The 55041-nt window shown below is 68.4% G+C and carries 55 protein-coding genes and 6 tRNA genes (1 of these 61 only partly in view); 36 read left to right on the plus strand and 25 right to left on the minus strand.

Going from position 1 to position 55041, the window contains the following annotated elements:
* Together ACTOQ1_RS33575 and ACTOQ1_RS33580 are read left to right on the plus strand one after the other, a co-directional pair.
* Nucleotides 1–738, plus strand: a 738-nt coding sequence (locus ACTOQ1_RS33575; protein WP_440071996.1) for a biotin/lipoyl-containing protein, incomplete at its 5' end; no start/stop codon positions are given.
* An 82-nt stretch (nucleotides 739–820) separates the two neighbouring features.
* On the plus strand, nucleotides 821–1282 hold the full coding sequence (locus tag ACTOQ1_RS33580; protein ID WP_440071997.1) for an N-acetyltransferase family protein: 462 nt from the start codon (nucleotides 821–823) through the stop codon (nucleotides 1280–1282).
* A gap of 285 nt (nucleotides 1283–1567) precedes the next feature.
* On the opposite strand, the gene ACTOQ1_RS33585 is transcribed toward ACTOQ1_RS33580, so the two are convergent.
* Nucleotides 1568–1643: transfer RNA gene (locus ACTOQ1_RS33585), tRNA-Lys, on the minus strand.
* Between the two features lie 116 nt (nucleotides 1644–1759).
* Here ACTOQ1_RS33585 and ACTOQ1_RS33590 point away from each other — a divergent pair.
* Nucleotides 1760–2383, plus strand: a complete 624-nt coding sequence (locus ACTOQ1_RS33590) for a 3'-5' exonuclease (protein ID WP_440071998.1) — start codon at nucleotides 1760–1762, stop codon at nucleotides 2381–2383.
* 8 nt (nucleotides 2384–2391) lie between these two features.
* On the opposite strand, the gene ACTOQ1_RS33595 is transcribed toward ACTOQ1_RS33590, so the two are convergent.
* Nucleotides 2392–3549 (minus strand): acyl-CoA dehydrogenase family protein, encoded by a 1158-nt coding sequence (locus ACTOQ1_RS33595; protein ID WP_440071999.1) that lies wholly within the window; start codon nucleotides 3547–3549, stop codon nucleotides 2392–2394.
* Between the two features lie 153 nt (nucleotides 3550–3702).
* Between ACTOQ1_RS33595 and ACTOQ1_RS33600 the strand changes: the two genes are divergently transcribed.
* Nucleotides 3703–4161, plus strand: coding sequence for a PspC domain-containing protein (locus tag ACTOQ1_RS33600; RefSeq protein WP_440072000.1), 459 nt, complete (start codon nucleotides 3703–3705; stop codon nucleotides 4159–4161).
* 1 nt (nucleotide 4162) lies between these two features.
* Here the strand turns inward: ACTOQ1_RS33600 and ACTOQ1_RS33605 are convergent, their stop codons facing one another.
* Together ACTOQ1_RS33605 and ACTOQ1_RS33610 are read right to left on the minus strand one after the other, a co-directional pair.
* Entirely contained in the window at nucleotides 4163–5458 is a 1296-nt protein-coding gene (locus ACTOQ1_RS33605) for an MFS transporter (RefSeq protein ID WP_440072001.1), read from the minus strand.
* Nucleotides 5459–5626: 168 nt separating this feature from the next.
* Nucleotides 5627–5977, minus strand: a complete 351-nt coding sequence (locus tag ACTOQ1_RS33610; protein ID WP_350972320.1) for a metallopeptidase family protein — start codon at nucleotides 5975–5977, stop codon at nucleotides 5627–5629.
* Nucleotides 5978–6011: 34 nt separating this feature from the next.
* Between ACTOQ1_RS33610 and ACTOQ1_RS33615 the strand changes: the two genes are divergently transcribed.
* From ACTOQ1_RS33615 to ACTOQ1_RS33635, 5 genes are all read left to right on the plus strand, one after another.
* Nucleotides 6012–7514 carry a metallophosphoesterase family protein gene (locus ACTOQ1_RS33615; protein ID WP_440072002.1) on the plus strand — a complete coding sequence of 501 codons (1503 nt, stop codon included), beginning with the start codon at nucleotides 6012–6014 and terminating at the stop codon, nucleotides 7512–7514.
* A gap of 92 nt (nucleotides 7515–7606) precedes the next feature.
* Nucleotides 7607–7679 (plus strand) — tRNA-Glu (locus ACTOQ1_RS33620).
* Between the two features lie 103 nt (nucleotides 7680–7782).
* Nucleotides 7783–7857: transfer RNA gene (locus tag ACTOQ1_RS33625), tRNA-Asp, on the plus strand.
* 28 nt (nucleotides 7858–7885) lie between these two features.
* Nucleotides 7886–7959 (plus strand) — tRNA-Phe (locus ACTOQ1_RS33630).
* Nucleotides 7960–8060: 101 nt separating this feature from the next.
* Complete coding sequence (locus ACTOQ1_RS33635) at nucleotides 8061–8855, plus strand: barstar family protein (RefSeq protein WP_440072003.1); 795 nt, start codon at nucleotides 8061–8063, stop codon at nucleotides 8853–8855.
* A gap of 107 nt (nucleotides 8856–8962) precedes the next feature.
* Here ACTOQ1_RS33635 and ACTOQ1_RS33640 read toward each other — a convergent pair whose 3' ends face one another.
* From ACTOQ1_RS33640 to ACTOQ1_RS33680, 9 genes are all read right to left on the minus strand, one after another.
* Nucleotides 8963–10234: a tyrosine-type recombinase/integrase gene (locus ACTOQ1_RS33640; protein WP_440072004.1), complete on the minus strand. Its 1272-nt coding sequence runs from the start codon at nucleotides 10232–10234 to the stop codon at nucleotides 8963–8965.
* Nucleotides 10234–10413, minus strand: coding sequence for an excisionase family DNA-binding protein (locus ACTOQ1_RS33645; protein WP_030905170.1), 180 nt, complete (start codon nucleotides 10411–10413; stop codon nucleotides 10234–10236). The genes ACTOQ1_RS33640 and ACTOQ1_RS33645 overlap by 1 nt, the downstream gene beginning before the upstream one ends.
* Entirely contained in the window at nucleotides 10406–11761 is a 1356-nt protein-coding gene (locus ACTOQ1_RS33650; RefSeq protein WP_440072005.1) for a replication initiator, read from the minus strand. The genes ACTOQ1_RS33645 and ACTOQ1_RS33650 overlap by 8 nt, the downstream gene beginning before the upstream one ends.
* Nucleotides 11762–11893: 132 nt before the next feature.
* A complete protein-coding gene (locus ACTOQ1_RS33655) occupies nucleotides 11894–12025 on the minus strand; it encodes a hypothetical protein (protein ID WP_436764353.1) in 132 nt (43 codons plus the stop codon).
* A 12-nt stretch (nucleotides 12026–12037) separates the two neighbouring features.
* A complete protein-coding gene (locus ACTOQ1_RS33660; RefSeq protein ID WP_440072006.1) occupies nucleotides 12038–12673 on the minus strand; it encodes a DUF2637 domain-containing protein in 636 nt (211 codons plus the stop codon).
* A gap of 5 nt (nucleotides 12674–12678) precedes the next feature.
* Entirely contained in the window at nucleotides 12679–14061 is a 1383-nt protein-coding gene (locus tag ACTOQ1_RS33665; protein WP_440072007.1) for an FtsK/SpoIIIE domain-containing protein, read from the minus strand.
* Nucleotides 14054–14392: an SCO3933 family regulatory protein gene (locus tag ACTOQ1_RS33670; RefSeq protein WP_440072008.1), complete on the minus strand. Its 339-nt coding sequence runs from the start codon at nucleotides 14390–14392 to the stop codon at nucleotides 14054–14056. The genes ACTOQ1_RS33665 and ACTOQ1_RS33670 overlap by 8 nt, the downstream gene beginning before the upstream one ends.
* Nucleotides 14393–14718: 326 nt before the next feature.
* Nucleotides 14719–15921: a helix-turn-helix domain-containing protein gene (locus ACTOQ1_RS33675; protein ID WP_435295434.1), complete on the minus strand. Its 1203-nt coding sequence runs from the start codon at nucleotides 15919–15921 to the stop codon at nucleotides 14719–14721.
* Nucleotides 15918–16226 (minus strand): putative quinol monooxygenase, encoded by a 309-nt coding sequence (locus ACTOQ1_RS33680; RefSeq protein ID WP_440072009.1) that lies wholly within the window; start codon nucleotides 16224–16226, stop codon nucleotides 15918–15920. Before ACTOQ1_RS33680 ends, ACTOQ1_RS33675 begins: the two co-directional genes overlap by 4 nt.
* Nucleotides 16227–16382: 156 nt before the next feature.
* Here ACTOQ1_RS33680 and ACTOQ1_RS33685 point away from each other — a divergent pair, with 156 nt between their 5' ends.
* From ACTOQ1_RS33685 to ACTOQ1_RS33695, 3 genes are read left to right on the plus strand one after another with little or no spacing between them, the layout of a single operon-like run.
* On the plus strand, nucleotides 16383–16787 hold the full coding sequence (locus ACTOQ1_RS33685; RefSeq protein ID WP_440072010.1) for an ATP-binding protein: 405 nt from the start codon (nucleotides 16383–16385) through the stop codon (nucleotides 16785–16787).
* Nucleotides 16784–16987, plus strand: coding sequence for a hypothetical protein (locus tag ACTOQ1_RS33690; RefSeq protein WP_440072012.1), 204 nt, complete (start codon nucleotides 16784–16786; stop codon nucleotides 16985–16987). Before ACTOQ1_RS33685 ends, ACTOQ1_RS33690 begins: the two co-directional genes overlap by 4 nt.
* Complete coding sequence (locus tag ACTOQ1_RS33695) at nucleotides 16984–17256, plus strand: hypothetical protein (protein ID WP_440072013.1); 273 nt, start codon at nucleotides 16984–16986, stop codon at nucleotides 17254–17256. Before ACTOQ1_RS33690 ends, ACTOQ1_RS33695 begins: the two co-directional genes overlap by 4 nt.
* Nucleotides 17257–17478: 222 nt before the next feature.
* Here ACTOQ1_RS33695 and ACTOQ1_RS33700 read toward each other — a convergent pair whose 3' ends face one another.
* Both ACTOQ1_RS33700 and ACTOQ1_RS33705 read right to left on the minus strand, forming a co-directional pair.
* Nucleotides 17479–20802 (minus strand): hypothetical protein, encoded by a 3324-nt coding sequence (locus ACTOQ1_RS33700; protein ID WP_440072014.1) that lies wholly within the window; start codon nucleotides 20800–20802, stop codon nucleotides 17479–17481.
* Between the two features lie 208 nt (nucleotides 20803–21010).
* Nucleotides 21011–21307 (minus strand): hypothetical protein, encoded by a 297-nt coding sequence (locus ACTOQ1_RS33705; protein ID WP_440072015.1) that lies wholly within the window; start codon nucleotides 21305–21307, stop codon nucleotides 21011–21013.
* A 264-nt stretch (nucleotides 21308–21571) separates the two neighbouring features.
* Here ACTOQ1_RS33705 and ACTOQ1_RS33710 point away from each other — a divergent pair, with 264 nt between their 5' ends.
* The 3 genes from ACTOQ1_RS33710 to ACTOQ1_RS33720 all read left to right on the plus strand — a co-directional run bounded on the left by ACTOQ1_RS33710 (nucleotide 21572) and on the right by ACTOQ1_RS33720 (nucleotide 23130).
* A complete protein-coding gene (locus ACTOQ1_RS33710) occupies nucleotides 21572–22222 on the plus strand; it encodes an HAD family hydrolase (RefSeq protein WP_440072016.1) in 651 nt (216 codons plus the stop codon).
* Between the two features lie 242 nt (nucleotides 22223–22464).
* A complete protein-coding gene (locus tag ACTOQ1_RS33715) occupies nucleotides 22465–22926 on the plus strand; it encodes a hypothetical protein (RefSeq protein ID WP_440072017.1) in 462 nt (153 codons plus the stop codon).
* Nucleotides 22927–23064: 138 nt separating this feature from the next.
* A tRNA-OTHER gene (locus ACTOQ1_RS33720) sits at nucleotides 23065–23130 on the plus strand.
* An 83-nt stretch (nucleotides 23131–23213) separates the two neighbouring features.
* Here ACTOQ1_RS33720 and ACTOQ1_RS33725 read toward each other — a convergent pair.
* Complete coding sequence (locus ACTOQ1_RS33725; RefSeq protein ID WP_440072018.1) at nucleotides 23214–23750, minus strand: hypothetical protein; 537 nt, start codon at nucleotides 23748–23750, stop codon at nucleotides 23214–23216.
* An 89-nt stretch (nucleotides 23751–23839) separates the two neighbouring features.
* The gene (locus ACTOQ1_RS33730) at nucleotides 23840–24145 is read right to left on the minus strand and encodes a tyrosine-type recombinase/integrase (RefSeq protein WP_440072104.1); all 306 of its coding nucleotides are present in this window, start codon (nucleotides 24143–24145) and stop codon (nucleotides 23840–23842) included.
* Between the two features lie 3 nt (nucleotides 24146–24148).
* On the opposite strand from ACTOQ1_RS33730, the gene ACTOQ1_RS33735 reads away from it, so the two are divergent.
* From ACTOQ1_RS33735 to ACTOQ1_RS33755, 5 genes are all read left to right on the plus strand, one after another.
* Nucleotides 24149–24409 carry a type II toxin-antitoxin system Phd/YefM family antitoxin gene (locus ACTOQ1_RS33735; protein WP_440072019.1) on the plus strand — a complete coding sequence of 87 codons (261 nt, stop codon included), beginning with the start codon at nucleotides 24149–24151 and terminating at the stop codon, nucleotides 24407–24409.
* Nucleotides 24394–24801 carry a PIN domain-containing protein gene (locus ACTOQ1_RS33740; RefSeq protein WP_440072020.1) on the plus strand — a complete coding sequence of 136 codons (408 nt, stop codon included), beginning with the start codon at nucleotides 24394–24396 and terminating at the stop codon, nucleotides 24799–24801. The genes ACTOQ1_RS33735 and ACTOQ1_RS33740 overlap by 16 nt, the downstream gene beginning before the upstream one ends.
* A 287-nt stretch (nucleotides 24802–25088) precedes the next feature.
* Nucleotides 25089–25154, plus strand: a tRNA-Phe gene (locus ACTOQ1_RS33745).
* A 257-nt stretch (nucleotides 25155–25411) separates the two neighbouring features.
* A complete protein-coding gene (gene lepB / locus ACTOQ1_RS33750; protein ID WP_440072021.1) occupies nucleotides 25412–25954 on the plus strand; it encodes a signal peptidase I in 543 nt (180 codons plus the stop codon).
* Between the two features lie 9 nt (nucleotides 25955–25963).
* Complete coding sequence (locus ACTOQ1_RS33755; protein WP_440072022.1) at nucleotides 25964–26329, plus strand: hypothetical protein; 366 nt, start codon at nucleotides 25964–25966, stop codon at nucleotides 26327–26329.
* 105 nt (nucleotides 26330–26434) lie between these two features.
* Here the strand turns inward: ACTOQ1_RS33755 and ACTOQ1_RS33760 are convergent, their stop codons facing one another.
* From ACTOQ1_RS33760 to ACTOQ1_RS33770, 3 genes are all read right to left on the minus strand, one after another.
* Nucleotides 26435–26923, minus strand: coding sequence for a hypothetical protein (locus tag ACTOQ1_RS33760; RefSeq protein WP_440072024.1), 489 nt, complete (start codon nucleotides 26921–26923; stop codon nucleotides 26435–26437).
* 408 nt (nucleotides 26924–27331) lie between these two features.
* Entirely contained in the window at nucleotides 27332–27733 is a 402-nt protein-coding gene (locus ACTOQ1_RS33765; protein ID WP_440072025.1) for a PIN domain nuclease, read from the minus strand.
* Entirely contained in the window at nucleotides 27730–27954 is a 225-nt protein-coding gene (locus ACTOQ1_RS33770) for a type II toxin-antitoxin system VapB family antitoxin (protein WP_329087211.1), read from the minus strand. Before ACTOQ1_RS33770 ends, ACTOQ1_RS33765 begins: the two co-directional genes overlap by 4 nt.
* Before the next feature lie 268 nt (nucleotides 27955–28222).
* Here ACTOQ1_RS33770 and ACTOQ1_RS33775 point away from each other — a divergent pair, with 268 nt between their 5' ends.
* From ACTOQ1_RS33775 to ACTOQ1_RS33805, 7 genes are all read left to right on the plus strand, one after another.
* A complete protein-coding gene (locus tag ACTOQ1_RS33775) occupies nucleotides 28223–28519 on the plus strand; it encodes a hypothetical protein (protein WP_440072026.1) in 297 nt (98 codons plus the stop codon).
* A gap of 29 nt (nucleotides 28520–28548) precedes the next feature.
* Nucleotides 28549–29931, plus strand: a complete 1383-nt coding sequence (locus tag ACTOQ1_RS33780) for an acyltransferase family protein (RefSeq protein WP_440072027.1) — start codon at nucleotides 28549–28551, stop codon at nucleotides 29929–29931.
* Nucleotides 29932–30235: 304 nt separating this feature from the next.
* On the plus strand, nucleotides 30236–31153 hold the full coding sequence (locus ACTOQ1_RS33785; RefSeq protein WP_440072028.1) for an ABC transporter ATP-binding protein: 918 nt from the start codon (nucleotides 30236–30238) through the stop codon (nucleotides 31151–31153).
* 60 nt (nucleotides 31154–31213) lie between these two features.
* Nucleotides 31214–31999, plus strand: coding sequence for an ABC transporter permease (locus ACTOQ1_RS33790; protein WP_440072029.1), 786 nt, complete (start codon nucleotides 31214–31216; stop codon nucleotides 31997–31999).
* A 39-nt stretch (nucleotides 32000–32038) separates the two neighbouring features.
* Nucleotides 32039–33355: a sensor histidine kinase gene (locus tag ACTOQ1_RS33795; protein ID WP_440072030.1), complete on the plus strand. Its 1317-nt coding sequence runs from the start codon at nucleotides 32039–32041 to the stop codon at nucleotides 33353–33355.
* Nucleotides 33352–34029, plus strand: coding sequence for a response regulator (locus tag ACTOQ1_RS33800; RefSeq protein ID WP_440072031.1), 678 nt, complete (start codon nucleotides 33352–33354; stop codon nucleotides 34027–34029). Before ACTOQ1_RS33795 ends, ACTOQ1_RS33800 begins: the two co-directional genes overlap by 4 nt.
* A gap of 183 nt (nucleotides 34030–34212) precedes the next feature.
* On the plus strand, nucleotides 34213–35823 hold the full coding sequence (locus ACTOQ1_RS33805) for a tannase/feruloyl esterase family alpha/beta hydrolase (RefSeq protein WP_440072033.1): 1611 nt from the start codon (nucleotides 34213–34215) through the stop codon (nucleotides 35821–35823).
* Between the two features lie 168 nt (nucleotides 35824–35991).
* On the opposite strand, the gene ACTOQ1_RS33810 is transcribed toward ACTOQ1_RS33805, so the two are convergent.
* Together ACTOQ1_RS33810 and ACTOQ1_RS33815 are read right to left on the minus strand one after the other, a co-directional pair.
* Complete coding sequence (locus tag ACTOQ1_RS33810) at nucleotides 35992–36438, minus strand: VOC family protein (RefSeq protein WP_440072034.1); 447 nt, start codon at nucleotides 36436–36438, stop codon at nucleotides 35992–35994.
* A gap of 110 nt (nucleotides 36439–36548) precedes the next feature.
* Entirely contained in the window at nucleotides 36549–39272 is a 2724-nt protein-coding gene (locus tag ACTOQ1_RS33815) for a helix-turn-helix transcriptional regulator (protein WP_440072035.1), read from the minus strand.
* A gap of 315 nt (nucleotides 39273–39587) precedes the next feature.
* Between ACTOQ1_RS33815 and ACTOQ1_RS33820 the strand changes: the two genes are divergently transcribed.
* The 3 genes from ACTOQ1_RS33820 (at nucleotide 39588) to ACTOQ1_RS33830 (ending at nucleotide 43074) form a co-directional block, all read left to right on the plus strand.
* The gene (locus tag ACTOQ1_RS33820) at nucleotides 39588–40133 is read left to right on the plus strand and encodes a DUF308 domain-containing protein (protein ID WP_440072036.1); all 546 of its coding nucleotides are present in this window, start codon (nucleotides 39588–39590) and stop codon (nucleotides 40131–40133) included.
* 549 nt (nucleotides 40134–40682) lie between these two features.
* The gene (locus tag ACTOQ1_RS33825) at nucleotides 40683–42245 is read left to right on the plus strand and encodes an MDR family MFS transporter (RefSeq protein WP_440072038.1); all 1563 of its coding nucleotides are present in this window, start codon (nucleotides 40683–40685) and stop codon (nucleotides 42243–42245) included.
* 364 nt (nucleotides 42246–42609) lie between these two features.
* Nucleotides 42610–43074, plus strand: coding sequence for a hypothetical protein (locus ACTOQ1_RS33830; protein ID WP_440072039.1), 465 nt, complete (start codon nucleotides 42610–42612; stop codon nucleotides 43072–43074).
* A 168-nt stretch (nucleotides 43075–43242) separates the two neighbouring features.
* Here the strand turns inward: ACTOQ1_RS33830 and ACTOQ1_RS33835 are convergent, their stop codons facing one another.
* The 3 genes from ACTOQ1_RS33835 to ACTOQ1_RS33845 form a co-directional block, all read right to left on the minus strand.
* On the minus strand, nucleotides 43243–43710 hold the full coding sequence (locus ACTOQ1_RS33835; RefSeq protein ID WP_440072040.1) for a hypothetical protein: 468 nt from the start codon (nucleotides 43708–43710) through the stop codon (nucleotides 43243–43245).
* 210 nt (nucleotides 43711–43920) lie between these two features.
* A complete protein-coding gene (locus ACTOQ1_RS33840) occupies nucleotides 43921–45798 on the minus strand; it encodes a ricin-type beta-trefoil lectin domain protein (RefSeq protein WP_440072041.1) in 1878 nt (625 codons plus the stop codon).
* A 245-nt stretch (nucleotides 45799–46043) separates the two neighbouring features.
* Nucleotides 46044–47069: a LacI family DNA-binding transcriptional regulator gene (locus ACTOQ1_RS33845; protein WP_440072042.1), complete on the minus strand. Its 1026-nt coding sequence runs from the start codon at nucleotides 47067–47069 to the stop codon at nucleotides 46044–46046.
* Between the two features lie 1093 nt (nucleotides 47070–48162).
* Here ACTOQ1_RS33845 and recD2 point away from each other — a divergent pair.
* From recD2 to ACTOQ1_RS33875, 6 genes are all read left to right on the plus strand, one after another.
* On the plus strand, nucleotides 48163–50328 hold the full coding sequence (recD2, locus tag ACTOQ1_RS33850; protein ID WP_440072043.1) for an SF1B family DNA helicase RecD2: 2166 nt from the start codon (nucleotides 48163–48165) through the stop codon (nucleotides 50326–50328).
* Nucleotides 50329–50544: 216 nt separating this feature from the next.
* A complete protein-coding gene (locus ACTOQ1_RS33855; RefSeq protein WP_440072044.1) occupies nucleotides 50545–51846 on the plus strand; it encodes a ThuA domain-containing protein in 1302 nt (433 codons plus the stop codon).
* Between the two features lie 563 nt (nucleotides 51847–52409).
* On the plus strand, nucleotides 52410–52817 hold the full coding sequence (locus ACTOQ1_RS33860; RefSeq protein WP_440072045.1) for a TOBE domain-containing protein: 408 nt from the start codon (nucleotides 52410–52412) through the stop codon (nucleotides 52815–52817).
* A 208-nt stretch (nucleotides 52818–53025) separates the two neighbouring features.
* Complete coding sequence (locus ACTOQ1_RS33865) at nucleotides 53026–53760, plus strand: ABC transporter permease (RefSeq protein WP_440072105.1); 735 nt, start codon at nucleotides 53026–53028, stop codon at nucleotides 53758–53760.
* Nucleotides 53757–54788, plus strand: coding sequence for an ABC transporter ATP-binding protein (locus ACTOQ1_RS33870; protein ID WP_440072046.1), 1032 nt, complete (start codon nucleotides 53757–53759; stop codon nucleotides 54786–54788). Before ACTOQ1_RS33865 ends, ACTOQ1_RS33870 begins: the two co-directional genes overlap by 4 nt.
* Nucleotides 54789–55020: 232 nt before the next feature.
* On the plus strand, nucleotides 55021–55041 hold the beginning of the coding sequence (locus ACTOQ1_RS33875) for an NAD(P)-dependent oxidoreductase (protein WP_440072047.1). The gene runs 837 nt beyond the window's last position; only the first 21 of its 858 coding nucleotides appear in the window; the start codon lies at nucleotides 55021–55023; its stop codon lies off the right edge, out of view.

Consider the following 55041-nt stretch of genomic DNA (forward strand, 5'->3'; position numbering starts at 1 on the left):
ATCAACGCCGAGGACGCCGGCCGCAACTTCCTGCCCGCACCCGGCACGCTCACCGCCATGCGCACCCCGTCGGGGCCGGGCGTCCGCCTCGACGCGGGCTACGAGGCCGGAAAGACGGTGCCGCAGACCTTCGACTCGCTCGTGGCCAAGCTCATCGTGACCGGGCAGAACCGCACGGTGGCCCTGGAAAGGTCGCGGCGGGCGCTGGCGGAGCTGGAGATCGAGGGGATGCCGACCGTGCTGCCCTTCCACCGCGCGATCGTGGCGGACCCGGCGTTCACCTCCGAACCCTTCGCCGTCCACACCCGCTGGATCGAGACCGAGTTCGACAACACCATTCCGCCCCACTCGGGAACCGGCGACATCGAGGCGGCGCGACCTCGCGAGAAGGTGCTCATCGAGGTCGGCGGCAGGCGGCTGGAAGTGGTGCTGCCCGCGGGCTTCGGCTCCGCCGCGCCGGCTCCGGCGCCCAGGACGCCGCGGCGCGGCGGCGGCATGGCCAAGCAGGCGCCGGTGGGGGGAGACGCGCTGGTCAGCTCCATGCAGGCCACCGTCGCGATGGTCGCCAGGATCGACGGGGACCTGGTCGACACCGGCGACCTCGTGGTGGTCATCGAGGCCATGAAAATGGAGCAGGCCATCACCGCCCACAAACCAGGCATGATCACCAACCTCGGCGTCACCACGGGCCAGACCATCGCCTCCGGCGCCGTCATCTGCGAGATCATCGACATGTGACCCCGGCGGCGATGGTCTGGTCGCGTGCCGTGTCCGGGGCGACGCCTCGTTGTCGAGGCAAACCGAGTTGACGCTCCGCGACGTGCTCCGGTTTCCTTTTGCGATGTCCGATCTTCGCGTCAAACGGCCAGACGACGACACCGAGCTCGAAGACTGGCAGTACGTCCACAACGTGATCATCCCTACCCACGGCCTGTCTCTGGACGAGGTACGGGAACGCGCCCGGCGGCATCACCTGGAGGTCGCGTATCTCGGTGACGTTCTCGTGGGCTGCAGCACCGTGCGCCCGCCGACGGATGACACGTCGACGGCCACAGTGATCGCCCGTGTGCTCGCCGCTCATCGTGGGCGGGGGTTCGGCGAGGAACTTTATACGCGCGGGCTGCGGCGGGCACGGGAGCTCGGTGCCGAAGTGATCGAGACCGTCGTCCTGTCCTCCAACGAGGACGGCCTGCGGTTCGCGCGCAAGCACGGGTTCGTCGAGACCGAGCGTTACCTGCTGCCGGGAGACACCATTCCCTGGATCGACCTGCGGCTTTCCTGATCTTTGGTCGCCCGCCCCGTGTCGCTCCGGACACGGGGCGGAGATTCCTGACGGCAGGACGCCAGGGACCGCGGCCACCCCTCCGGGCCCTTCGTCGTGTGGCCTCCGCCGTGGTCGCGTCCCCGGAATCGTTGCGCGAGCTTCCGGAACGCTCGCGCCGACCCGGGGAAACGCCGGTGGTCCCATTCCGCGTACATTCCGGGACCACCGACGGGCGGTCGCATGCGCCGGGAAAGGTCGACAAGAGCAAAGACCCAGGTCAGAGCCTAAGTTCCTGGTCGGGAGTGGTAGGGCGCCTGGGACTCGAACCCAGAACCTACGGATTAAAAGTCCGCAGCTCTAACCATTGAGCTAACGCCCCGCAGGTGACAGCGTACCGAGGATAGTGTCCACTAACGTCCGTCGCCAGGCCCATTCATGGTCATCTGTTTGCGGAACGGCCGGTGGGGGGCGGGAACGGCTCCTAGAGTGGCAGGCATGACGAGCTCGGGGCTTGAGCCCGCCCTCACCTCTCCCGTCTCCACGCGCCCAGGGTATGTCGTGGTCGATGTGGAGACCACAGGTTTCTCCCCGTCGAGGGGCGACCGGATCTGCGAGATCGCGCTCATCTCGCTGGACGCGCGGGGCGAGACCGTCGACGAGTGGCACTCGCTGGTCGACCCCCGGCGCGGCACCGGGGCCGTCCACGTCCACGGCATCACCAGCGCGATGGTCCAGGGCGCTCCGGTGATCGAGGAGCTGCTGGACGACATCTGGCGGCGGGTCGCCGGCCGGGTCCTGGTGGCCCACAACGCCTCCTTCGACCTGCGCTTCCTGCGGAGTCTCCCCGGCAGCGAGTGGGTGACCGAGACCCTGTGCACGCAGCGGTTGGCGCCCGCCTTCCTCCCCGACGGCAGGTGGACGCTCGCCGCGTGCTGCGAGCGCGCCGGTATCCCGCTCTTCGGCGCGCACGCAGCGCTGGCCGACGCCCGCGCCGGCGCCGAGCTGCTCCGCTTCTACCTGCGTACGGGCGTCTCCTGGGAGGAGGAGCTCGACAGGGCCGCCCGTGCCCCCGAATGGTGTCCCTCCGGGCTGCCCCAGCGGCACCCTCGCCGCCGGTAGGCGGGAGATCAGCGGTAGGCGGGGATGCCGGTCAGGGCCTCGCCGAGCACGAGCGTGTGGATCTCCTCGGTCCCCTCGTACGTCAGGACGCTCTCCAGGTTGTTCATGTGCCGGATCACCGGATACTCCAGCGTGATGCCGTTACCGCCGAGGATGGAGCGTGCCTGGCGGGCGATGTCCAGGGCGGCGCGGACGTTGGCGAGCTTGCCGAAGCTGATCTGGCGCGGGGTGAGGGTTCCCGCGTCCTTGAGGCGGCCCAGGTGGAGGGCGGTGAGCTGCGACTGCCCCAGGCCGACGTACATCCAGGCGAGTTTCTCCTGGGTCAGCTGGAAGCCGCCGATGGGCCTGCCGAACTGGACGCGGGAGGTGGAGTAGTCGACGGCCGACTCCAGGCAGGCGCGGGCGGCGCCCACCACACCCCACACGATGCCGAAACGGGCCTCCGACAGGCACGACAGCGGGCCCTTCAGGCCGCTCACCCCGGGCAGCACGGCGGAGGCGGGCAGCCGGACGTCGTCGAAGTACAGCGACGAGGTCACCGAGGCCCGCAGGGACATCTTCCGGTGGATCTCCGGGGCGGTGAAGCCCGGGGTGTCCGTGGGCACCACGAAGCCGCGGACGCCGTCCTCGGTCTGCGCCCAGACCACGGCGACGTCGGCGATGGAGCCGTTGGTGATCCACATCTTGGAGCCGTTGAGGATCCAGTCGCCCGAGGGGTCCTGCTTGGCGTGGGTGCGCATCCCCGCCGGGTCGGAGCCCTGGTCGGGCTCGGTCAGGCCGAAGCAGCCGATCGCCTCGCCCGCGGCCATCCGGGGGAGCCACTCGTCCTTCTGCTCCGCCGAGCCGTACTTCCAGATCGGGAACATCGCGAGCGAGCCCTGCACGGACACGAACGACCGCAGCCCGGAGTCTCCCGCCTCCAGTTCGCGGCAGGCCACACCGTACGAGACGGAGTCGAGGCCCGCGCAGCCGTACCCCTCCAGGTGCATGCCCAGCACGCCGAGCGAGCCGAGTGCCGGGGCGAGCTCGCGGGCGGGGAAGGCGGCCTCCTCGAACCAGTCGCCGACGTGGGGCAGGATCCGGTCCGCGACGAGGTCCCGCACGGTGTCACGGATGAGGCGCTGCTCCTCGGAGAGCGTGTCGTCGATGCGCAGGAGATCGTCCATGAGATTCCCTCTCTCTTCGGCCCTGTCAGGGTATTACCGGTGCGGGTGGGGCAGGGGTCAGGGTCACGTTCGGCCAGGGGCGGGGTGTATGTCAGGGTCGTGCCAGGGGGAATCCCGATGTGAGGAAGGTCCGCTCTCGGGCAGTCTGAGGACATGAACGAAAACGATTTCTCCGGCGTCAAGAAACTCCAGAGGACCAGAGACGGGCGGATCATCGCGGGTGTGGCCTCCGGCCTCGGACGCTACATCGGGGTGGACCCCAACATCATCCGCGCCGCCCTCGCCATCGCCACCTTCTTCGGTGGCCTCGGGGTGGCGGTCTACGCGATCGGCTGGGTGCTCCTGCCCGACGAGAACAAGGACAGGTCGGTCCTTCAGGACGTGATCGACAAGAACAAGGACAACCCGATCTGGGTGGACGCCAGGACCAAGGCCGAGCAGAGTTGGGCCAAGGCCACCAACAAGGCCACCGACCAGCACCGCGCGCCGCACCAGCCGGCCTCGGAGTACCCCACCCACCAGGCCCCCTTCCCGCCCGCCCCGCCCGTCGCTCCCCAGGCCCCGTACGGCACGGCGCCGCGGCAGGACGACGACACCCGACCCCAGGTGTGAGTCAGGAGGTCGCCTCCGCGCGAACCCTCTCGATGATCTCCCTGCGGGAACCCCTCCAGAGCACGGCCAGCGCGGCCGCCAGGGCAAGACCGGTCGCGCCGGCCAGTGCGACCACCGTCTCGGGGCCGAGCCGGTCGGCCGCGGCCCCGCCGACCAGGATGCCGATGCCCTGGGAGGCCAGCAGACCCGATTGGACCAGGCCGAAGGCCTGTCCCCGCTGCTCGGCGGGGACGCACTGCACGAAGGCGGCGTTGGCCGCGAGCTGGTAGGCCCCGCCCAGGCCGGAGACGAACCACAACAGCAGCACCACAGGAAGCGGTGGCTGCGCGGCGCACAGGATCAGCGGCGCGCAGGTCAGCATCGCCATCCAGCCCATCGATCGCAGCCGGTTCGATGGGCTGACGTAGCGGCTGTACAGGAACGCGCCGACGACGGTACCGGTGGGCATCGCGCCCATCAGCAGACCGGTGACCAGTGAGAGCTCCTGGGGATTCCCGGTCAGCTCGTCGGCGTACGGGCTCGCGATCCCCTCGGGCAGCACGTAGAAGCCACAGAGCCAGGCGAAGAGCACCAGCGTACGCAGCCGGGGGTCGCCGAAGACCAGCCTGGCGCCGGCACGGGTCATCGTCCACATCGAGGGCCGGTTCTCGTCGGAGGGGATGGGGGCGGGACGCCGCCGTACCCCCGAGACGATGATGAGCGCGGAGGCCAGGAAGGTCGCCGCGTCCAGCGCCAGCGCGCGGTACGGCCCCATTCCCATGATCAGGACGCCGCCGACGGCGAAGCCGAGCATCTGCGCGCCCTGGTTGGTCATGTTCTGCAGGGCGGACCCCGCCACGTAGCGGTCGCCCTCCAGCAACTCCGGCAGCAGGGCCGCCCGCGCCGCGGAGAACGGCGCGCTGAGCAGCACGACGCAGAAGACCAGCACGCACAGCGTGGCGAACGAGACGCCGGGAATCGCCATGAGCGCGACCAACAGGGCCCGGAGCAGGTCGCAGGCGATCATGATGCGCCGGCGGGCGTGGCGGTCGGCGAGCCCCGCGAGAAGCGGTCCGCCGATGATCGGCGGCAGGTAGGTCAGGGCATAGACCGACGCCGTCGCCAGGGGCGAGTCCGTCCGCTCGAAGACCAGGACGGACAGCGCCACCCGTGAGAGCTGGTCGCCGAGGAGGGAAAGCCCCTGGCCGAGCCAGAGCGCGCGGAACTCCCTGATGGCGATGACCTCGCCGTAGGTCGCTTGGCGTTCCGCCGGACGGCGATGCCGCCCGGGTAGTCGGCCGGACTTGGTCGCCGCCATAGGACTCCGCTGAGCTCGCAGGCACACTGACTGTGGGTGTTCACTGTGTAACCTACGGTGCCTGCTACAAGGCCGCCGCGCAACCGAAAGCAATCAAGCGCATGCAAACCGTGATGATAAGCGGCGACATTCCGGATAGGAGGCCTTTGACGTGCGGTGCAGGGTTACTTACCAGCCCAGCTCGTGCAACCGGTCATCGTCGATGCCGAAATGGTGGGCGATCTCATGGACGACGGTTATCTGCACCTCTTCGATGACCTGATCTTCTGTCTCGCATATAGAGCAGATCGGGTTGCGGTAGATCTCTATGCGGTCGGGTAGCACTCCTGCGTACCACTCGCCCCGCTCGGTGAGCGGGATACCCGTGTAGAGACCTAGAAGATCCGGTTCGGGTGGGTCGTCGACGACGACGAGCACCACGTTGTCCATGACTTTCGTCAGCTCGGGGGGAATGGTGTCCAGAGCCTCGGCCACGAGCTCCTCGAACTTCTCCCGCGAGATCTCGATCACACCCGTCATTCTGCCCCGTGATACCGGGTAGAGGTGGAGGCGCATGAAATTCGCTGATTGGACCCAGGGAGCCCGTCGTGTCGCCACCGGGCGAATCGCCCGTGGCCTGGTCGTCGCCGCCGTCGCCCTGGCCGGCGCGTGGCTCGGCATCATGCTGGGCGGGGCCGTACGGGCCAACGTCGGCCCGGTGGAGCTCGGCATGTCGGCGGAGCCCTCGTGGGCGGGGGAGACCGTTGTCGACGCTCACCCTTTCGGCACACTTCTGTTCGACACCCACGACGCCCCGGTCGGCCTCCGGGTGACCCTGGAGAACATCAACCCCGACCGGGCCCGCGGATTCCTGGACGACCCGCGATTCTCCGCCGACCGGCTTCCCGCGCTCCTGGAGGAGGAACTGGGCGCCGGCGTCAGGACGCTGATCCTGCGTGCCGCGCTCTCCGGGCTGTTGGGCGCCCTGATCACGTCCCTGATCGTCTTTCGCCGGCCGGGACCGGCCCTGGCGGGCATGATGGGCATCACCGTCGCGATCGCCGGTACGGGCGCCGCCATCGCCCTGACCTTCCGGCCCGACTCCGTGGTGGAACCCAAGTACACCGGCCTGCTGGCCGGCGCGCCGTCCCTCGTCGGCGACGCCGAGTCGATCGTGACCAGGTTCGAGTCCTATCGGGTCCAACTCGCCAAGCTCGTCAACAACGTCTCCCAGCTCTACGACGTCGTCTCCGCCCTGCCGGTCTACGACGCCGACCCCACCTCCATCCGGGTGCTGCACGTCTCCGACATCCACCTCAGCCCCATCGCCTGGAACCTCATCCGCTCGGTCACCGCCCAGTTCAAGATCGACGCGATCATCGACACCGGTGACCTGACCGACCACGGCACCGGCCCCGAGGACAGGTTCACCGAGGAGATCGGCACCTTCGGCGTCCCGTACGTCTTCGTCAGGGGCAACCACGACTCCATGGCCACCCAGCGGGCCGTGGCCAGGCAGAAGGGCGCGGTCGTCCTCGACGGCGAGACCAAGACCGTGGCGGGACTGCGCATCTACGGCATGGGCGACCCACGGTTCACCCCGGACAAGTCCGTCCCCGTCGACTCCAACCTCGAATCGCTCGCCGCCCTCGGCCGCTCGCGCGCCGCCGAGCTGGCGAAGCTGCCCAAGCAGGTCGATCTGGTCGCCGTCCACGACCCGACGATCGCCAAGGGGTTCTCCGGTGCGGTCCCGATGGTCCTCACCGGTCACTCCCACGAGCGATCCACCGAGTTGCTGCCCTCGGGCACCCGCCTTCTGGTCCAGGGATCCACGGGCGGAGCGGGTCTGCGGGCCCTCGAACACGACGAACCCACCCCCGTCGCGGCCTCCGTTCTGTACTTCGACGCCAACACGCACCGCCTGCGGGCCTGGGACGACATCACCCTGGGAGGGCTCGGCGAGCAGTCGGTTCAGATCCAGCGTCACGTAGAGACCGACCCTGGCCGTACAATTTCTCCTGTGCCGACGACTACCCCGTCTCCAACGGGGTCGATCACCGTCACACCGACGCCGTAGGCCGCAAACCGCTTTGGCATCGGGGGCAAAAGTCCCCTATGCTTCAGAGGTCTCCAGCGGAAGACGGCGACGGAACGAGATGAGAGTCTCGAGCCCCCATCGTCTAGTGGCCTAGGACACCGCCCTTTCAAGGCGGCGACACGGGTTCGAATCCCGTTGGGGGCACGGCCGAGCCAAGGCTCGCCAGGGAAACGGCAGGTCGAAGACCTCCGGAAAACTGGTAGGCTAAGCAAGGCAAGAAAGACCGGGACAAAAGCCCCGGAAGCAAGGTCCTGTAGAGCAGTTTGGAGTGCTCGCCACCCTGTCAAGGTGGAGGTCGCGGGTTCAAGTCCCGTCAGGACCGCTCTGGTAGGTGTTCGATCCACCACCGAGGTCAGGTAGCTCAGTCGGTACGAGCGTCCGCCTGAAAAGCGGAAGGTCGGCGGTTCGACCCCGCCCCTGACCACAGCAGCTGAGCAGCACAAACGCCCCGAGCGATTATCGTTCGGGGCTTTTTTGATCTTCGGTGACAGCAACGTCATCCGATTACCGGCGAGCGTGAGACACGTGGATGATGTCCAGCCGAAATTTCTGCTGATTGACGCGGATAAGCAAATCTGTGGCTCCTGTCTTGATGCCGAAGGCGTCTTCGTCGAGGCGCCGGAGGACGACGAACGTGGGACCGTCGAAATCCTGGGGTGCCTTCCCTCCCCGCGGATGCGTGACTACCTCAGCGGGTCCAAGCGCCACCGCCTGAGGAATCCGCTGGGGCCGGGTGCGCTCCGGATGCTTGATACGGCCGGGAATCCGCTCGCGGAGTTCTGGATGGGCGAGATCATCGACTGGCGGCCCTCACCGCTCGGCCGTGAACGGGTGGACCTGGTCGCCCGCTGTGGGGATGACGTCCCTTCTTCTCGTACGCGGCACGTCTGGGAGCGTTGGCGTACGGCCAGGCCCGACCGGATCAACCAGTGGGCCGGCTCCGTGGGGGCGGACAGAGAAGAGTGGCTGACCGTCGTCTTCCACAACAGCCGCTGGCGGACAGGACACCCTGATCGCCCATCGGGGCGCACCTACGATCTCGACGGAACGCACGTCGCCGACAAGGCGAGTTTCTACCTGGCGATCGGGGAAGCGGTCAACGGGCCGGGGGGTTACTTCGGCTGGAATCTCGACGCGCTGAGCGATTGCCTGCGTGGGAGATTCGGAGCGGAGGCACCTTTCACGCTGGTCTGGCACCATTCGCATATCGCTCGGGAATCCCTCGCCTTCTCATTCGAGGGAGCGGGTGCCAAGGCGACCTACTTCGATGTCATCCACACCGTCTTCGAAGAGAACAGGGTGGATGTCGTGCTGAGGTGATCCTCTACAGCCCGGATGTTCACCACCCGGCGGTCCGATCCGGGATTGCCGTCAACGGCGTGATGCCCCGTCCTGATTCGAGGACAGGGCATCAACGGTCGGTTGATTCAACCTAGGGCGTCTCCGAGCTTCCCGAGAGCGTGGCGCTTGTCGTCGAGGGAGACATGAGCATAGATCGTCATCGTTACTTCGATGTCGCTGTGGCCGACGATGTCGCGGACGACCTGGGGCGGCACGCCGAGGTTGAGCAGCAGAGTCACGCAGGTGTGGCGGAGATCGTGAAAGCGCATGTCCCCGAGGCCGGCGGCCTTGCGGATGGCTCCCCAGCTTCGGCGAAGGTTGTCCGGTTCCATGGGCGTTCCGCGCCGAGACGGGAAGACCAGGCCGTGTTCCTCCCAGTCGTCCCAGCGGTCGGAACGTTCGGCGAACTGCTGCTTGCGATGCGCCCGGAGCGCTTCCACACAGATCGAGGGAAGCGGAACGGCTCGCTCGGAGTCATTGGTCTTGGGCCGGACGAACTGGAGACGGCCCTCGACACGCTGAAGGGTCTGGATCACTTCGAGTTTCGCGCCGTCGAGGTCGATGTCCACCCAGCGCAGCCCGAGGAGCTCCCCGCGCCGCAGTCCGAGGCAGAGTGCCAGGACGTAGAGAGCCGATAGCCGGTGTTCGTGGGCGGCCTTGAGGACCAGGCGGGACTGAGGGACGGTCAGGCCGCGGTTGACCTTGTACTTGGGGACCGGGACCTTGACGAGCTTCGCCGCGTTGCGCGGGATGATTTCCTCCCGTACCGCGGACTCCAGAGCGTTGCGGAGTACGGCGTGCACGGATTGGACCATGCGGGTCGACAGCCGTGACTCGCAGCACTCACCGTCCTTGATCGCGCAGCAGACGGGAGTCTCACGGGAGGCGTCCCAGCCGTGCTTGCAGCACTGGCACTCGGTACGGGTCCGGGTGATGAACAGCCGGACCTCTTGGGCGTTGAGCTTGCTCAGCCGTCGCTTGCCCAGACCGGGGATCAGGTGCAGCCGGACGACGCCCTCGTAGCCCTGGTAGGTCTTGGGGCGCCGCTCCTCGCGGACGATGTACTTGAGCCAGTAGTTCAGGTAGTCGCCGACCGTCCAGTTCTCCGAGGAGACGGGGATGCCCTCGTCGGAGTTCTTGAGAAGCTCGGTCAGCTTCTTCCGCGCATCTTCCTGGGATCGGGCCGAGCCCTGCACGCGCTTGACGGCACCGCCCGTGGTGGGCACGAAGGCGGCGTAGCCGTACCGGCCGTCCTTCCGGGGCCAGATGCTCCCCTCACCGTTGGAGCGCTTCCGCATGCGACGCTTGCTCTGCCGCTTCGGCCCTTCCTCCGGTGTGCCGAGTGCTGTCCTGGTCATCACGCCGCCTCCATCAGGTTGTGGATGCACTCGGTCACCGCGTCGACCGGGATGAGACGGCGACGGCGGATCTTCAGGCTTCGGATCTCGTTCGAGCGGATCAGGCAGTAGAGGGTCCACCGGCTCACCCGGAGGCGGGCGGCGGCCTCGTCGACGGTCAGGAGTTGCTCGTCATCCATGCACGGCCTCCGGTGGGAACGCGGGGGGAAGTAGATCGGTGCCGCTCAAGGCGGCGGCGAGGAGTCGTTCACCGGCCGACAGGCCCTGTCCGGCGTAGTCCCAGTGGGAGGTGACGAGCACGGTGTCTTCTTCGAAGAGGGGGAGTCGGCCAGTGCTGACGGCCTCGTCGCGCATGTGGTCGGCCCGTTCGGCGCGGAGGTCGCCGAGGGTGGTGGAGTAGCGCCGTGACTTCGTGGAGAAGTGGCCGCGGAAGCCCAGAGTGTGAGCCCATTGCACGAGCCGAAACTCGGTCAGCTCGTCGAGGACGCCCAGGCGCATGCACTCGGCGATGAGACGTCGAGGGTGGTCGCGAATCGGCAGGGCGGTCAGGTCGTCGAGGAGGTTGATGCGCCGGTCCAGCGTGCCGACGCACTCGGCGGCTTTGGTCGCGTATTTGGCGATGTAGGCGGCGACGGCCTGTTCGGAGAGGTCGCCGTCCATGGTGATCTGTCGGACGTCGAGCTGCGTGCCCCACCGAAAGACCCGCGTGGGCTCACCGGGAACCTTCGGCACGGTCACCGCGACCGCCGAGGCGGCATGCCGTACGGCGTCCGTCATCAGGTCGGCCGTCGCCCAGGCCGGGGGAGCCGTGACCGGTCCCTCCGAGCCGTCGAGGCGGATCACGGCGTGGAAGTGGACGACTCCGCGCCGCTGGTACTCGGCCACCTTGGCGAAGGAGATGACCGCTTGCTCACGTAGTTCTCGCTGGGTCAGTCCGGCGTTCTTGGCGATGCGTCGGCGCAGGGCCTCGGTGAAGCGCCGCCACAGCTCCGGGGACATCGCGTTGAACAGCACCGAGCCCGCGTAGTCGTAGCACTCCGGGCACAGCGGTTCACCGAGACACGGTTCGTCGGCCCTGTGCCGGGCGGTGCAGGACATGACCCGCCCGTGCGGGCACGTCTCGGCGTCGCGGCGGGCGTGACACGGCAGGACCTTGCCGTTCTTCTTCCGTCGTACGTGCACCGGCCCGAAGGACGGCGCGGTGAGCGTGACGAACAGGCACGGGTGCGCGCTCACCGAGGCAGGGACGCCCTTGCCGCCGACCAGGCCCGCGCGCACCAGCTGGTAGGTGTCGGCCCGATAGGTCTCGGCGCAGGACGGGCAGCGGGTCGCGCGCCTGGTCTTGCAGGCCACCCGCAGTACGCCGTCCGGTTCCAGGTGGGTGCTGTAGCGGTGCAGGAGTGTGCCGGTCGCGCGGTCCCAGTGTTCGACCTTTCCGCGTAGGTGGATCGGCTGTCGGCAGCCGCCGGTCCGGCGGATTTGGGAGGCCCAGCGTTCGTAGTGGGGATCGCGGAGCCGGGAGATCATTCCGTCTACCGCGTGTGGATCGGTCAGGGTGGGCAAGATGGGTTCCGTCCTGTGCAGAGTGATCTGTGAGGGATGGCTCCCGGCGTGGCGCGGAACTTGGCGGTTGTGTGGCCACGCGGGGGGCGTTCACGACTATGCGCCGTGGTTGTCGATCCCGACGCCGTCGCAGTCGGGGCAGGTCTCGCCGTCACCGGTGACGCCGGTCCCGTTGCAGGTGCAGCAGCGGTAGCGGACCACCGGGAGCAGCTCGGTCTCGGCGGGCATGGAGAACTCCCTTCACGCTGTGCGCAGGTGGCGCAGGAGATCGGAGGCGAGTTGGCCGGACACGCCCAGGCGAGCGCGCAGCAGATCGAGGGTGATGGGCTTGCCGTGCTTGGCGTGATGCTCGTCGGCCACGCGGCGGGCGTAGTCGAGGAGCGATGGAGACGGTTCGGCGCCGTCGCCCTGGTCGTCATCGGGGACGGGAAGGAGAACCGGAGCCGAGGTGACCGACTCGGGTACAGCCATGGCCGGGGAGGGTTCGGGGCGGGGACCGGTCGCCCGGCGTTCCAGTATCGAGACGGCGATCAGGAACGCCGCGGCGGGAGTCCCGGCGGTCAGCCAGCCCCATACGGAGGGTTCGGCTTGATGGAGGTTGGCGGCCAGGGACAGGACGATCCCGGCGACGAGGACAAAGGTCGGCCAGGTGAGCGGGCCGGTTCGCTTGCGGCCGGTCTCCTTGTCGCGTTGGCGCTCGCGGGCGGCCATGACGCAGGTCAGATCGACGCACACGGCCACCGCCCAGGCCATCCAGCCCGTCTGCCCGTGATCCACCGCTGTCTTGCGTACGTGGGAGAAAGAGCCGGCACCGGCGATGAGCGCCAGGACGATGACGGGACCGGAGTCCAGCAGCCAGGAGGCGAGGCGTCGCATGGTGGTCAGCCCTTCCGGAGTTCCGGGATGACGGGGTCGGGGGTGAGGAACTCGGCGAGGTCGGCATCGGTGACCTCGGCGCAGTGGGTACCGGCCGTGATCTCCGCCCAGGACGGAGTGAGACCGGCGTAGGTGTGAGTGGCATCTTCGGCGGCCTGCTCGGAGACGTAGAAGGAGCGCGCCCGGTACCACTGGCCGTCCTGTCCGGCGACGATCGCGACGCCGGGAGTCTCGGAGGCGATGGCCCGAGCGGAGACCAGCGCCGCGGGGTCGAGGTCGCCGAGAGTCATGGTCGCGGTTTCGGGATCGTTGACGCGGTGACAGATCCGCCCCGAGCACTGAGCACGCAGCGCAGTGACGCCGGGACCGAGGTCGGAGCCGATGCGCTGGCCGCAGCAGAACAGATAGATCCCGAACGCCCGCCCGAGCTGGGCGACCCGCAGCAGCGCCGTTGACGTCTTGGCGATCTCGTCTTTCTCGGACTTGTCGGCCATCAGATACAGCTCGGCCAGCTCGTCGACCAGGACCACGACGGGCACCGGCCGCCGATCGCTGGAGAGCTGCCAAATGTTGCGCGCTCCGGCCGTACGGCACGCGGCCATCCGGTCGGCCATCAGTGAGACGAGGTCATCCAACAGCCCGACGCATTCGGCGCGGGAGGTGGCCAGGGCCGACAGGCGACGTTCGTAGGGGGTGAACTCCACCCCGCCCTTGAGGTCGAAGCCGACGAGCGCGACCGGTTGCGGGGAGAGTCCGATGATCAGGGCATTGGCCAGGTTCGACTTGCCCGATTGGGTGGCGCCCGCGTTGAGCCAGTGCGGGACCGTCCGGAAGTCGATGACCCAGGGGGAGCCGGTCTCCAACCGGCCAACGGTGACCTTGAGGAGTTCGGTCGAGACGGGGACCTGACTGATTCGGACCAGCGGGTCTCGGATGGTCGCGGCGAGGGTGACGCGGCCCCGTTTCGTCGAGGAGACGCGTACGGCGTGCACGCGCCAGGAGTGCGCGAGCCGGTCGGCGACTTCGGCGTAGTCCTCGGGAATCTGCCCTTCCAGGAGGCGGATCGTGACGCGCCAGCCGTGACGGGTCGGCATGGGCAGCCACATCCACGGCTTGGTGTCGACCGCCACCCGTTGCAGGCGTCGCTTGACGCGGACGAGGCCGGTCGAGGAGATCAGGCCGGGGACGGTGGTGAACCAGAAGCGCTGACGCTTCTTGGTGAGGCCGCAGCCCAGGGCGACCTTGCGCCAGGTGAAGCGGACCGTGACGGCGGTCAGCGGATAGCCGAGGCACAGCCAGAAGGACCGATAGTGCCAGCGGCGCCAGGCCCAGAGCCCGGCCACCGAGGTGGCCAGGACTCCGAGCGTGAAGAGAAGACCGTCAGACACCGCGTGCCTCCGCGGTGGTTGCGGCCAGGAGTGCCGAGGCGCGGTAGGCGATGCCCCAGCGCCCCGACAGTTCCCACGCGTAGCCGACCAGGCCGACAGGCTTGACCTCGTTGCCGGGGAAGACCGAAGGCTCCCCGACGACGCCGATCTTGACCAGCTCGATCTTGCCGAAGGCGTCCTCAACGGAGAACAGCACCTTGTAGACGGTCTGGCCGCTTGCCTTGTCGGTCTTCAACTCGCCGGTCTCCTTGTTCACGATGCGCGGGCACGGAGCCTTCACACAGATGAACTGGAGCCGGGAGACGTCGACCGGGATGGGGATGTTGCGCATGCTGAAAACACCTCTCGTCTGCCTGCTGAGCAGGGCATGGGGGACGAGGGAGATCGCACGCCGTCAGAACCGAACGCGATAGCATCGAAGCGCCAACTAGGGTGCTGACCGCATCCGGCCTGGGCGGGTCTCCCGCTCAGGCCACTTTCATGTGTGGCCTGTTTCCGCTCTTCGAGAGCGGTCTTTCGGTATTTGCCCCTGAAACGCAGAAGAGCGTTTGCGTTGGGCTGTCACCTCCTTTCCAGGAGAGCTTCAGCGTCAACACAAACGCTACCTCGCACCGCGAGTACCTGCTAGTACTTTTAGTATTAGTGCACGTACTTTTTCTACACTCCAACTCGGTCTGCGAGTTCCCGCAGCTCAGACGAGGGTGGGTCCTGCATGGTCAGCAAATCGGACACAAGTTGGTAGGTGATTCGGTGGTTCCTTATCTGCTCCGGTGTGATGGCCTCGGCCTCCAGCAGCGCGGATACGGCCTCTTCGACCTGACGACGCTGGGCGTGCGCGCGGGCAAGGTCTATCTGGAGCCGAGCGCGCCGCTCACTCGAAAGCGGCGAGGTGTCGACCGCCGTCCCGACCCGAAGCGCGTGACCGGCGTCTCCCAGCTCGACCGCCACCGCCACCTCGTGAAGCGCGACGTTGGCCGGACCGAACTCGGTGTTGTAGTCGTTGCGTCCCTCTTCCAGCCGCTCCGCGACCTCACGAGCCCGCGCCAGGTGCTGGTACGCGGTGTCCGCTTCGTTCAGCCGGGAAGCGGCTACGGCCCGCTGCAGGGTAAGTCCACCCCACAGCGACATCGCCTCGGGCTTGCCCTCGTCGACCATGAACCACAGAGCCTCGGCAGCCGTGCGAGCCGTCTCCTCTGCCTGGTCGAAGTGGCGCGCGCCCAGGAAGACGAAGCCGAGCCGGAAGGCGCCGGCCGCCATCATCAGCGGGTTACCCGCCCGCTCCGCGGCGACGATCGCACGATCGGCGGCGATCCACGCGGCCTCGGGCTCACCGAGCTTGGCGAGCGCCGCCGAGCACGCCTGGTAGGTCACCGCGAGCAGCTCGAACAGCTCCGCCCGACGCTCCTCGGGAGCCGATCGAGCAGCCGTCTCCAACGCGGGTATCAGACCCCGCAGCAGGTCGGCCAGCTCCACATACCGACTCTCGTGCGTCAGCTCCCAGGCCCGATCGACCCGCGGCTTGATCTCCGACGTAGCCGGGACCGGTGCCGAGTGCAACATGGCCCGCAGGGAGTGAGCCCCCGACAGCACCAGGCGCAGACCGGCCGTTCCCGGGATCTCCTCGGCGGAGGCGGCGACCACCGGCGCTTCCGCGGCTAGTTCCGACAGCGGGATGTCGAGAGCCTCGGCGACCTTCTCCAGGACCGACATGCGATCGACCTTGCGGACCCCGCGCTCGACCTGCGAGATCCACGCCACCGACCGATCGACCAGCCGCGCCAGCTCCGGCTGTGACAGGCCGCGCCGCTTGCGTTCCTGGGCGATGCGGCGCCCCAGGGCTCTCTGGTACTCGGTGCTCACCCCGCCGTTCCCTTACCGGTCTGGAGGGTCAGCCAGTCGACCTCGGTCGAGGCCAGAAGCTCTTCCCGAGCGGCCAGGAACCGCCGGGTGTGCTCCTGCTCCTCGTGGGTGTCGAAGGCCGCGCGGTCCCGGTAGAGCTCGTAGAAGATCCGCTGGAGCGGCTGGCCGTCGACCCGGTGCGATGCGTACACCAGCGTTCCCGGCTCACCTTCGCGGATCTTCTCGATGGTCTCCCCGACCAGCTGATCGAACGCCTCGGCGGTTGCCTCGTCCTTACAGGTGAATCGGACCATCAGACCGAACATGGGTGTCCTCCTTCGTCGGAGCCTCTACGAGATCAGTACTTATTGTGCGGTGCAAGTACCCCAAGTGGCTTGCACTATAAGTACTGTACTCGTACTTTAAGTATCATTCACATGGTGAGTTGCCCCTGACCTGCTTGATCGCGAGGTGAGCCGACGATGACCCCACCCTCAGACAGCTGTGAAGGCGCTGGAAGATGGCACCGCACCTTCCTCGGGGAGAAGGAACAGGTGCGCGCGGCCCGCCGCTTCGTGAAGGCTCACCTCCCCGACCACCCGGACGCCGAACTCATCGCCAGCGAACTGGCGACCAACGCCGTCGAGCACACACGCACGGGACAGCCGAGCGGACTCTTCACCGCGACCGTCAAACGCCACCCCGACGGCACCGCCTACATAGAGATCGCAGACCAGGGCGGCCCCGCCGCGTTCGGCCTCCCCACCCCCAACCGCGAAGGCGGACGAGGGCTCTACCTCGTGACCGCCCTAACCAGCGCATGGGGAGTCAAGGGCGACGCCGCCGGCCGAACGGTCTGGGTCGAGCTATCCCCGCCTGCTCCATGAGCACCGCGCCCCCAGCGCTACGCGCTCTCCGCGAGCGCTTCCCCGCCTGGGCGTTCCTCTACAACCCGTTCGCGTACCGGTGGTTCGCCTTTCAAGGCCGCACGACCACGCTCACCGCCGACACCGCCGAGGAACTCGCGGCCCGCGTCGAGCGCTTCCAGTCACGCCGCCCCCTGACCAGACCTCAACCGCGGCGATGACCCGTACCTCTCACGCGATCACACCGGCCTGCCCGATCGAGTGCCTCAAACCCGTGCTGTCCGCCAGGGCCTACAACCCGCTCACCCAAGCCTGCGGAGCTTCGTTCGACCGGCCCGATACGGTCGCAGATGTGATCACGCTGTTGCGCACACGCCAGCTCGATCAGATCTGGGGCTTGGGTCCACGGCGTATCGGTGAGATCGAAGTAGCCCTGGTGTTCGTCGGCTTGATCCGCGACCACGGCAGTCCGTTTAGCGACAACCTGTGAAGTGCCAGGTGAGAGCGTCATGACGGCTGCTATGCGTTCAAGATCATCGGGGTTTGCTTACTCCGGATGAGAACTTTCTCTACGTCTTTAAAGGCGATCCGCCTACGGCGTCTCGCCGCGCGTCGGGCGGTCGCTGGCCGCGCTGCGGCTCTTCGGCCGGTCGCGGCCAGCGCCACCCACGCGCCGTTCGCCTTCAACGAGCTGTTGAGCTCCGAAAGTTCTTCATCGTGGCTTGCGATCGGCCTGCTCTATCGCTTGCGCGAGTCGGCGCCCTGCGGCTGATTCAACCTTTACGACGCTGTTGATTAGATCAACATGGCCCAATCTACTCAATCCCCACGCGAGTAACCGACGATTTCGAGATATGTCGCTGTGATTCACGATCAAGGCAATGGCTTTGGCTTGAGAGTCGGGGACAGTGATGGAGCGGGCTATGGTCTCAGCCTGTTCGTGTTCACCTGCAGCAGCCAGCACCTCCACCAACGCCGCCAACGCCTGTGCTTGAGATCGGGGGTCGGTGATGGTGCGGGCTATGGTTTCGGTTTCTTGGGCGAGCAGTCGAGCACGCTCGTGTTCACCTGCACTAGCCAGCGCTCCCGCCAGCTCCGTCAACGCTTGCGTTTGATAGTCGAGGTCGGTGATGGAGCGGGCTATGGTTTCGGTTTCTTGGGCGAGCAGTCGAGCACGCTCGTGTTCACCTGCACTAGCCAGCGCCCTCACCAGCGCCGTCAACGTCGGCGCTTGAAAGCGGGGGGCGGTGATGGAGCGGGCTATGGTCTCGGCCTGTTCGTGTTCACCTGCACTAGCCAGCGCCTGCGCTTGAAGGTCGGGGGAGGTGATGGAGCGGGCTACGGTCTTGGCCTGTTCGTGTTCACCTGCAGCAGCCAGCGCCCTCACCAGCGCCGTCAACGTCGGCGCTTGAAGGTCGGGGGAGGTGATGGAGCGGGCTACGGTCTTGGCCTGTTCGTGTTCACCTGCAGCAGCCAGCACCTCCACCAACGCCGCCAACGCCTGTGCTTGAGAGTAGGGTTCGGTGATGGTGCGGGCTATGGTTTCGGTTTCTTGGGCGAGCAGTCGAGCACGCTCGTGTTCACCTGCATTAGCCAGCGCTCCCACCAGCTCCGTCAGCACCTGCGCTTGAAGGTGGAGGTCGGTGATGGTGCGGGCTATGGTTTCGGTTTCTTGGGCGAGCAGTCGAGCATGCTCGTGTTCACCTGCATTAGCCAGCGCTCCCACCAGCTCCGTCAGCACCCACGTTTGAGATTGGGGGGTGGTCATGGTGCGGGCTATGGTTTCGGTTTCTTGGGCGAGCAGTCGAGCATGCTCGTGTTCACCTGCATTAGCCAGCGCTCTTATTAGCTCCGTCAGTACCCACGTTTGAGATCGGGGGTCGGTGATGGTGCGGGCTATGGTTTCGGTTTCTTGGGCGAGCAGTCGAGCATGCTCGTGTTCACCTGCACTAGCCAGCGCTCCCGCCAGCTCCGTCAACGCTTGCGTTTGATAGTCGAGGTCGGTGATGGTGCGGGCTATGGTTTCGGTTTCTTGGGCGAGCAGTCGAGCACGCTCGTGTTCACCTGTACTAGCCAGCGCTCTTATTAGCTCCGTCAGTACCCACGCTTGAGATCGGGGGTCGGTGATGGTGCGGGCTATGGTTTCGGTTTCTTGGGCGAGCAGTCGAGCACGCTCGTGTTCACCTGCACTAGCCAGCGCTCCCACCAACGCCGCCAACGCCTGTGCTTGAGAGTGGCGGGTGGTCATGGAGCGGGCTATGGTCTCGGTTTCTTGGGCGAGCAGTCGAGCATGCTCGTGTTCACCTGTACTAGCCAGCGCTCCCACCAGCTCCATCAATATCAATACCTGTGCTTGAGAGTAGGGGTCGTTGATGGTGCGGGCTATGGTTTCGGTTTCTTGGGCGAGCAGTCGAGCACGCTCGTGTTCACCTGCACTAGCCAGCGCTCCCACCAACGCCGCCAACGCCTGTGCTTGAGAGCGGGGGGTGGTCATGGAGCGGGCTATGGTCTCGGTTTCTTGGGCGAGCAGTCGAGCACGCTCGTGTTCACCTGCACTAGCCAGCGCTCCCACCAACGCCGCCAACGCTCGCGCTTGAAGGTCGGGGGCGGTGATGGAGCGGGCTATGGTCTCGGCCTGTTCGTGTTCACCTGTACTAGCCAGTGCCCCCACCAACTCCGTCAACGCCAACGCTTGATAGTCGGGGGCGGTGATGGAGCGGGCTATGGTCTCGGCCTGTTCGTGTTCACCTGTACTAGCCAGTGCCCCCACCAGCTCCGTCAACGCCTGCGCTCGAGAGTAGGGTTCGGTGATGGAGCGGGCCAGGGCCTCAGCACGAACGGTGTTACCCAGCCGTGCCCATACTGCGGGTAACTCGGTCGGGAGCCTCGCGTTGCGCTCGGCCAACCGATCGCGGGTATAGGCAAGCAGCAGCATCGCCGACAGATCCGGCTCCTCCTGCCCGCAGATCGCCGCCTGACAGGCGGCGATCTCAGCCAGCGCCGCAGCATCACCCCCGCTAATGTCCAGCATCCGATCAAGCCGCGCCCCATCAGTCGCGCACGCCACCATCCGATCTAGATCACCCACCGAGCCCAGCAACCGGTGATAACCCCGCAGCAGATACTCCGGCGTCTCGGCCGGCCACCCCCGATCCCGATAGCCCTGCGCCCACGCATGAATCTCGTCACGACACCCCGACAACATCCGCGCCCCTAGCGACTCCACCGCGGCGGCGTGAAGCTCCTCATGCGCCAGCACAAACACCCGCGCCCCCGTACCCGGCCGCCACAGACTCTCCCGGCCAGTAAACGTCCGCCCCGACACCGCATGCAACCACTTGCGCACCACACCCACCGGCGACCCGGTCAACTCCGCCAGATCCTCAACGCTCAAACCGCCACCCGCGGCCACCAACAACCCCAACAGGTCACGCCCGGCGGCATCCCCGTGCAGCACATGCTCCAACTCACGCTCAGCGTCCTCACGGATGACCTGCGCCGCAGGCGACGACGTCAACGCCCGCACGATCCGCGCATCCCGCAACGGATGCCTCATGGGCACATCTGAGGGCACCGGGGGATTGGGCCGCCCGGCCACCACCACCCGCAACCCCTCCGCCACCACCGGCGGTAGCAACGCCGCGATGCTGTGCGCCCCCGGCCCGACCGTCACCCCCCGATCTTCATCCAGCCCATCCACCACCAACACCAACCGCTCACCAGCCCGCACACACGCTTGAGCGGCCTCCTTCAACAACCGGTTAAACCACCCCTGCTGCGTCGACGCCCCCAGCAACGGCGGCAGCGACTGCCCCAGCAACTCCGCCAACTGCGGCAACACCACATCCAAGAACGCCTGACGATCACTCTGCCCCGCATACCGAGCCGTGATAAAGAACGACACCACCCGCACCCCCGCCGGAGGATGCAACACCAGCGTCGCCATCAACGCCGACTTACCCGCCCACGCCGGCCCCTGCCACCACACATAACCCGGACCACCATCACCCAAGCAGAACGCCGCCAGCTCGGCCAACTCCTCAGAGCGGCCCTCCAACGCCCACGGGAAGATCTGCTCAACCTGCTCCAGGTACGCCGACCGCGCCACCGGCTCCCGATGGACATTCCCGATATGGATACCCGTATTGGCATACCCGCCCGACTCCGCCGACGCCGTCCCGCTCCCCCGGACACCGCCCTTCCAGCGCCCGCCGTCCATTCCCGCGCCCGCCCTTCGAACGGTTTCAGTTCAACCGGATACCGGAGTTGGCATCGCCCTCACCCGATGCCTTAGCGTCTCCGCTTCCGTCTACTGCCAAATCTCCAGGTACGGATCCGGACGTGCCCACCACACCGGTGTTCGCATCCCCCGCCCCCGAAGCCGTCGCCGCCCCCGTCTTCTTGACATGCATCCGGCCGCCACCGGCCGAGACCGCCGGCCAGCCTGCCCACAGCGCTACCCCGACCGCCGCCAGCCCCGCCAGCGCCGACACTGCCGTCGCGATCTTGTTCGCGCTCTCCCACCGCAGCCAGATCAGCATCACGGCTACACCGGTCACCAGTACAGCTGTTCCCGCTAGAACCCACCGCCGAGCCGTCATTCTCGTATTGTCCTCCCACGGAGCGTAACAACGTATAACAATTCACATATCAGCCGCCGCGAGATCACAAGAGGCTGCCGCGCCGCTTCCGGTGCTCGGGCCTGGCGGCCCTGCGCTCCGGGTCGGCTTGCCACCGGATGACCGTGTAATTTCGTCGTTCAAGCACACGCGAACAAAGGAATGCCCGCGGGTATGGTGGCAGCCGTGCAGCGGCTCGCGCTCTTCGACCTGGACAACACGCTCGTCAACCTGGATGAAGGGTTTCAGGTATGGGCCGGAGAGTTCGCCGAGGAACACGACTTAGATCATGAGGCGGTTGATTGGCTGATCGCTCTCGATCGAGCCGGCTATCCGCACCGTGAGGTTTTCTTCACCAAGGTCCGTGACCGCTTCACCTTGCCCGAGCCGGTCGACGAGTTGTGGAATCGCTACCGCCAACGCATGCCGTACCTCGTTCACTGTCGACCCGAGGTGATGGACGGGCTGTCTCGACTCCGCGCGTCGGGCTGGAAGGTGGCGATCGTCACCAACGGCACCGCGGACAACCAGCTCGGTAAGATCCAGCGAACGGGACTGGTCGAGGCCGTCGACGCCTACGTGCTCTCAGGACTCGAAGGCATCCGTAAGCCCGACATCGGTCTGTTCGAGGTCGTGGCCCGGCGTTGCGGCATGCCCCTCGAAGGCGGGGGATGGATGGTCGGGGACAACCTCGTCGCCGACATCGGCGGGGGACAAGCAGCCGGACTGCGTACCATCTGGATCGACCGAGGTACTTGGGCCGGCCACGACCACAGTGCGGATCATGTTGTCACCGACGTGCTTCAGGCCATGGAGATTCTGCACAGCGAGCGGTGATCGAGCGGCCGTGCCACAGCCCGCGAGGAGTGCTGTACAGCAGTCCCATACAGCAACACCGTCTTACACGGGCACACGCCACCGCCCTGTATCTAACATCTGACCAGGGTGCGAGGTCGCCGACCTGGGACGTGCCGTTGACTCGTAATGAAGTGGTCGCAAGTGGAGCTGCGATCGTGGTGTATCTAGGGACAACTACAGCATCCCTGTTGGAAACGGGCAGGAGCACTAAGCTGCTGATCATGAAGCGTTCGACGATCGCGGTGCTTGTGGCTGCTTGCGTGTGGGGCGGTGCTCTGGTCGCTCCTATCGCTTTTGTCGTGCTGAACTACGGGTGCGATGCCGACGATGACCGGCTTGTCGACTCTCTCGGCATCCTCGATGTTCGTCCGGCGAGCGCGACACCGTACGGGGGACGCGACAGCTCTTGCGAGGAGGACGATCGGATCACGACCGTCTGGCAGACCTACCGTTCCTCGGGCCCGCGAGCCGATGTGCTGCCCTTCTACCGGGACATCGCGCTCAAGAACGGGTGGAGGCCCTCTCCGGAGGATGACGGTGAAGGGGTCTACTGCTTCACCAAGTCCGTCGAAGGACGGAACGTTGAGCTCTCAGTGGGGTTCGTAGATGAGACAGGAAAGGGATACGGCGATGACTACGAAGTACTCATGAGCACTTCTGCGGCCGGCCTGAGCTGGTGTTGACACCGTGGAGTCTTTGAACGCTTCGAGCCTCCAGCGTCGGCTACAGGAGGTGGGACTGACGACAACGGTGACGACAACATCGGCCACCGCGAGCACACGTCGGCACCCGTCCACAGCCTTCTGACCTCGTGTCGGCCGAGAGGAGCAGGGTGATTGGTCCGCCTGAAAAGCGGAAGGTCGGCGGTTCGACCCCGCCCCTGACCACAGCAACTGAGCAGCACAAACGCCCCGAGCCGATTACGGCCCGGGGCTTTTTGATATCTGGTGACAGCAACGACCTCGCACATCTAGGAAGCGGTCTTTCCTTGCCGAGGTGAGTGGTTCTCCTGATCCACGTCGGGATCCGCCTTGTAGATCTTGTGAAGTCGTAGAACACCTGTGTCGCAAGACTCCGGACCGAAAACCAGGTGCACATCGTGGGCAACGGTACGCACCCCGCGTGCTTCGTCGTCGAGTGCGAGTGCCGGGGCCTCTTTCCAGGCGCATCCTGTCGCATCAAGGGCGTTGAGCACCTCTGAGATGGTGAGGCGGGAAGGCACCGACTTGTTCCCTCCGCCGAGGGCGTCAGGTAGCGTGACCGACTCGCGCCAGAGGGGAAGGCTCACCTCCACCACGAGTCCGTGGCAAATCAGAACTTCCAGGTCATGCCAGAAGTGCAGCCGAGGTCGCCAGCGACGAGGTGTTGAATCGTGCATTCGGTCGTGAAAAGGCCCGATCAGTTCTTCGACATTCTGCAATGCCATCCCGCAGTGCAACGGACCGAGCCGACCGCTGTCAGCGAACCGAACAACCAAATCGAGGATGCGAGTCACCAGGTCAGACAAGCAGATGCTCTGGATGTGTAGCCATAGAAATATGTCAGGCCATCGCCCGCTAAGTTGGGGCGATGGCCTGGAAGATATGAGCTGTCGGCTTACCCGAGAGCATCACCAAGCTTGCCGAGAGCGTGGCGCTTGTCGTCGAGGGAGACGTGGGCGTAGATGGTCATGGTGACTTCGATGTCGCTGTGGCCGACGATGTCGCGGACGACCTGGGGCGGGACGCCGAGGCTGAGCAGCGGGGTCACGCAGATGTGGCGGAGGTCGTGAAAGCGCATGTCGCCGAGGCCGGCAACCTTGCGGATACGGAAAAGTCGTGCGCCCCGTTCGTCTGTGGTCCAGGGGCTCGATGGCCGGTAAGAACGATCAACAAGTCCCCCGTAAAAATCAGATAGTCTGATTTCATGAAGGTGATGACTGCTACTGAGGCATCTCGAAGCTTCGCGGTCGTTCTGGACGAGGCGGAGCGAGGGGAGACGATCGTGGTCACTCGGGGGGGTAAACGGATCGCGGTGATCGGTCCCGCGCCCACGGCGCCGGGACGTATGGTCAAAGCCTTCCTGGCCAGAGCCGCGGGGACGCTGGACGCCGATTTCGAGGCCGATGTCGCAGTGGCCCGGGAGGCCGTCGACGACGAGATGAGGAGCACGTGGCCCGACGCCTGATCCTGGACACCGGCGTACTGATCGCGGCGGAGCGGGGCAAGGCCTCCGCGGACGCGGTGATCGGGGATGCCGACGATGTGGCGGTCGCCGCGATCACCGTGGCCGAGCTGCTCGTCGGCGTGGAGCTGGCGGATGAGGCGCGTCGCCCAGGGCGGCAGGCTTTCGTGGATGAGGTTCTGGCGTTGATTCCGGTCGAGGAGTACACCGTGGACGTCGCCAGGGTTCACGCTCGTCTCATGGCGCATGTGCGCCGGTCGGGAAAGACGCGGGGAGCGTACGATTTGCTGATTGCCGCGACGGCCGCCGCCACCGCCAGAATTGTGATCACGATGGATTCGTCCGCCGCGTTCGACGACCTGCCCGGAGTCCGGGCGCAGGTTGTTCCCCGCTGAAGGCCGACGGCGATCTTGACGGTAACGTCCACCATGGTCAACTGCCTCATCAAGCTCGTCGGTGGTAGGAACGTCGGCCTCTCCGTGTGGGTTGCGAAGGAGGCGTGGACGTAACCGTTTCCATGGTTGACGGCGGAGATCGGTGTGGACATCGAGGATTCTCGGAATGCCTCAAGCCCCGGCCGTCAGTTATGGGATGTGAAGCCGACGACAACGGTGACGACAACATCGGCCACCGTGAGCACACCTTGGCAGCCGTCCACAGCCTTCTGACCTCGTGTCCGCCGAGAGGAGCAGGGTGATCGCTCCGCCTGAAAAGCGGAAGGTCGGCGGTTCGACTCCGCCCCTGACCACAGCAACTGAGCAGCACAAACGCCCCGAGCCGATCATGGCCGGGGCGCTTTTCGTGGTACTTGACGACAACGGGTTCTGACGTGCCAGGTCGAGGTTGGCTTCGGCCACGTTGGCGCCGACATCTACAAGGCCGCCCCGGCAGCCTGACCGCCACACCAAGGGCGTTCGCCGAAGCGGAACAAGCTCAGACATCCCACTACAAGATCGTAATGAGACGCAAGTCATCGGAGTGATGTCCAGCCCGGATAATGCTGCGATGGTGTTTCGTGTGTTATATGTACTGATCATCTCGTTTGTGGTCGTGGGGGTTTCCGCGTGCTCGGTCATACCTGAGCCATTGATTTCCAAGGCGACAGGAAGAGAGTCCTACCGCGAATCGAGCGAGGCGATGATGCCTACGCTCAAGAAGGGCGCCGTGGTAACCGGCACGGTGACCGACGGGACGTACGCACCCAAGATGGGTGACGTCATCGCCTTTCTGCCCCCGAAGGCGTGGGGCGGAAGTGGCGGCTACATGATCAAACGAATCATCGGCGTTCCAGGGAACACGGTCAGTTGCTGCGACCCGCAGCATCGGATGGTCATTGACGGCAAGCCAGTGAATGAACCATATGTCACCAACGAGCAGGCTTCGCATCTCACCTTCGAGCCGATAGTCGTCCCGGAGGGGCGTATCTGGGTTCAAGGCGACAATCGCGATGTCTCTCTTGACTCGCGTAACCACCATCGCGCGGGGGTTGACGGCACCGTCCCTGTGTCCAACGTCATCGGGGTCATCGACGTCAGCACCGCGAAGTAGAAGTCGCTCATGAAGCGTTCGACGATCGCGGTGCTTGTGGCCGCTGCTGTGTGGGGCGGCGCTCTGCTCGTTCCCGTTGCTTTCTTCGTGCTGAACTATGGGTGCGATGCTGACGATGGCCGGCTCGTCGACTCTCTCGGCATCCTCGATGTTCGTCCGGCAAGTGCCACACCGCAGGAGGGACGCGACAGCTTTTGCGATGAGGACGACCGGATCACAACTATCTGGCAGACCTACTGTCCCTCGGGCCCGCGAGCCGACGTGCTGCCCTTCTACCGAGACGTCGCGCTCAAGAACGGGTGGGCGCCCCCTCCGGAGGATGACGGTGAAGGGGTGTACTGCTTCACCAGGGTCACGTCCATGGAAGTGGTGTAAGGCAACACCGCCTCATGTGATCACACGGTACCGACCCGTATCTACCGCTCCACCAGGAGGGGAAGCCGTTGACGAGGTGCCCGCCCTTCCCTTGTAAGCAGAAGGTCAGGGGCTTGCGGGCCAGAACTGCAGCCGGTAGGTCTCCAGCCCTGTGGGGGGTCGTCCCCTGGAGTAGCGGGCACCGGGGCCAGGGCGGACGCTTGCACGGACGAACCAGGTCCGGGTCTGGTCGCACAAGTCAATGATCTTGCCGGAGGAGTGGCCGTGAACTCCGACCATCTGCAGCATGCCCGAGCTGGAGTAGAGCTCTGCCGTCTCGCTTCTGCTCCACTGGTCGCCGTCGTTGGGCGGTGAGCCGTCCCAGCGCTCAACGATGACGTCGACCTTGTGCCAGGAATCGGCCTGACTGTTAACGATGGCAGCGTTCGCGCCGGCCAGGAACAAGTCGGTCATGCTCGCTCGGTCGGCGAGTTCGAAAAGACCTTCGGTCCCCTCCGGCTGCCCGTTGGCTCCATCAAGGTCAATGACCATGAACTGGCCGAAATCGATCGTGACCGTGTCCGACAGGCGTTCAATCAGACGGGACGTCGACATCCTTGGCGCGAGACAGGAGAGGAGAATCGATGCTATCTGGAAGTGATCATCCGGTGTGGCTGGCCATGGGACCGGAGGGGCGCGGTGACAGCAACGTCATCCGATTACCGGTGAACATGAGAGACATGGGTGATGTCCAGCCGAAATTTCTGTTGATTGACGCAGATGAGCAAATCTGTGGTTCCTGTCTTGATGCCGAAGGCGTCTTCGTCGAGGCGCCAGAGGGCGACGAACCCGCGAACGTCGAAATCCTGGGTCGCCTTCCCTCGCAGCGGATGCGTACTACCTCGGCGGGTCGAAGCGCCATCGCCGGAGGAATCCGCTCGGCCTGGAGGCGCTCCGGATGCTCGATCCGGCCCGGTTGGACAAGACGTGCTCAATAACCCCTGAAGATCTTCTGTCGGCGCGTCAGCTGATCCAGCGCGCCGGTTGTCCGGTCAGGCGGGAAATGGTGTCGAAGTCGGCGTCGGCATGCAGCACGGTGAGCTTGTGATGCCGAGCCGTCACCGCCATGAGGAGATCGATCGGAGAGGCGCTCTGGTGCCGCCCCTTGTCGGCGAGATCGCGCTGCAACCCGCTCGTCTCGTCCCAGGCCGATTCGGGGATGGCATAGTACGGGAAGGTTTCCTGGAGCAGATTGCTGGCTTCGTAGAAGGCTGGTCGGCCGCCGACGGCTCGGAGGTACTCCTGCCTGACCGGCTCGCAGATACCTACGAGCCCGGCAGAGACTGTCTGGTCCCATTCTGTCCCGACCTGGCTGCGGTAGAAGCGGACCAGGGCGCTGGTATCTATGAGATAGAGCTCTGTCACGCCACGGCCTGGTGTGCGCTGTCACCCTTGTCGATGGCTGAGAAGTCGATCTCACCTTCAGCCACCATCTCGCGCATGCGAGCCACGGCCGCGGCCCGCTTGCGTCGATCAATGATCTCTCGCAGAGCGGCGTTGACCGTGTCTTTCTTGGACGAGGTGCCGAGCAACTTCGCGGCCTCCGCTAGAGCCTCGTCATCGAGGTCGATCAGGGTCTTGGTCATGATGCCCCCATCTGTATATACAAATTGAGATTCGTATATCAACGATGTTGATCTGGAGACGCTGTTCGCAACCTTGAACGCGCGAAAAGGAGGATCAGGTTCTTGTCGTGAGGTCGGGGCCGTCGCTTGCCGAGGGGTTGCGTCCACGGAGGTGGTGCACAGCAACACCGCCTTAGGCGATCACACTTCACCAGCGTCCGTATCTACCGCCTGATCGGGTCGGGACATCGCTGACGAGGCATCTGCCCCCACTCGTGATGAAGTACCAATGCGGACGCCGGACGAGGTCAGGCGCACCTACGATCGGCTGACCGCGGCCCTCGACCGGCGGCCCCTGCCGGACCCGGGCGGCTTCGTCCTCGACGGCAACGCCCTGCGCGAGATCACCCGGGTGGGGCTTTACCTCGACGGCTCCTTCCCCTCCACGGCCGAGTTGTGGCAGGAGGTCGCGGCCGCCGTCTCAGGATCCGCCCTTACCTTCCGTGGGGCCGCTGTAGGGCCGTTGCCCGTGGACTGCCGTGCGCCGGTGGATCGCATCGATCCTCATGGACGAGAAGCCGCTTGATATGACGTGGACGGAGGAACGTTCTCATCATGTCGAGCGTCGGTGACCTGACAGCGCACCTTGTCCGGGTCGTTCATCGGATGATGCGGCAGGTGCGGCAACTGGCCGAGCGAACACCGCCGCAGCGGGAGCGCCATGTCGACCTGCTGCGCGCCGTCGCGATCACGGCGGTCGTCGTCGGGCACTGGCTGGCGATCTATGTGACCCGCGACGGCGAGGGCTTCCAGGGCGCGAGCATCCTCCAGGTCGCCTCGTGGACCCATCCGCTGACGTGGCTGTTCCAGGTGATGCCCCTGTTCTTCCTGGTGGGAGGCTTCGCGAACGCCATGTCCTTCACCTCCCATCTCGGGCGGGGTGGCAATGCCATGGGCTGGGTGCTGGGCCGGACCGCTCGGCTCCTGCGCCCGACGACGATGCTGCTGGGCGGGCTGGCGGTGGCGGCTCTGACGGCCGGGGTTCTGGGTGCCGAGCCCGGCCTGATCGGCGTGGCGGTCTGGCTGGCCTCGATCCCGTTGTGGTTCCTGGTCGCCTACATCGCCGTGATGGTCCTCACCCCGCCGATGTACGCCCTGCACCGGCGTGCGGGTCTGGCCGTGCCGATCATCCTGGCGGTCCTGGTCGGCGGGGGCGACCTGGCCCGTCTGGTGCTGACCGTTCCCTACGTGGGCCAGGCGAATTTCCTGCTCGCCTGGCTGGCCGTGCATCAACTCGGCTTCGCCTGGCAGGACGGGCACCTGCCGTCCCGGCGGAGTGTGGCTCTACCGATGGCGGCGGCCGGGTTCATCGCCCTCGTGCTGCTTACGGTGGTCGGCCCCTATCCGGTCAGCATGGTGGGGTTCGGGGGGGAGGAAATACGGAACACCTCTCCACCTACGCTGGCCCTCCTGGCTCTGGCCGTCACGCAGACGGGAATCGCCCTGTGGACGCGTGACCAGGGGAACCGGTGGCTGCGGCGGCCGGGTCCGTGGACCGTCGTCGTGGCGATCAACTTAGTGATCATGACGCTTTTCCTCTGGCACATGACCGCCGTCGTGATCGGCGTCCTGCTGCTCTACGGAACGGCGGTGATGCCCGACGCCACGCCCGGGTCGGCACTCTGGTTGCTCCTGCGCGTTCCCTGGCTCGCCTGTCTGGCGCTGGTTCTCGCCCTTCTCGTCGCGGTGTTCGGGCGTTTCGAGCAGCGTACGGGGCCGCGGGCCGATCTCGTGGGGACGGTGAAAGGCGTGTGGCCCACCGCACTGACGATCGCCGGGGTCGGTGCCGTGCTCGCCGGGCTTCTGGCCCTCGCGCTGGCCGGTCTGGGCTACCACGGACCGGTGGGCCTGCCCGTGAGGGTGCTGGTCGCCTACTTCGGCGGTGTCGCCCTCCTGGGTCTCGTCCGTTGGCGGTATGCGCATCCGGCGCAGGAGTGATCGGGGCGGGGCACCCTGGAGCTGCCTGCGGCACGAACTCGGCGCCGTGCGGGTTTGCCGTCGCGAGGTACGCGCACGCGCACCCCGGGCGGCTCTTGGGAAGACCGGTCCCGCCGGTCTCCCCGTTCCGCACCGTCCGGGTCGCGATCCACCGATCGGTGGATCGCGACCACCACCCGGTTGGGCCGATTCCCCCGCCGAACGGCAGCCAGGTCCCGTCCACCGGTCAATGTCGGAACGAGCGCCGCCGTAGAAGGGTGGACATAGCCAGTCGCCACAGGGCCGAGCCCGAGAGGACACGCGCATGCCACCGGTTATCGAGGTACGCAATCTCCACAAGCGCTATGGGAACAATGTCGCGGTCGACGATGTGTCGCTCACCGTTCAGGAGGGCGAGATCCTCGGGATCCTCGGCCCGAACGGGGCCGGTAAGACGACGACCGTGGAGTGCATCGAGGGCCTCCGCGTGCCGGACCGGGGCAAGATCAAGGTACTCGGGTTCGATCCCCAACGGGATCGCGCCGAGCTGACCCGGCGGCTCGGTGTGCAGTTGCAGGCGGGGCAGATCCAGGAGCGGCTGGAGGTCGCCGAGGCACTGGAGCTCTACAGCTCCTTCTATCCCAAGCCTGCCGACTGGCGCGGGCTGATGGACGGCCTCGGCCTGGCGGGTAAGGCGAAGACCAGGTACGCCAAGCTGTCCGGCGGCCAGAAGCAGCGGCTTTCCATCGCGCTGGCGCTCGTCGGCAGCCCTCAGGTGGCGATACTCGACGAGCTCACCACCGGCCTCGACCCGCAGGCACGGCGGGACACCTGGGACCTGATCGAGGGCGTGCGCTCCCGCGGGGTGACGATCGTGCTGGTCACCCATTTCATGGAGGAGGCCGAGCGGCTGTGTGACCGGTTGGCCCTGATCGACGCGGGCCGCGTCGTCCTGGTTGACACCCCGGCCGGTCTGGCCGAGCGGGCCCGTATCGAGCAGCGGATCCAGTTCCGCCCGTCGCGGCAGATGGACGACGAGCTGCTGAGGAGCCTGCCCGACGTCTCCAGCGTCACCCGCCGGGGCGAGCTGGTCATCGTCAAGGGCAACAGCGACGCGCTCAACGCCGTCACCGCCGTACTGGCCCGCAATCAGATAGTGGCCGAACGGCTGCGCGTCGAGCAGGCGAGCCTGGAGGACGCGTTCGTCAAGCTGACCGGGAAACGCCCCGATGCCACCTCGTGATCCGCACGATCCGAGCGATCCGAACCGATGCAGCCCGTCCACGGAGAGGAATCCATACTCATGTCAGCCCTGAACACGGCCGCGCCCTTCACCGCCAAGCGCGGTTCCGCAACGTGGAGGCTCACCAAAGCCGAGATCAAACTCTGTGTCCGGGAAAAGACAGGTCCCCTCTGGGGGGTCGGCTTCCCGCTGATCCTGTTGGTCATCCTCGGCAACGTCCCCATCCTGCGGGAGCCCATGGAGGCCGGCGGAGGCCTGACGTACTTCGACCTCTACGTGCCGGTCATCATCTTGTTCAACCTTGCCATCCTGGCACTGACCGCGCTGCCGACGATACTCGCGGGATACCGCGAGAACGGCGTGCTACGGCGCATGCGGACCACGCCGATCGGCCCGGCCCGCGTGCTCGCCGCCCAGCTCGTGGCCAACCTCTCCATCGCGGTCGTCGCGGTGACCCTGTTCCTCACCGTGGCCAGGCTCGGCTTCGGCGTCCGCCTGCCGCAGAATCTCGTCGGCTTCGCCGTCGGCTGGCTGCTCGCGGCCGCCGCGCTGCTCTCGATCGGCCTGCTGATCACCGCGCTGGCGCCCGGGCGTGGCCCGGCCACGGCGATCGGCACGGTGTTGTTCTTCCCGATGATGTTCTTCGCCGGGCTCTGGGTGCCGATCGCGCAGATGCCCCCGCTGCTGCGGAGCATCAGCCACTACACCCCGCTCGGCGCGGGCATGCAGGCGTTCCAGGAGGCTTCTTTCCAGGGCCATTTCCCGTCCGCCCAGCCCTTGGTGACCTTGGCGGGCTACGCGGTCGTGTGCGCGGTCATCGCGGTCCGCTGGTTCCGCTGGGAATAGAGCGGTTCGCTGGTTTCACCGGGAATAGACTCGGGACGGATGGAGAGGGATGTGAGCGGGCAGATGCCGGAGTCCTGTGACGCGGAGCAGGGACGGCCCCCCTTTCTGCTGGTGACCGTGGTGCCGTACACGTTGCTGGCCGCCCTCGTCATCTTCAAGGTGGTCGTGGAGCGGTCGGCGGGCGACGACTCCCTGCTCATCGATCTCGGCCTGTGCGGGCTGGCCGCGGGGTGGATGCTCGGCATGTTCACCCTGCGTCCCGCCTGGTGGGAGCGCCCACTGATCATGGGGGTGTTCTTCGCCGGCCTGGTGGTGATCACCGCGATCCTGGTGGCGCGGGACCCCGTGTTCGGGTTGTTCACCCCCGCCCCCTACATCTACGCCTTCACCATCCTTCGCTGGCCGTGGCGGCTGCTGGGCGTGGCGGTCGTGGCGGTCGTGGCCGGCGTCGCACAGGCATCCGACGTGCCCAAGACGACCGCTCTCGGCCTGACGATCTTCGTGATCATCGTTGTCGTCAACATCGTCATGATGTGCGTCACCGCCTGGTTCCTCCAGCTCGCCGAGCAGGAGAGAGAGCAGCGCCTCCAGGCCCTCGCCGAGCTGAGCCGGACGAACCGGTTGCTGGAGGCGACGCTCGCCGAGAACGCCGGCCTGCACACCCAGCTGCTCGCCCAGGCCAGGGAGGCGGGAGTCCTCGACGAGCGCCAGCGGATGGCTCGCGAGATCCATGACACCCTGGCGCAGGGACTCACCGGGATCATCACGCAACTCCAGGCCGCCGAGCAGATGCACGACGTCCCGGAGCGGTGGCACCGCCCCTTCGAGGCCGTGAAGACGCTGGCGAGGGAGAGCCTGGCAGAGGCCCGGCGTTCGGTCGACGCGCTGCGGCCCGAGCCACTGGAAACCGCGCGCCTGAGTGACGCGCTCACCGACGTCGCCGACCGGTGGTCGAGGTTGCACGGGCTCGCCGTCCAGGTCACGACGACCGGCACGGTACGGCCGATGACACCGGAGACCGAGTTCGCGCTGCTGCGCACGGCACAGGAGGCGTTGGCCAACGTGGCCAAGCACGCGCGCGCGACCAGGGTCGGAGTGACGCTGTCCTACCTGGAACACGAGGTGGCGTTGGACGTGCGTGACGACGGCAGGGGCTTCGAACCCGCGGGTCTCGAAGCGGGAACGGTCGGGAATGGCGCGTCGCAGCCGCCGCACCGCGGCGGCGGGTTCGGCCTGACCATCATGCGACAGCGCGTCGAAGGGCTGTCCGGGAGTCTGCGGATCGAGTCCGAGCCCGGCGCCGGCACCGGGATCTCGGCCTGCATCCCCATCCTGCCGGCCGGGAGCCACACATGACCGATCGCACGGCCGAGCCGGCGGCCGAGACCCCGATCCGGCTGCTGATCGCGGACGACCATCCCATCGTCAGGGACGGGCTGAGCAGCATGTTCGCCTCCGCGCCCGGATTCGAGGTGCTGGGCGAGGCCGCGGACGGCGCCGCGGTCGTGCGGCTCGCCCAGGAGCTCCAGCCCGACGTGATCCTGATGGACCTGCGCATGCCGGGCATGGACGGGCTGACCGCGATCACCGAGCTGACCAGGCTCGGCGTCACCGCGCGCGTGCTGGTTCTGACCACCTACGACACCGACACCCACGTACTGCCGGCGATCGAGGCGGGCGCGACCGGCTACCTGCTCAAGGACTCTCCCCGGGAGGACCTGCTGCGCGGTGCGCGGGCCGCCGCCAAGGGCGAGAGCGTCCTCTCTCCCTCGGTGGCCGCCCGGTTGATGAACCGGGTCAGGACACCCGCCCCGCAACTGCTCAGCCGGCGGGAACTCGAGGTCCTCGAACTCGTGGCGGCCGGGAACACCAACCGTGAGGCGGCCGCCCGGCTGTTCATCACCGAGGCCACGGTCAAAAGTCACCTGCTGAACATCTACGCCAAGCTCGGCGTGGGGGACCGCGCCGCCGCCGTCACCGAGGCGTTCAACCGGCGGCTGCTCACCCCAGAAACGCGGGAGCCGCTCTGATCGCTCGCCGCCTCCTTGGCCGCGCTCAGCGTCCTCGACGCCCATCCGGTGACCGCGGCGCCCAAGGGGGAACGCGTCTCCGGTTGCTACGACGACGGCCGGTTGGTGAACGTCCGGGCCAGGGGGCGCCCCAGGGTGTTTCCCTGGGGCGAGGCCCGCGGGTCTCACGTGAGGGTGTCGGGCATGAAACGACGCTTGATCGTCCTGATGGCGGCGGCGGTATCGGCGGTGGCGGCGCTGGCGCCGACGGCTGCCGACGCCGTCTCCCGCGACAGCGGCCCCGTGGCCGCGACCTGTGCCGCCGTTCCCGTCTCCGCGCCCTCCGGCACCAAGGTGGAGTCGGTGAAGGCGGTCGCCAATACCGGCGGAACCGTCACGTTCCCCGCCGCTCCTCCGCTGCACCCCCAGGAGGAGACGCTCACCGACGTGCCGGCCTGGTGTGACGTCACCGTCACGGTGAGCCACCCGGGCGCGAACGACCACGTCAACATCAAGATCTCGCTGCCCCAGGACAGGGAGAACTGGACCGGAAGGTTCCAGGCGCTCGGCGGCAGCGCCTACCTCGCCGGTGACTTCGGCGGCTCTTCGCTGGTCGGCGCGGTGAAGGCCGGGTACGTCGCCGCGGCCACCGACGCCGGTGTCGGCGCGAACCCGCTCGACGTCAGCGGCTGGGCGCTCACCCCGGCCGGAAAGGTCGACACCCCGCTGCTGGAGAACTTCGCCTCCCGCTCGCTGCACGACATGGCCGTCATCGGCAAGGACGTGGCGAAGAGGTTCTACGACCGGCCCGTGAGCTACGCGTACTGGAACGGCTGCTCGACCGGCGGCCGTCAGGGGTACGCGGAGGCCCAGGACCACCCGACGGACTTCGACGGGATCCTGGCCAAGGCGCCGGCGATCAACTGGGACCGGTTCGCGGTCGCCACGCTCTGGTCGCAGGCCGTCTTCAACGAGGAGAAGGTCGCGCCCACCCCGTGTGAGCTGACGGCGTTCAACACCGCCGCGGTCAAGGCCTGCGACACCCTCGACGGGGTCAAGGACGGCATCATCGACGACCCGCGGAAGTGCCACTGGGACGCCCGGCGGCTGGCCGGCACCAAGATCGACTGTGGCGACAAGGAGATCACGATCTCCCGCGCCACCGCCGACGCGGTGCGCAAGATCTGGGCCGGACCGGTCTCCTCCTCCGGCCGGAAGCTCTGGTACGGGCCGAACAAGGGCGCGAGCCTCGACGCCCTGGCCACTCCAGGCACGCCGTTCACCGTCGCCGACAGCTGGGTCAAGTACTTCGTGAAGCGGAACCCGTCGTTCGACACGACGAAGCTCACCTACACGTCGTTCGCGCAGATCTTCCGCGCGTCGCAGCTGCGGTTCAACGACGTCATCGGCACCGACGACCCGAACCTGTCGGCGTTCGCGAAGGCCGGCGGCAAGCTGCTGAGCTGGCACGGCCAGAACGACGAGCTGGTCCCCACCCAGGGCACGATCGCCTACCGCGAGCGGGTCAACCGGGTCCTCGGCGGCAACAAGCGGGTCGACGACTTCTACCGCCTGTTCCTGCTGCCCGGCGTGAACCACTGCGCCGGCGGCCCCGGCCCGTACCCGACCGACGACCTGGGCGCGCTGGTCGACTGGGTGGAGAAGGGCCGGGCTCCGGCCACCCTCGCCGCCTCGGCCTCCGGCCCCGGCGGCGAGACCGTCACGCGTGACGTCTGCCGCTACCCGATGGTGGCCCGCTACACCGGCCACGGCGACACGGCCTCGGCCGCGAACTACCGCTGCGTCACCGCCTGACCTCGTCCGAACGACGCGGCGGCCCCGGCACTCTCGCCGGGGCCGCCGCCCCATGCCCGCCCACCGGACTCGCCCACGCCCGCGGCGACGCCGCCCGGCCCGGCAGGAGAGGGCCCGGCGCGTCGCCCGGCGCCGCCGTCACCCGGCCGGCGCGCCCACGGCCCGGCCTCAGCGGCCGGGGAAGCGCTCGGTGACCTCCTGCAGCAGGAAGCCGTTGCCGTCGGGATCGCTGAACGAGGCGAACGAGCCGTACGAGGGGCGGCCCGGGTAGAAACCGGGAACCCGCTTCTCGGTGCCCGCGTGGTGGAAGACGCCGCCCTCGTCGTGGAAGATCTCGCTGACCTCGACGCCGCGGTCGACCAGGTCGGCCCGGGCCTCCTCGATGTCACGCACGATCAGGTGAACGTTCTCCACCGACCCGGGCGCGGCGGTACCGATGCCCTTGCCCACGATGATCGAGCAGTGGGAGCCCGGCGGGGTGAAGTGCACGACCCGGAAGTCCTGACCGGAGACGTAGTCGAGGTCCTCGCGGAAACCGATCCGCCTGTAGAACTCCTTGGCCCGGTCGACGTCGGCCACCGGCAGCACGATCACCTCAAGCATGTAGTCCACCATTGTCCCCGCTCCTCCACGATCCCGGCGGTGCCGTTCGGCATCCGGCCTTCACAATCATGCGCGGAGCAGGGCGTTCGCCCCAGGGTGACACCCTGGTGGCGGCCCTGGGATCACCTGTCGCGCAGGGCGGAGGCCAGCTCGCGGCGGGAGCCGATGCCGAGCTTGGTGAAGACTTTGCGCAGGTGCCATTCGACGGTACGCGGACTGAGGAACAGCACGGCGCCGATCTCCGGATTGGTACGCCCCGCCACGGCCAGACGCGCGATCTGCGCCTCCTGGGGGGTGAGCTCCTCCCGCGCGCCCGGGGTCCGCTTGCGCACCGTCTCGCCGGTGGCGGCCAGCTCCCGGCCGGCCCGCTCGGCGAAACCGTCCGCACCGATCGTGGTGAACGCCTCGTGGGCGATCCGCAGCTGCGTCCGGGCGTCGGCCCGCCGGTTCTCCCTTCGCAGCCACTCGCCGTAGAGCAGCCGGGCCCGGGCGGTCTGCAGGCCGAGCCGAGTCGCGGCGAACCGCTCGATCGCCTCTCGGTAGTGCTTCTCGACCGGCCCGGCCGGGCCCGCGAGCGCGTCCGCGAGAGCCTGGGCGCCGCGCGCCCAGTTCGTGTCGACGACACGCGTCCGGGCGGCGAGGCGGTCGCGTGCCTCGGCCGCGACGGTGCCCGCCCCGGCGCGTGCGGCGGCTTCGACCAGCTCACCGAGCGTCCACTGCAGGACGGCGGGGTCCTCGTGCCGAGCCGCGTCGAGGGCCGCCTTCAGCGCCGCCGGGTACCGGCCGAGCCCGTTGAACAGCACCGCCCTGCTGTATCCGGCGACGGCGAGCAACCACCCCAGGCCGCCCGCCTCGGCGTTCCTGACCAGAGCCTCGTTGAGTTCCAGCGCCGGCTCCTCGCGTCCGCGATGCGCGGCCAGGATGACCGCGGTGGCCGGATGCGGGGGCGAGCCGGTGGCTTTCCCGAGGGCCTCGGCCTCGTCGACCAGGTTCGACGCGTCGGCGAAGCGGCCGGCGTAGATCAGCGCGGTGGCGCGGAAGGTCAGCGCGCTCGGCAGGAGGGACAGCGCGCCGGTCTCGCGGGCGTGGCGGACGGTCTGCTCGGTCCTGGTGAGAAACGCCACGTCGTCCCACACCTCGTGCATGACCATCCCGTTCAGCCAGACCAGGTCCAGGTCGTTGTCCGGGGGAACCGCGGCCAGGGCGCGGGTGAACAGCGGCACCGCCGCCGCGTGCCCCTCCAGGATCCACGCCGTCAGCCCCGCGAGGAGCAGACCGGCCGACTCCTCGCCCGCGGGAACGCCGCGGGCGGCCTCGGCCGCCCGGCGCAGGTCGCCGCCGCCGAGCCACCCCGCGTTCACGGCCGCGCCGATCGCCGCCAGGTAGGTCTCCCGGGCCGCGGCGGGATCCAGCGCCTCCAGGCGGCGGGCGGCCGAGAGCAGCGGCGGCACGGCCGCCCGCCCGGCGTTGAGCGCGAACGCGACCTTGGCGCGCAGCCGCTCCACTCCGGCCCGCCGCACCGGGTCCAGCGGACCGAGCTCGGCGGCGGCCAGCAGGTCCGGCACCTCGGCGAGGGCTCCGGCGGTGAACCGGGCCGTCGCGGCGGACAGGATGCGCCCGGCGCGCTTCGCCGGATCGAGGGTGAGCTCCGCCGCGCGCTCCAGGAAGGCCGCGGCCGCCGCCCGGCCGCCACGGGTCATCGCCCGGCCGGCCGATCGCTCCAGTTCGCCGGCGACCTCCTCGTCCGGCCCCGGCGCGGCGTGCGCCCGGTGCCAGGCACGGCGGTCGGGCTCCTGCTCGGGGTCGGTCACCTCGGCGAGCGCCCGGTGCACCGCGCGCAGCCCGGCGGGCTCGGCGGAGCGCCGGCTGGCCGAGCGGACCAGCGGATGCCGGAACCGGACCCGGGTCCCGATCTCGACCAGGCCCGCGGCCGTCGCGGGTGCCGCGGCATCCGTCCCGACATCCAGCCGTTCGAGCGCGCGCCACAGCAGCGGCACGTCGCCGACCGGTTCGACGGCGGCGGTGAGCAGCAGCGTGCGGGTCTCCGGAGGCAACGCGGCGATGCGACGCTGGAAGCCCTCCTCGACCCGGCTCACCAGCGGCGTCGCGCTGTGCCCGCCGAACCCGAACGCCAGCTCCGCCGGCGTGAGATCGCGCGGCAGTTCGAGCAGGGCCAGCGGGTTGCCGCGGGTCTCGGCGACGATCCGGTCGCGTACGCGGGCGTCGACCGGGCCGGGCAGTACGGAGTCCAGCAGCGCCCGCGCGTCCGCGTCGGGAAGACCCTCGACGCGCAGTTCCGGCAGCCCTCCGAGGATCCGCTCGTCGCCGGGGCTGCGCGCCGCGAAGACGAGGGCGACCGACTCGGAGTCCAGCCGGCGGGCGACGAAGGTGAGGATCACCTCCGACATCCGGTCCATCCACTGCACGTCGTCCACGGCGCAGACCAGCGGCCGCTCCGACGCGGCCTCGGCGAACAGCCCGAGCACGGCGAGCCCGACGAGCAACGTGTCCGGCGGATCACCGGCGCTGAGGCCGAATCCGGTGGCGAGCGCGTCCCGCTGCGGCTCGGGCAGCCGGTCGAGATGGCCCAGCAGCGGCGCGCAGAGTTGCTGGAGTGCCGAGTAGGCGATCTCGGTCTCCGGCTCCACCCCTGCCGCGCGGGCCACCTGGCAGGCGGACGCGGCCTCGGCAAAGTAGTTCAGCAGGGCGGTCTTGCCCACTCCGGCCTCGCCGCGCAGCACCAGCACCCGGCTCTGCCCGGCGCGGACGTCACGCAGCAGCCGGTCGAGTGCCTCCTGCTCGCGTCGCCGCCCCCGCAGCACGGAAGTCCTGGTGTTGATCGGCACGTAACCCCCCTGCCGGGGAGGTTACAACACTCCTGATTTCCCAACGGACAAGCGTCACCAAACTTCGTGACGTGCCGAAACGCCGGACCGGCGTGCCGGAAGACCATGACGATCGGCCTCGCCGCCGACGGCCGTCGGCGCTGCCCGAAGCGGCGGACCGGCACCCTGCCGCCCGGGGGTGCCCGGTGAGCCTTGCGGCCGGGGACCAGTGTCCCGCCCAGGGTCTCTCCCCGGGGCGACCGGCCGGTACGGGCGGTCAGAGTGACTCCCGTACCCCGGAACGCCGGAAAGCCGGAAAGAAAGCGGAAACCCCCGATGTCGTCACTCCTTCGCATCTACCTCATCCGTGGCCTCATCGCGATCGCCTGGTCGGTCGGCTTCGCCGCCGCCCACGACTCGTTGACGGCCACCTCGGTGATCCTGCTCATCGCGTACCCGGTCATCGACGTCGTCGCCTCGCTGTTCGACGTCCGTGAGGACCCCGGGACTCCGGCCCGCAGGCTGCAGGTGTTCAACACGGCGCTCAGCGCCCTGACCGCCGCCGGTCTCGGCCTCGCCGCCATCAGCGGTGTCGGCGCGGTGCTGTTCGTGTTCGGTCTCTGGGCCGTCGTCTCCGGTGCCGCCCAGCTGACCGTGGCCATCCGCCGCCGCGGCCCCGAGCTCGGCCGTCAGTGGCCGATGCTCGTCGCCGGCGCGCTGTCGGTCATCGCCGGTCTCACCTATCTTCCCGCCGCCGTCGGCGACGACCCCGACCTGACCGCGCTGATCATGTACACCGCGGCCGGGGGTGCCTTCTTCGTCATCCAGGCCGCGACCCTGGCCTGGAAGCGGCGCCGCCGGACGCGGGTCGCCCAGGCCTGATCGGCACCCTGACGCGGTGGTGGCGGGTTCACCCGCCACCACCGCGTCTTCGTTCACACCTCGTCCGGCCGGAACAGGACGCCGGTCTGCTCACATGGGTGCGAGAGGGCTTCCTCCAGGTGGGGGTGCGCTTCCAGGAGGCTCGGACGGTGACGCGGCGTCTCGGCGATCAGGCGGGCGGCGTGCCGAGTCCCGCCGCCGCTCCGCCGAGACGCACGAACCGGGCCGGAAGGAGGCGGTCGCCCGGGATCGACGACCCTTCCCGATCCGTGGCGCTCGTCACAGTGGTGCCCGGCCCCCGGGGCGGGGGCGCGAGGTGTTCGCGCAGGTCATAGGGGATTTGGAGGTTCCCGTGCGCGATCTGGGGACCATCGTTCGCCAGTGAAAATCGGATGACTTTTCACATCACCTGCCGGAATGCTGAGGGCGGGCGATGAGTTTTGTCGGTGGTACAGGTCATTCTTTGCAGACCACGACTTCTCGTGAGACCCAAGGCTGGGACGCCAGCGATGACCACGTGTCATGTCCGACAACCCCGATTGAGGTTCCGTGCACAGCCCACAGCTCGACTCACCCGCCAAGCCCGCGACAGCCGCCCCAGGTCGCACCCCGGCTGTGATCCGGCTGCTGGTGCTCGCCACATTCGTGGTCATCCTGAACGAGACGATCCTGATCAACGGGATCCCGCAGGTGATGAGCGCGCTGCACATCACCGAGCAGACCGCGCAGTGGCTCTCGACCGCCTTCCTGCTGACCATGGCCGTTGTCATCCCGATCACCGGGTGGTTCCTGCAGCGGGTCTCCACCCGCGGCGCTTACACCACCGCGATGGGCCTGTTCCTGCTCGGTACGTTGCTGGCCGCCGTCGCGCCGTCGTTCGGGGTGCTGCTGGGCGCTCGCATCATCCAGGCGGCCGGGACGGCCGTGATGATGCCGCTGCTGATGACCACGCTGATGCAGGTGGTGCCCGAGGGCGACCGAGGGCGGGTGATGGGCAGCGTCTCCCTGGCCATCTCGGTCGCGCCCGCCATGGGCCCGGCGGTCTCGGGGGTGATCCTCCAGTTCGGGTCCTGGCGAATGCTGTTCGCCGTGGTGCTCCCCATCGCCGCCCTGATCACCTGGGGCGGCCTGAAGCAGCTCAAGAACGTCGGAGAGCCGCGGTTCAGCACCGTCGACTGGCTGAGCGTGGTGACCGCGGGCGGCGGCTTCGGCGGCCTGGTCTACGGGCTGAGCCGGTTCGAGAGCGGTGACGCCCGCGTCGCCGTCGCGATCGTGGTGGCCGGCCTGGCCGCCATCGCCGTCTTCGTCTTCCGCCAGCTGTCGCTGCAGAAGCGCGGCGTGCCGCTGCTGGATCTGCGCACCCTGCGCTACCGCACCTACACGGTCGCGCTGATCCTGATGGCGGTGGCCTTCATGTCGATGTTCGGCTCGATGATCCTGCTGCCGCTGTACCTGCAGAACGTCCGCGGGCTCAGCGCCCTGCAGACCGGGCTCCTCGTGATGCCGGGCGGCCTCGCGATGGGGCTGCTCAGTCCGACCGTCGGCCGCCTGTTCGACCGGTTCGGTGGCCGGGTTCTGGTCATCCCCGGCTCGATCGGGATCACGCTCGCGCTCACCGGCTTCACCCAGGTCACCATGACCATGCCGTTCTGGCAGCTTCTCGGTCTGCACGCGTTGCTGATGGTGGGGCTGGCCGCGGTCTTCACCCCGGTGTTCACCCTCGGGCTCGGAGCGGTCCCGCCGCCGCTCTACTCCCACGCCAGCTCGATCCTGAGCACGCTGCAACAGGTCGCCGGGGCCGTCGGTATCGCTCTCGTGATCACCGTGATGAGCGCGCGAACCGACAACCTGAGAGCCGCGGGGGTCACGGAGACGCTCGCCAACCTCGACGGCATGCGGCTGGCCTTCATCATCGGCGCGGTGCTGTCCCTGGCCGTGGTCGTCGCCGCCCTGCTCCTGCCCGCCCGGGCGGACAACGCCGGCGAGACCGAGGAGACCGGCGAGACCGACGAGGTCGGCGAGACCGGCAAGACCGAGGAGACCGACGAGGTCGGCGAGACCGGCAAGACCGAGGAGACCGGGGAGACCCGGCCGGTGGAACAGCCGGCCTGACGACGGTGGGACGACGGGACGCTGTGACCTCCCTTGCCGGGGTGGCGGTCGCCGGAGAGCTCTTCGACGCCGCGACCCCGCCGGAGCGTGACCCCGCCCACCTGGCCTTCACCGCGCCCGGCCGCCGGTTCTGAGCGGTGGTGCTCCGGAGGGTGTCCGGTTGTGGCGAGGTGCCCGATCCAGCGGAAAAAACGGGGTTTTGTGTGCCGTAGTGCACGCTCGGCGCTATGTGTGCGTTTGTACGCAGAACGGGACTTTTCTTCTGCCTAATGTCAGTGCTGTCCGGAGCGCGGCACCGAAAAGGCGCACCGGGCGCAGGTCACACGGGTTGTTCCCGAACACCCTCGATCAAAGGAAATCCCTCATGCGTAAGCTCCGCAGCGTCCTTGCCGGCACGGCCCTGGCCGGCGCCCTGGCGGCCGGTATCGTCGCCGCCCCCGCCCAGGCCGCCACCGCGAGCACGGCGGGTACGGTCTCGGTCGCCCAGGCGCAGTACACCAAGCACTGGTTCTCGGGCTACTCCAGCTTCGGCCGTGGCGAGTCGCGCGGCGAGCGCTCGTACTACAAGGGCTACTGGTACTACTCCAACGGCCGCTACCACTTCGACATCAAGACCTGGGACCGCGACCGCGACCGGGAGAACACCTTCATCGATTTCTACTACCACGACGACCGCGGCTGGCACAACCGCCGCTTCAACACCGGCGGCCACCACGAGTGGAAGTTCAGCTACAGCGCCAAGGGCGGCTTCGACGGCTTCCGCGTCCGCGTCGGCGAAGGCCGCTCCGGCGACTTCGACTGGGGCAACTACCACCGCGATTCCTTCTGAACCACCCGCTGACGTCGTGACGCGCACCGCGTTCGACAGGTGAATCCGCGAAGGCGCCGGCGATCCCGCCGGCGTCTTCGCCGGGACACGGCCGGGATCCCCGATCACCAGGAGGCGTACCGCCCTGGTCGTGGCATCGGGAATTCCGGCCGCGTCACATGTCCAGGGTCAGGAGTGTGCGGTCAGGCACTTCTTGAGCGTGTTCCTGGAGTTCTGCCGCTGCGGTGCGATCTTCAGGAGAGCCGCGTCGCGCACCTGCACGTACCTGGCCCCGGCGGCGTTGTAGGCCTCCACCATCTTCTTCGCGGCGGGGTCCAGGCCCGGTGCCTTGACCCCGAGCTGCTGCAGAGCCGCCTTCTGGGAGAGCTGGTCGACGTTGGCGGCGGCGCCGGCCTTCATCAGGGCGGCGTGGGCGGCCTTGACCTCGGGGAGGGCTTCGACGTTGGTGAGGGCGTCCTCGGCGTTCATCAGCGCGAGATATTCCCGCGCGCAGGGGGCCGGGGCGGAGGTGGCGGCGGAGGCGGTGCTCGCGCCGACGGTGGTGAGGGCGGCGAGAAGGCCGAGGGCGGCCAGCGCTGTTGCGGTGGTGCGGGTGTGCATGGGGTGCTCCCGTTGGTGCTGAGGGTTGATTGGCATGTGACCTCATGCACCGTAATCACTGTGGGTAATCGCCCCGATGCTTAAAGTTGACGTCAAGGGTCGTGAGCCACCGGCGGAGGCCGAGAGGGCGGCGTCGACGGATCGCGGCGAGAACGCCGCCACCTGGGCGTCCGGAGCTCGGAGGACCCGGGAAGGCCACGGGCGCGAACCCCCTTTCGGAGGGTTCGCGCCCGTGTTCCGCTCAGGTCAGGACATCGTCCACTTCTGGTTCGCGCCACCGGTGCATTCCCACAGCTGGAGGCGGGTGCCGTCGGCGCTGGTGTTACCCGTCACGTCCACGCACTTGTTCGCGGCGGGGTTCACCAGGTCCCTGGTGGTGGGGTTGTAGGTCCACTGCTGGTTGGGGCTGCCGAAGCACGACCACAGCTGGAGCCGGCTGCCGTTGGCCGTGCCGTTGTCGACGACGTCCAGGCACTTGCCGAGCACGCGGAGCGTGCCGTCGCCGGGGCGGGTCCACTGCTGGGCGGCGGTGCCGTTGCAGGAGTAGAGCTGGACGGCGGTGCCGTCGGCGCTGCTCGCGCCCGCGACGTCCATGCACTTGCCGGCCAGGCCGGTGATGGCGCCGCCACCGGGGTTGCCGCTCGGCGTGCCGGACCAGGTGAAGGTGGCGGTGGTGCGGGCCGGGAGCGAGTAGACGAACGACTGGCCGCCCCAGTTGACCCGGACGGACTGGGCCGAGGTGCCGCGGTTGTGCGCGATCAGGGCCTTGGAGCCGTCGGAGTTGCGCCAGGCGACGTTCTGGATCGTGGCGTTGGCGGTGGAGTCGATCCGGAACGCCCCGGGCCTGACGAACTTCGTGAGGTGGCCGGTCGTGTAGTACTCGATGGTGTTGTCGACCTGGCCGGCGCGGGGGCCGCCCTCCTGGACGGTGACCAGGCCGGTGCAGACGTCACAGCCGCCGTTGTGCGGGCCCATGTTCTGGTTGAGGGCGAGGCTCCACTTGACGAGGCTGCCGCTCCAGTTGCGGGCGTAGTTGACGATGTCGGCGAGGTCCTCGTTGTGCTGGTTGCCGATCCAGGTGCCACCCGAGTGCTCGGTGCTGAACTGGCGTACGGCCGGATACTGGTTGTGCACCTGGGTGCCGACCGCCGGGTCGCCGAAGTAGCCGTGCCAGGCGATGCCGCCGAACAGGGGGTCGTTGCGCACGCCCGCGTCGTTCAGCACGCCGGCGCCCATGGTGGCGTAGTCGCCGTAGTTCCAGTCGTGGACGAGGACCTTGGTGGTGATGCCGGCGGCGCGGAAGGCCGGGTAGACGTGGTTCTTGGTGAACTCGGCCAGTCCGGAGGAGTTCCAGCTCATGCCGGGATAGTTCATCGCGGTCGGGTTGCCCGCCTGGCAGCAGTTGGGCTCGTTCTGCACCGAGATGTAGTCGACCGGGATGCCGGCGTTCTGGTAGCTCTGGACGTACTTCACCAGGTACTGGGCGTACGTGGGGTAATGCTCCCACTTGAGCCAGCCCATCTGGTCCATCCGGCCGTTGTCCTTCATCCAGCCGGGTGCGCTCCACGGCACGCCCTTGACGCGCAGGGCCGGGTTGAGCGACTTGGCCTGCTGGGTGAGCAGGCGCACGTTGGTGTCGTACCCGTTGGCGCCGAAGTCGTTGAGGTCGCAGCAGGTGTCGTCGAGCGAGACGTTGCCGGGCCGCGAGAGGTCGGAGGCGCCGATCGGGTTGCGCACGAACGACAGGCCGATGCCGTCGGTGGGGTGGAAGAGCCTGCGCATCACGGCGTCGCGGGTGGCCGCGCTGATCGGGCCGCCGCGCAGCAGGTAGGCGGTGGTGTCGGTGATCGAGGCTCCACCGCCTTCGAACTGCTGGTAGGTGGTGCCCTCGTTCACGGTGATGGTGTGGTTGGCGCTGCCTCCGGCGGGGCCGAAGGCGATGGGGGACTGCTGCTGAAGACCCCGCGTGACGGTCCGGCCGCCCGCGTCGGACGTGGTGGTGAGCCAGATGTTCACGGGCTCGTTGGCGGCCAGGGCGGGCGTGGCGGCGACAGGTCCCGTCGCCCACAGGGCGGCGGCGCAGGCCAGGGCGAGGGTGAGGGCCCGGCGAGGTGGTCGGAACACGGCAGGGGGTCCTTTCGGGGGGTGCGATTGGGCCCGCGACGCCCCGGGCCGTCCGCGTCAAGGGCACACGCGTCGCCCCGGGAACCATCGCTGTAACCGATGTAACAGATAAGAAACTTTTCTGTTGCAGGACAGGACAACACACGTGGAAATCGGTTGTCAAGGTCTGGTAAATACCGGGATCGGTGCATTCAATGCGATATTCGGGACGCCCATCGCTGATGAAACAAATGAAACAAACGTCCTCAGCGGGGAGCAGGACCGGTGGAGCCGCGGACGATCACATCGGTCCCCAGGGAGACGTGCAGGGCCTCCAGCGTGTGCCGGCTGAGCAGCCGCATCAGCAGCGTGACAGCCATCCGGCCCATCTCCTGCAGGGGCTGGCGCACCGTGGTCAGCGTCGGCAGGGTCGCCCGGCCGAGGTCGAGGTCGTCGAAACCCGCGACCGACAGGTCGCCGGGGACGTCCAGGCCGCGCTCGGCCGCCGCCCACAGCGCGCCGACCGCCATCTTGTCGTTGAACGCGACCAGCGCCGTCGGCCGCTCGGGCAGGTCCAGCAGCTCGCAGGCCGCGCGGTAGCCGTTCTCCGCGTTGGGTTCCCGCACGCTGCGCAGCAGCTCGGCCGACGGCAGGACGCCGACGTCGGCCAGCGACGCGGTGTATCCCGCCAGCCTGGCCTCGCTGGGCAGCCACTTCACCGGACCGCCGACGATGCCGACCCGGCGGTGGCCGAGCTCGACCACGTGCGCCATCAGCTTGCGCGCGCCGGCGAAGTGCGCGGCCGACACCGCCACGATGTCCTTGGGAGGGGGCGTCCTGGGGTCGATCACCACGAAGGGGAACCGCCGGTCGCGAAGCCGTACGAGCTCCTCGCCCGGCTCCGGGGGAAGGATCAGGATCGCGCCCGCGATGCCGGGGCGGTCGGGCAGGCCTGCGATCGCCGGGGTGTGCTGGGCGGACTCCCCGGTGCTCAGGATCATCTGACCGCCGTGCAGCTCGATGGTCTCGCCGACCGAGGAGACGATGAGCCCGAAGTAGTCGGTCAGCAGGTAGGGACAGCGCACGTAGATCGTGCCGCCGGCGATCGACTCCTGTCCGGCACGCGGCCGGGGTGCCTGGTCCCCGAGGCGGCCGATGGCCCGCAACACCAGTTCCCGGGTGCGCGGGGCGACATTGGCCTGCCCGTTCAGGACCCGCGAGACGGTGGCGATCGACAGGCCCGTCTCCGCCGCGACGTCGCGCACGGTCGCGCGCGTCCCGGGCCGAGCCATGTGCGCCCCCTGGTAGCCGTGTCCCTGCCGTCAGCATAACCAGCGCCGGAAGGAGGCGGCGGCGAGGAGTCTCCACCCCGGACCGGCGACCGCGGGAAGGGGCGAAACCGGTCGATTCCATCGATGCGGAAGCGTCGCCACCCGACTCTCGACAAGCCATCCGACTTGCTGGGATCCAGTTTGCCGTTAGCAGGTAAGGCCGGTGCAAGCATCGTCGAAGAGTCAGAACCGATCATGACATCTGGGGGAAAAATGCTTCGAAAACTGGCCCCGGTCCTGGCCGCGGTCGTGGTGGCGGGGTCACCGGCCATCGCGAACACGGCCTGGGCGGACAGGGCGCCGGCCGCTCCGGCCACCGCCGCGCAGGCGGCCGGTACGTGCGGCCCGCCGGGATCGCCGTGCGCGGCGGTCAACTGCGGTCCGGGCCGCGTCTGCGTCCCCTCGCCCAAGCAGTGCTTCACCACGCCGTGCCCGCAGTACGACTGCGTGCCCGCGTCGGGTTACCCGGGCGGCTACCCCGGCTACCCCGGTGGCTATCCGGGTGGTTACCCCGGCGGTTACCCGGGCGCGTACCCCCCAGGTTGGTATCCTCCGTACCCGGGCTGGCGGCCACCGTATCCGGGCTGGCGTCCTCCTTACCCGGGCTGGCGTCCTCCGTACCCGGTCGGCTACCCGGGCTGGCGCCCTCCGTATCCGGGCTGGCGTCCTCCTTACCCGGGCGTGCGTCCCCCGTACCCGGGCGTGCGTCCTCCGTACCCGGCTCCGCGGCCTCCCGGCCCGGGACCCAGGCCGCCCTGGCGGACGGCGGGTCAGGTGGGAAGCATCTCCGCCGGCGGGATCTGAGCCTCGACGGCGGCAGGCACCTCGGGTCGGGCGGGTAGCGACCCGGCCATCACCCCGGGCGGCGGTTCGCCCGCGCCGCCGGCCGTACGTCACATCCGTCGACCCCGGTGTGCCCGGTACCGCCCATCGCCCCCGGGACGCCACGACGGCGGCCCGGGGGCGAGCCGCGACGGCTTGTGGGGACACCGGGTGAGCTGGTCTGATGTGCGAAGGATGAGGTGAGGCCAGTACGGAGGGGTTGCTTTCTGCCGTGGAGGCATCTGTCGAGCAGCTGGTGTACGTCCGAGAGGACGAGTACACGATCGCGCGGATGAGCGCCGAGGGCATGCCCGGCTTCGTCGCCTCCGGCCGGGCCCTGGGCGGGGTCCAGCCGGGGGAGACGCTCAGGCTCGTCGGCGAGTGGGGCGAGCATCCGCGTCACGGCAGGCGCTTCGAGGTCGTCGCGTGCGAGCGGCTGGTACCGGCCACGGTCCGGGCCATCCGCATCTATCTGGGCTCCGGCCTGATCCGCGGCATCGGGCCGAGACTCGCCCACGCCATCGTGAGCCACTTCGGCGAGGCGACGCTGACGGTCATCGACACCGAGCCCGGGCGGCTCACCGAGGTCGTCAACATCGGCCCCGCGCGGCAGGCCCAGATCGCCGACGCGTGGGAGGAGCAGAAGGCGATCGCCGAGCTCATGGTGGTCCTGCAGGGCTTCGGGATCAGCCCGCTGCTCGCGGCGAAGATCTACCAGGTCTTCGGGGCCGACTCCGGGGACGTCCTCACCTCCGACCCGTACCGGCTCATCGGCAAGGTCAGGGGCATCGCGTTCGCCACGGCCGACAGGATCGCGCTGCGGTCGGGGGTCGCCGAGAACAGCCCGCAGCGGGTCAAGGCGGCGATCCTGGACAGGCTGGAGACGGCGGCGAGCCGCGACGGGCACTGCTACGTGCGGCTGGTCGCGCTGGTCGCCCAGGCCGCGGAGCTGGTCGAGCAGGACCACGAGCTCGTCGGTCAGATGGTCGACGCGCTCGTCGCCGACCGCCGCGTGGTCGTCGAGGCGTCACCGGACGGCCGGGGGACGGCCGTGGTCTACCTGAAGGAGACGCACAGCCGGGAGGTCACGCTGACCGCCCAGCTGACCAGGCTCTGGGAGGCCGCCTCGACGCTGCCCATGCGCCCCTTCCAGGAGGACCCCGGGCTGGACGAGGACCAGCGGGCGGCGGTGAACATGGCGCTGACCAGCACCGTGTCCATCCTCACCGGCGGTCCGGGCTGCGGGAAGAGCCACACCGTCAAGACCGTCGCGGCGACGGTGCGGGCGATGGGCGGCACGGTGACCCTCACGGCGCCGACCGGCAAGGCGGCCAAGCGCCTGTCGGAGCTCACCGGCCTGCCCGCGATGACCGTGCACCGGATGCTGGCCCACCAGCCCGATCCCGACAGCGGCACGCTGTTCGAGCAGACGCCCGCGCAGGCCGACCTGATCGTGGTCGACGAGGCGTCCATGCTGGACCTGAGCCTGGCCACCCGGCTCACCGCGGCCATCTCGCCCGGCAGCCACCTGCTGATCGTGGGCGACAGCGACCAGCTTCCCAGCATCGCCCCCGGCAGCGTGCTGGCCGACCTGCTGCGCGTCGAGGCGATCGCGCGGATGCGCCTGACCAAGGTCTTCCGCCAGGCGGAGGGCAGCGGCATCATCCGGGCCGCCCGCCGGGTCAGGGAGGGCGAGGTGCCCGCGCTCCCCGGCGGCGGAGGCTTCTGGTTCGAGGAGGTCGACGACCCCGAGCGGGTCGCCGAGCGGGTGATGCACCTGGCGACGGTGGCGATCCCGCGCAAGCAGGGGGTGAGCCCGGACCAGGTCCAGGTCCTGTGCCCGATGCGCAAGGGCCTGACGGGGACCGCCGAGCTCGGCCGCATGATCCAGGAGCGGCTCAACCCGGCGCGCGAGGGAGTCGCCGAGCACTGGTCGGGCGCCTCCGCCTTCCGGGTCGGCGACCGTGTCATGCCGATCCGCAACAACTACGACAAGGGCGTCTTCAACGGCGACACCGGTACGGTCACCGCCATCACCCCGGAGGAGCGGGTCGTCGAGATCCGCACCGACGACGGGCAGACCGTGAAGTACGGCTTCGGCGAGCTCGACGAGCTGACCCACACGTACGCCATCAGCGTCCACCGCTCCCAGGGCAGCGAGTATCCCTTCGTGGTCGCGCCGCTCGTCACCGAGTCCGGGGGCGTCATGCTGCGCCGCAAGCTGCTCTACACCCTGCTCACCCGGGCCCGGTCGTGGGTGGTCGTCGTCGGCGAGCGCAAGGCGCTGGAGATGGCCGTCGGACGGCTGGACCACCGCCGCAACACCGGGCTCGCCCGCAGGCTCGCGCTGAGCCTCGGCGCGGACCTCCACTACGAGGCCGCCCCCGCCGCCGACTGACCATCGGAAGATGACACCGGCCGACGCGGGCGCCGCCCGTACGGGCGTTTCCCGGCTCCGCGATCTTCTTGACATTCTTTCTTCACATAACTTGAATTAAGTTAGACAAGAACCGTCCTCGGCTTGCCGAAGTTGTTGGTAACGCCGGTCTCCGTTATGCCCGTGGGCGGGGCGGGCTTCGCCTTTGTCGTTCGTCGCGAGACAGAGGAAATGTAGATGACCAGGAAAAACGTGGTCAGCACGGCGAGGACGTGGGTGCGGCTGTTCGCCGTGCTCGCCCTCGCACTCGGCCTCACCACCCTTCCGGCCGGTGGAAGCGCGGGGGCGTCGGCCGCCCCGAGCTTCAAAGTGATCGCCTTCTACAACGGGGCGTACGACGCGGCCCACGTCAACTTCGTGCAGGAGGCCAACCGCTGGTTCCCGCAGATAGCCGCGCAGAACAACTTCACCTACACCGCGACCAACAACTGGAGCCAGCTGAACGCGAGCAACCTCCAGCAGTATCAAGTGGTCATCTTCCTGGACGACCTGCCGCAGAACGCCGCCCAGCGCTCGGCGTTCGAGCAGTACATGCGTAACGGCGGGGCGTGGATGGGCTTCCACGTGAGCGCGTTCAACACCAACGCCCAGAGCTGGTCGTGGTACCACAACGAACTCCTCGGCACCGGCGCGTTCAGGTCCAACACCTGGGGCCCCACCTCGGTGACCATGCGCACGGAAGGCGGGGCGCACCCCTCCACGGCGCGGCTGCCCGCCACCTTCACCTCGTCGGTCAGCGAGTGGTACAGCTGGGCCAACGACCTGAGGAACAACGCGAACATCAGGATCCTCGGCTCCATCGACCCGTCGAGCTTCCCGGTCGGCACGGACCCCAACCAGACCTGGTACAGCGGCTACTACCCGCTCATGTGGACCAACCGTAACTACAAGATGCTGTACGCGAACTTCGGCCACAACGCCATGAACTACACCAACAACACCCCGCTGTCGTCCACGTTCGCCAGCGAGGTGCAGAACCGGTTCGTCATCGACGGCCTGCTGTGGCTGGGCGGCGGGAGCACCCCGCCCCCGACCGACACCATCTCGCCGACCGCGTGGTACAGCCTCGCCAACCGCGCCAACGGCAAGTGCGTGGACGCGCGCGCGGCCGCCTCGGCGAACGGCACCGTGATCCAGCAGTACACCTGCAACGGCACCCTCGCCCAGCAGTTCCAGGTCCAGCCGACCAGCGGCGGCTTCGCGCGGCTCAACAGCCGCCTCAACAGCGCCCAGGTCGTCGACGTGACCGACGTCTCCACGGCCGACGGCGCCCCGCTCCAGCTGTGGACGTACTCCGGAGGCAACAACCAGCAGTGGCAGGCGGTGTCCGAGGGCGACGGCCACTACCGCTTCGTCAGCCGCCTCAGCGCCAAGTGCCTGAGCGTGCCGGGCTCCTCGACGGCCGACAGCGTCCAGCTGGTGCAGAGCACCTGCAACGGAGGCGCCGCCCAGTCGTTCCGGATCTCCCAGCAGCCGTAGTCGCCGCGAGGCTCCGCGCGCCCGCCCTTCCCGCCGACCGGGAAGGGCGGGCGCCCCGCGGGCACCCGGCGAGTACGCGGTGAGCCCGTGACCGGTGGCCGGCGAGGTGGACGTATCCGGAGGAACCCGTCACCTGGAACACTGTGGGTTTCATGCGACCCCGAGCACCCGTGAGACCCGGGAACGGCGGACGTCCGGCCGTGTCCGTCCACCCCGCCGCGAACGTGACCGCCGTGCGGAAGACCGGCGGAGGCGCGTCGTGAGGCGGGAGATCCGGCGCTTCGAGGCGCGGGTCGAGAGCGCGGACGCGTAACTGCTGGGCGAGGGGCCCGTGTGGGACGCCGAGACGGCGCTCCTCGCGCGGGTGTGCCGGTGCTTCGGCGTGCCGGTGCTTCGGCGTGCCGGTGTTTCGGCGTGCCGGTGTGAGCGGGTCCCCGGCGCGGGGAAAGGGTCCTCCAGGTCGTTCGAGCTCGCAGGAGCGGCGACGGAGTGGCGGATCGCGGCGCGACTGCCATGGAGGAGGGGCATAAGGGCGTGAATACGCGAAGGTATGGTGATTGTTCGTGACGACGTTTCGGATCAGCGAGGCCGCCGCGCTGCTCGGGGTGAGCTCCGACACGGTCCGCCGGTGGGTGGACGCCGGGCGGCTCGCGGCCCGGCGGGACGAGCACGGCCACCGGATGGTGGAGGGTACCGATCTGGCGGCGTTCGCGCGTGCCCAGATCGAGTCCGAGAACGGTACGGGGCACTCGTCGGCCCGCAATCGCCTTCGCGGGATCGTGACCGAAGTGATCAGGGACGCGGTGATGGCCCAGGTGGAGATCGCCGCGGGACCGTACCGGGTGGTGTCGCTGATGAGCCGCCAGGCCGCCGACGAGCTGGGCCTGGAGGTGGGGGTGAGGGCGGTCGCCGTGATCAAGTCCACCAACGTGGTCGTGGAGATCGCCGACCACGCCCGCGCGACGGGTTGACGGCGCCGTGAGCGGTCCGTCCGGTGACGTTACGGGTGGTCCGTCCGGCGGTGTGTCACGCGGTCCGTCCGGCGGCGTGCCGGGGGAGCCGGCCGGTGGTGTGCCGCGCGACGCGGCGGGCGGTCCGTCCGGTGGTTCCCACGGAGGTCCGTCCGGTGGGGTGGCGGGCCGCCCGCCCTGGGTGCTGGTGCTGCCCGCCGTGGCGGGCATGGTCTTCCTGACGCTGCCGCTGGCCGGGCTGCTGGTGCGCGCGCCCTGGTCCACCCTGGCGGAAAGGCTCGGCGAGCCGCAGGTGCTGGAGGCGCTGCGCCTGTCGCTGGTGACCGCGACCGTGGCCACGGTGGTGTGCCTGCTGCTCGGCGTACCGCTGGCGTGGTTGCTGGCCCGTGTCGCCTTTCCCGGCCGCCGCCTGGTGCGGGCGCTGGTCACCGTTCCCCTCGTGCTGCCCCCCGTGGTCGGCGGGGTCGCCCTGCTGCTCGTCCTGGGGCGGCGCGGCCTGGTCGGCCAGTGGCTCGACACCACCTTCGGCATCACCCTGCCGTTCACCACTGCCGGAGTCGTCGTGGCTGAGACGTTCGTCGCCATGCCGTTCCTGGTCATCAGCGTCGAGGGCGCGCTGCGCGCCGCCGACCTGCGCTTCGAGGAGGCCGCCGCGACGCTGGGCGCCTCCCGCTGGACCATCTTCCGCCGCGTCACCCTGCCGCTGATCGCCCCCGGCATCGTCGCGGGCGCCGTGCTGTGCTGGGCCCGCGCGCTGGGCGAGTTCGGGGCCACGATCACCTTCGCCGGCAACTTCCCCGGCCGGACCCAGACGATGCCGCTGGCCGTGTACCTCGCCCTGGAGACCGAACCCGAGGCCGCGATCGTGCTCAGCCTCGTCCTGCTCGCCGTCTCGGTGATCATCCTGGCCAGCCTGCGCGACCGGTGGGTGAGTGCCCCGTGACCCTGAACGCCCACCTTGTCGTCACCCGGCCCCGCTTCCACCTGGACATCGAACTGGAGGTCGCCGCCGGCCAGGTCGTCGCTCTCCTCGGCCCCAACGGCGCGGGCAAGACCACCGCGCTGCGCGCGCTGGCCGGGCTCACCGCCCTGTCCGGAGGGGAGATCACCCTGGACGGCGAGGCGCTGCACACCCTGGCGCCCGAACGTCGCCCGATCGGCATGGTCTTCCAGGACTACCTGCTCTTCCCGCACCTGTCGGCTCTGGACAACGTCGCCTTCGGGCCCCGCTGCCGAGGTGCCTCCAGAGCGGAGGCGCGGCGCGGTGCCGCCGCCTGGCTGGAGCGCGTCGGCCTGGCCGGGCACGCCGCGGCGAAACCCCGGCAGCTGTCGGGCGGTCAGGCCCAGCGCGTCGCCCTGGCCCGCGCCCTCGCCGTGGGGCCCCGCCTGCTGCTGCTGGACGAGCCGCTGGCCGCCCTCGACGCCCACACCCGCCTGGAGATCCGTTCCGGGCTCCGCCGCCACCTGGCCGACTTCGGCGGCGCGACCGTCCTGGTCACCCACGATCCGCTGGACGCCATGGTGCTCGCCGATCAGCTGGTCGTCATCGAGAACGGAGCCGTCGTGCAGCGCGGCACCCCCGCCGAGGTCGCCCGGCGCCCGCGCACCGACTACGTCGCCCGCCTGGTCGGCCTCAACCTCTACCGGGGGCTCGCCGCGGGACGACAGGTCACCGTCGGCGAGGTGAGCTTCAGCGTCGCCGAGCATCTGGACGGCCCCGCGTTCGTCGCCTTCGGCCCCGGAGCGGTCGCGCTCTACCGGACCCGCCCGGACGGCACCCCGCGCAATCTCTGGGAGGCCACGATCGAGGGCATCGAGCGGCACGGCGACAACGTCCGCATCCACCTGGAGGGGCCGATCGCCGCCTCGGCCGACGTCACCCCCGCCGCCGTCGCGGACCTCGACCTGACCTCGGGGCAGCGGATCTGGGCGGCCGTCAAGGCCACCGAGACCCACGCCTACCCGGCCTGAGTTCTCCTGACCTCCGCGCTCACCCGGCCTGAGCTCTCGCGATCCCCGCGCTCACCCGGCGTGAGCTCTCGGACCCACGCCCACCCGGCCTGAACCCCTGCGGCACCGCCCGCCCGTACGGCCTCCCGTGATGTTCCCGCCCGTGCGAGCGCCGAGATGCCGCAGGTCACCCGCGTGGCGGCCCAGACCGCCCGGACCCGCGGGGGCACAATGGCGTGAGGGGGGATGATCGATGCGCGTCGCTGTACTCGGG

Source organism: Streptosporangium sp. OZ121, assembly GCF_051918885.1.
Taxonomy (GTDB): Bacteria; Actinomycetota; Actinomycetes; order Streptosporangiales; family Streptosporangiaceae; genus Streptosporangium.

What these genes read in the sequence shown, in the direction of transcription:
- ACTOQ1_RS33715 (WP_440072017.1), top strand. Translation starts at nt 22,465, where the DNA reads ATGAAGCGTTCGACGATCGCGGTGCTTGTGGCTGCTTGCGTGTGGGGC.
- ACTOQ1_RS33835 (WP_440072040.1), bottom strand. Translation starts at nt 43,710, where the DNA reads ATGCCAATCAACCCTCAGCACCAACGGGAGCACCCCATGCACACCCGC.
- ACTOQ1_RS33605 (WP_440072001.1), bottom strand. Translation starts at nt 5,458, where the DNA reads ATGGCGGCGACCAAGTCCGGCCGACTACCCGGGCGGCATCGCCGTCCG.
- ACTOQ1_RS33595 (WP_440071999.1), bottom strand. Translation starts at nt 3,549, where the DNA reads ATGGACGATCTCCTGCGCATCGACGACACGCTCTCCGAGGAGCAGCGC.
- ACTOQ1_RS33610 (WP_350972320.1), bottom strand. Translation starts at nt 5,977, where the DNA reads ATGACGGGTGTGATCGAGATCTCGCGGGAGAAGTTCGAGGAGCTCGTG.
- ACTOQ1_RS33770 (WP_329087211.1), bottom strand. Translation starts at nt 27,954, where the DNA reads ATGACCAAGACCCTGATCGACCTCGATGACGAGGCTCTAGCGGAGGCC.
- ACTOQ1_RS33790 (WP_440072029.1), top strand. Translation starts at nt 31,214, where the DNA reads ATGTCAGCCCTGAACACGGCCGCGCCCTTCACCGCCAAGCGCGGTTCC.
- lepB (WP_440072021.1), top strand. Translation starts at nt 25,412, where the DNA reads ATGGTGTTTCGTGTGTTATATGTACTGATCATCTCGTTTGTGGTCGTG.
- ACTOQ1_RS33780 (WP_440072027.1), top strand. Translation starts at nt 28,549, where the DNA reads ATGTCGAGCGTCGGTGACCTGACAGCGCACCTTGTCCGGGTCGTTCAT.
- ACTOQ1_RS33760 (WP_440072024.1), bottom strand. Translation starts at nt 26,923, where the DNA reads ATGTCGACGTCCCGTCTGATTGAACGCCTGTCGGACACGGTCACGATC.
- ACTOQ1_RS33600 (WP_440072000.1), top strand. Translation starts at nt 3,703, where the DNA reads ATGAACGAAAACGATTTCTCCGGCGTCAAGAAACTCCAGAGGACCAGA.
- ACTOQ1_RS33660 (WP_440072006.1), bottom strand. Translation starts at nt 12,673, where the DNA reads ATGCGACGCCTCGCCTCCTGGCTGCTGGACTCCGGTCCCGTCATCGTC.
- ACTOQ1_RS33695 (WP_440072013.1), top strand. Translation starts at nt 16,984, where the DNA reads ATGACCCGTACCTCTCACGCGATCACACCGGCCTGCCCGATCGAGTGC.
- ACTOQ1_RS33655 (WP_436764353.1), bottom strand. Translation starts at nt 12,025, where the DNA reads ATGCCCGCCGAGACCGAGCTGCTCCCGGTGGTCCGCTACCGCTGCTGC.
- ACTOQ1_RS33650 (WP_440072005.1), bottom strand. Translation starts at nt 11,761, where the DNA reads ATGATCTCCCGGCTCCGCGATCCCCACTACGAACGCTGGGCCTCCCAA.
- ACTOQ1_RS33705 (WP_440072015.1), bottom strand. Translation starts at nt 21,307, where the DNA reads ATGCTGATCTGGCTGCGGTGGGAGAGCGCGAACAAGATCGCGACGGCA.
- ACTOQ1_RS33775 (WP_440072026.1), top strand. Translation starts at nt 28,223, where the DNA reads ATGCGGACGCCGGACGAGGTCAGGCGCACCTACGATCGGCTGACCGCG.
- ACTOQ1_RS33615 (WP_440072002.1), top strand. Translation starts at nt 6,012, where the DNA reads ATGAAATTCGCTGATTGGACCCAGGGAGCCCGTCGTGTCGCCACCGGG.
- ACTOQ1_RS33855 (WP_440072044.1), top strand. Translation starts at nt 50,545, where the DNA reads ATGACCAGGAAAAACGTGGTCAGCACGGCGAGGACGTGGGTGCGGCTG.
- ACTOQ1_RS33810 (WP_440072034.1), bottom strand. Translation starts at nt 36,438, where the DNA reads ATGGTGGACTACATGCTTGAGGTGATCGTGCTGCCGGTGGCCGACGTC.
- ACTOQ1_RS33845 (WP_440072042.1), bottom strand. Translation starts at nt 47,069, where the DNA reads ATGGCTCGGCCCGGGACGCGCGCGACCGTGCGCGACGTCGCGGCGGAG.
- ACTOQ1_RS33800 (WP_440072031.1), top strand. Translation starts at nt 33,352, where the DNA reads ATGACCGATCGCACGGCCGAGCCGGCGGCCGAGACCCCGATCCGGCTG.
- ACTOQ1_RS33670 (WP_440072008.1), bottom strand. Translation starts at nt 14,392, where the DNA reads ATGCGCAACATCCCCATCCCGGTCGACGTCTCCCGGCTCCAGTTCATC.
- ACTOQ1_RS33795 (WP_440072030.1), top strand. Translation starts at nt 32,039, where the DNA reads ATGGAGAGGGATGTGAGCGGGCAGATGCCGGAGTCCTGTGACGCGGAG.
- ACTOQ1_RS33785 (WP_440072028.1), top strand. Translation starts at nt 30,236, where the DNA reads ATGCCACCGGTTATCGAGGTACGCAATCTCCACAAGCGCTATGGGAAC.
- ACTOQ1_RS33735 (WP_440072019.1), top strand. Translation starts at nt 24,149, where the DNA reads ATGAAGGTGATGACTGCTACTGAGGCATCTCGAAGCTTCGCGGTCGTT.
- ACTOQ1_RS33645 (WP_030905170.1), bottom strand. Translation starts at nt 10,413, where the DNA reads ATGGATGACGAGCAACTCCTGACCGTCGACGAGGCCGCCGCCCGCCTC.
- ACTOQ1_RS33680 (WP_440072009.1), bottom strand. Translation starts at nt 16,226, where the DNA reads ATGTTCGGTCTGATGGTCCGATTCACCTGTAAGGACGAGGCAACCGCC.
- ACTOQ1_RS33640 (WP_440072004.1), bottom strand. Translation starts at nt 10,234, where the DNA reads ATGACCAGGACAGCACTCGGCACACCGGAGGAAGGGCCGAAGCGGCAG.
- ACTOQ1_RS33755 (WP_440072022.1), top strand. Translation starts at nt 25,964, where the DNA reads ATGAAGCGTTCGACGATCGCGGTGCTTGTGGCCGCTGCTGTGTGGGGC.
- ACTOQ1_RS33820 (WP_440072036.1), top strand. Translation starts at nt 39,588, where the DNA reads ATGTCGTCACTCCTTCGCATCTACCTCATCCGTGGCCTCATCGCGATC.
- ACTOQ1_RS33805 (WP_440072033.1), top strand. Translation starts at nt 34,213, where the DNA reads ATGAAACGACGCTTGATCGTCCTGATGGCGGCGGCGGTATCGGCGGTG.
- ACTOQ1_RS33685 (WP_440072010.1), top strand. Translation starts at nt 16,383, where the DNA reads ATGACCCCACCCTCAGACAGCTGTGAAGGCGCTGGAAGATGGCACCGC.
- ACTOQ1_RS33590 (WP_440071998.1), top strand. Translation starts at nt 1,760, where the DNA reads ATGACGAGCTCGGGGCTTGAGCCCGCCCTCACCTCTCCCGTCTCCACG.
- ACTOQ1_RS33690 (WP_440072012.1), top strand. Translation starts at nt 16,784, where the DNA reads ATGAGCACCGCGCCCCCAGCGCTACGCGCTCTCCGCGAGCGCTTCCCC.
- ACTOQ1_RS33830 (WP_440072039.1), top strand. Translation starts at nt 42,610, where the DNA reads ATGCGTAAGCTCCGCAGCGTCCTTGCCGGCACGGCCCTGGCCGGCGCC.
- ACTOQ1_RS33865 (WP_440072105.1), top strand. Translation starts at nt 53,026, where the DNA reads ATGGTCTTCCTGACGCTGCCGCTGGCCGGGCTGCTGGTGCGCGCGCCC.